The sequence below is a fragment of the Frigoribacterium sp. VKM Ac-1396 genome (genome assembly GCF_015350895.1).
Lineage (GTDB): Bacteria > Actinomycetota > Actinomycetes > Actinomycetales > Microbacteriaceae > Frigoribacterium.
Genome location: NZ_JADKSD010000001.1, coordinates 742348 through 800018, shown reverse-complemented (window position 1 = coordinate 800018; position 57671 = coordinate 742348). Strand labels below are relative to the sequence as shown.

The following is a 57671-nucleotide window of genomic DNA, read 5'->3' as shown; positions in this document are numbered from 1 at the left end:
TCTGCTCGGCACCACCCAGACCGGGCAGGACGTCTTCGCCCAGCTCGCCTACGCCACCCGCGGCTCGCTGTTGATCGGCCTGCTGGTCGGCGTCGTGGCGATGGCGCTCGCCATCGTCTTCGGCGTGATCGGCACCTACGTCGGCGGGTTCGTCGACGAGGCGTTCTCGCTGTTCTCGAACGTGGTGCTGGTGATCCCCGGGCTGCCGCTCGCGATCATCGTGTCGAGCTACGTGCCGCAGAAGGGCCTCGTCGTGATCGCCTTCGTGATCGTCATCACGAGCTGGGCGGCCAGCGCGCGCGTGCTGCGCGCCATCACGCTCAGCCTCCGGTCGCGGGACTACGTGGCGGCGTCGCGGGTGTCGGGCGAGAAGACCTGGCGCATCGTCGCCGTCGAGATCCTGCCGAACGTGCTGCCGGTGCTGGCGAGCCAGTTCTTGTTCGCGGTGATCTTCGCGATCCTCGCCGAGGCGGGCTTGTCGTTCTTGGGGCTCGGCGTCTCGGGGCAGTTCACCTGGGGCTCGATGCTCTACTTCGCCCAGAACGGACTCGCGCTGCGACTCGGCGCCTGGTGGTGGTTCGTGCCGCCGGGGCTGCTGATCGCCCTGCTCGGCTGCGCGCTGTCGCTGATGAACTTCGCCATCGACGAGATCATCAACCCGAAGCTGCGCGACCAGACCCGGGCCGGCGTCAGCCGGGCCGACCGCAAGCGACTGGCGCGCGCCGAGGCCGCCGCCGGCACCACCGAGGGGGCCACCGCATGAGCACCGTCCTGACCGTCGAGGACTTCAGCGTCGACTACGCCGTCGAGCACCCCGTGCACGCCGTCAAGAACGTCAGCTTCGAGCTGGCCCGAGGCGAGATCCTCGGGCTCGCGGGCGAGTCGGGCTGCGGCAAGACGACGCTCGCCTACGGCATCAACCGGCTGCTCAAGTCGCCCGCCGTCATCACCGGCGGCCGGGTGGTCTTCCACGACGCCGAGGGGGCCGACATCGTGCTGCCCGAGCTCGACGACAAGGCGCTGCGGGCGTTCCGCTGGGACAAGCTGTCGATGGTGTTCCAGGGGGCGATGAACGCCCTCAACCCGGTCACGACGATCCAGGCACAGCTCGAGGACGTCTTCAAGACGCACCGGCCGTACTGGAAGAAGGCCGACCGCGTCGAGCGGGCGGGCAAGCTGCTCGAGACCGTCGGGGTCGACCGCACTCGTCTGAAGTCGTACCCGCACGAGCTCTCGGGCGGCATGCGCCAGCGCGTGATGATCGCGATGGCGCTCGCCCTCGGCCCGCAGATGATGATCATGGACGAGCCGACGACCGCCCTCGACGTCGTGGTGCAGCGCGAGATCCTGCGCGAGATCAAGCGGCTGCGCGACGAGCTGGGCTTCGCGGTGATCTTCATCACGCACGACCTGCCGCTGCTGCTCGAGATCAGCGACCGCATCGCCGTGATGCGGGCGGGCGAGATCGTCGAGATCGGCGAGTCGACCGAGCTCTACACGAACCCGCAGCACGAGTACACGAAGAAGCTGCTCGGGTCGTTCCCGAGCCTGACGGGCGACCGCGGGGCGTTCATCCGCAGCGGGGTCGACGAGACGGCCGGGGGCGGCGCGACCCGCGCGTCCTCGGGGCACGAGCAGGCGACGTCCGTCGCCACGAGCACAGGAGGCGCGGCGTGAGCACGCTCGAGTTCCGCAACGTCGTCAAGGACTACCGGGTGCGCGGGGGACGAGGTGAGAAAGGTCGCCTCCGCGCGGTGAACGACGTCAGCTTCACGCTCGAGGCCGGCAAGACGGTCGCCCTGGTCGGGGAGAGCGGCAGCGGCAAGTCGACCATCGCGAAGATGCTGCTGCAGCTCGAACGGCCGACGAGCGGGTCGATCGTGCTCGACGGCGCTGTCGCGCCCCGGCACGGCGAGGCGCTGCGGCGCTACCGCAGCGACGTGCAGATGGTGTTCCAGGACCCCTTCGCCTCGCTCAACCCGTTCCACTCGATCGGGCACCACCTGGCACGGCCGCTGCTGCTGCACGGCAAGGCGACCCGGTCGACGGTCGACGAGAAGGTGCGCGAGCTGCTCGGGCGCGTGCAGCTCGGCCCCGCGGCCGACGTGGCCGCCCGGCGGCCGCACGAGCTGTCGGGCGGGCAGCGGCAACGGGTGGCGATCGCCCGGGCCCTGGCGCCCGAGCCGCGCATCCTGATCGCCGACGAGCCCGTGTCGATGCTCGACGTGTCGATCCGGCTCGGGGTGCTCAACCTGCTCGCCGAGCTGCAACGGCAAGAGGACCTGGGCGTGCTCTACATCACGCACGACCTGGCGACGGCCCGCCACTTCTCGGACGAGATCCTCGTGATGTACAAGGGGCAGGTGGTCGAGCGGGGCACGCCCGACGACGTCATCCTGAACCCGCAGCACCCCTACACGCAGCAGCTCGCCGAGGCCGCGCCCGACCCCGAGAAGCGCATCGCCGAACGCCGGGCCGCCCGCGCCTGACCCTCGCCCGACTCCACGCCACACACTCGATCGCTGGGAGCGACATGAGCACCACCGAGACCACCACCACGACGACGACCCGCGCGACGCAGCGCACCGTCCGCACCCTGCACGCCGGCTGGAGCCTGCGCAGCACCGCCGGCCCCGTGCCGCCCGAGATCGCGGCCGTCGACGTGCCCGCGACCGTCCCGGGCACGGTGCACACCGACCTGCTCGCGGCCGGCCTGATCGTCGACCCCTACATCGACGCGAACGAGCACCTGCTCGCGTGGATCGGGCAGGCCGACTGGTCGTACACGTCGACCTTCGACTGGGCGCCGGGCGACGACGGGGCCGGCCACGATCGGCACGACCTGGTCTTCGCCGGGCTCGACACGGTCGCCACGGTGCTGCTCAACGGTTCGGTGGTGGCCGAGACGCGCAACCAGCACCGCACCTACCGGGTCGCGGTCGACGGCCGGCTTCGCGAGGGGTCGAACGACCTCGAGGTGCGCTTCGCCTCGCCGGTGGCCCACGCCGACGCACAGAGCCTGGCGCTCGGCTACCGGCCGCACGTGAACCACCACCCCTACAACGCGATCCGCAAGATGGCGTGCAGCTTCGGGTGGGACTGGGGCCTCGACACGGCGACCTCGGGCATCTGGAAGCCCGTCACGCTCGAGTCGTGGTCGAGCGTGCGGCTGGCGGCGGTGCGACCGGTCGTGACGGTCGACGGGTCGCGGGGCGTCGTCGACGTGCACGTCGACCTCGAGCGCGCGGGCGCCTCGACCGGCGCCGCACCCGACGGGGTCACCGTCCGGGCGACCGTCGGCGACGTCACGCAGGAGGCGCGGGTCGAGCCGGGCGAGGACTCCGTCGTCCTGCAGGTGGTCGTCGACGACCCCGAGCTGTGGTGGCCGCGCGGGCACGGCGGGCAGCCGCTGTACGACGTGAGGGTCTCGGTGACCGGGGGAGCGGACGGGGACGCGAGCCGCGCCTCCTCGGGTGGTGACGGTGACGTGGTCGACGCGACCCGCGCCTCCTCGGGTGGGCGACTGCTCGACGAGTGGTCGTCGCGCATCGGGTTCCGGTCCGTCGAGGTGCGGGTCGACCCCGACGAGGTCGGGACGAGCTTCACGGTCGTCGTCAACGGCGAACCGCTGTGGATCAAGGGCGCGAACTGGATTCCCGACGACGCGTTCCCCCACCGCATCGGGCGCGACCGCTACCTCCGGCGCATCGAGCAGGCCGAGTTCGGCAACGTGAACCTGCTGCGCGTGTGGGGTGGCGGCATCTTCGAGTCGGACGACTTCTACGAGCTGTGCGACGAGCGGGGCATGCTCACCTGGCAGGACTTCCTGTTCGCGTGCGCGGCCTACGCCGAGGAGGAGCCCCTGCGCGGCGAGGTCGAGGCCGAGGTGCGAGACAACGTGACCCGGCTGATGACGCACCCGAGCCTCGTGCTCTGGACGGGCAACAACGAGAACATCTGGGGTCACGACGAGTGGGGCTGGCAGCGCCGACTCGACGGGGCGACCTGGGGGCTCGGCTACTACCTCGACCTGCTGCCGGCGCTCGTCTCCGAGCTCGACCCGGGGCGTCCGTACGCGGCGGGCAGCCCCTGGTCGGGCAGCCTCGACGTCGCGCAGAGCGACCCCGACCACGGGTCGGTGCACCTCTGGGAGCAGTGGAACCGCACCGACTACCCGACCTACCGTGACGTCGTGCCGCGGTTCGTGGCCGAGTTCGGCTGGCAGGGACCGCCGACCTGGTCGGCCATGACGCGGGCCATCCACGACGAGCCGCTCACGCCCGAGTCGCCCGGCATGCTCGTGCACCAGAAGGCGATGCAGGGCAACGACAAGCTGACCGACGGGTTGCTGGCGCACTACCGGCTGCCCGACGAGATCGAGGCGTGGCACTGGGCGATGCAGCTCAACCAGGCGAACGCGGTGCAGGTGGCGCTCGAGCACTTCCGGTCGCACGCCCCGCGTTGCATGGGGGCCGTGGTGTGGCAGCTCAACGACTGCTGGCCCGTGACGTCGTGGGCGGCGGTCGACGGCGACGGGCAGCGGAAGCCGCTGCTCTACGCGATGCGGCACGCGTTCGCCGACCTGCTCGTGACGATCCAGCCGCGCGACGGCGGTCTCGCGGCCGTGGTGGTCAACGACACCGAGGAGGCGCTGGTCGGCCCGCTCACGCTGCGGCGCGTCGCGTACGACGGTCGCGTCCTCTCGGAGTCGACCGTCGACGTGGTGGTGGCCGCCCGAGACACCGTGACCGTATCTGTGCCTGCCGACGTCGCCGCGTTCGGTTCGCCGGAGTCGGAGCTCGTCGTCGCCTCGGTGCCCGGAGTGAGGCGCGGACTGTGGTTCCCGGTCGAGCCGCGGGAGTCGGCGCTCGCCGCGGCGTCGCTGTCGACGTCGGTGACGGTGGTGCCCGTGGGGTCGGGTGCTGGCCCGGGCTACCGGGTCGAGGTGACGGCAGGTTCGCTCGTGCGTGACCTGGCGCTGCTCGTCGACAAGGTCGACCCCGCCGCGACGGTGGACGAGATGCTGGTCACGCTGCTGCCGGGCGAGACGGTCGTCTTCACCGTGGTGTCGGACGTCGCGGGGGTGGGCGACGGGCTCGTCTCGGGGCGGGTGCTGCGGACCGCGAACGAGCTGGTGGGGTGAGGCGTGGCCCCCGTTCGGGGCTGGCCCGAGAGCCGAAAAACGTGTGGCCCCTTGTTATAGTCGGGTGAGCTTCGGCCGAGATCCGTGACCGAGTGCTAGGGGAGCAGGCCGCATGAGCGACATCTTCACTCTGACCTCGGACGACGACGGGGGGCACGGCGAGCCGGCCCCGGGCACGAAGCGCAAGCGGCGCCTGTCGAAGCCGGTCGTGGCGCTCATCACGTTGGCGTCGGTGCTGGTCGGGGTCTTGGTGGTGGTCGGCGTCGTCGGGGGCGTCTACGCCGCACGGCTCGCGAGCTCGTTCGACGACAACGCGACGAAGATCGACCAGGCCTTCCCGGCGGAGTCGACGCGCCCGGCGCCGACGTCCGACGGTGCGATGAACATCTTGCTGATGGGTTCGGACTCTCGAGCCGACGCGACGACGATCGACGACGCCTCGGCGTCCGACCAGCGGACCGACTCGATGATGCTGGTGCACGTCGACGCCGACCGCGAGAACGTCTACGTGATGTCGATCATGCGCGACCTCTACGTGCCGATCCCCGACCACGGCTCGAACAAGATCAACGCGGCCTTCGCCTACGGCGGCTCGCCCCTGACCGTCCAGACCGTCGAGCAGCTGCTGGGCGTCCGCGTCGACCACGTCGCGATCATCGACTTCGAGGGTTTCAAGGGCATGACGACGGCGCTGGGCGGGGTCGACGTGACGTCGGCGCAGGCCTTCTCGGCCGGGCAGTACTCGTACACGGCGGGCGTCAACAACCTCGAGGGTGATGCCGCGTTGGCCTTCGTCCGCGAGCGGCACGCGTTCGCGGACGCCGACTTCACCCGAGTGAAGAACCAGCAGGCGTTCGTGAAGGGCCTGGCGAACACGATCCTCAGTCGTTCGACGCTGACCGACCCGGGCAAGATCTCGGCCTTCGTCACGGCCATGTCGCCCTACCTGACCGTCGACAAGCAGTTCGACGTCGGCACGATCGCCTCGCTCGGCTTCGGCCTGCGCTCGATCGACGGCTCGGCGATGCACTTCTTCACCATCCCGACCGCCGGCACCGGCTCGATCGGCGGCCAGTCGATCGTCAACGTCGACCAGCCCGGCCTTGAGTTACTGAAGTCCGCGCTGGGTACTGACACACTCCTGGAGGCTGGTTTTGGTTCATAGCGACCTGAACTCAGGCTGCGGTGGTGATGCGGGCCGCCCCTTTGTCACAGCGCACGCGGAGGGCCAGTCGTGAGCGCGCGAGACCGACCTTGGCCAGATAGCGCCGTCAAGGAGTCCGAATCCAGCCTGCAAACTCCGGCCCAGAACGTGAAGCCCCGCAGTTCGGAAGGCTTTTGGTGGGTCTCAGCGGTTCTGCTCTTGGCGGCTTTACGGGTTGCTGTTCCGGGATCGGATGAGCTGACTCTGGTGTGTCTTGCCCTGCTGGGGAGTCTCCATGCGACTCGGGCTTTTTGGCAAAGTGGCGGCGCGACCATCACCCCCACAGGCGTTTACATGATCGCCTCAACAGTCTTTGTGTATTTTCCTGCGCTCTACACAACATATGTGTATAAGCTGTACGATGTCGCTAACGGCTTTTCGGTTCTCGTCATCATTGCGCTATCGCAAATGATATTTTACAACGCGTTCTGGAAGCGTCGAAACAAGAATCAAGAGTTTGAGCGCGTGAAGCGGCTTCCCTTGCCGATTGCGACGTTCGGTTTCTTCCTGGGTCTCGGGCTTCTCATAGGAGGAGTCTCCCTCGGCCGCCTTCTCGAACTGGGGTCAACGTCCCTGGTTGGTGCGGCTGCCTTCACTGGCGTCGTGGTTTTGTCTGTCAGCATCTTCCATGCGGGAGAAAGGCCCGGGCTGCTGCGCTCGGTTGTAGTCGCTATTGCCTTCGGGTTCTACGTTCAGGGCATGTTCACTGGCGGCGGCCGTCTAGTCCTAGGTGGACTGGCGGTGGCACTAGCAGTTGTTGTGAGCCAGACTGCCAGGAGTCGATGGGTCAAGCTGGCGACTGTTCTTGGCCTGCCGCTAGGGCTTTTAGTTCTAGCACTTAATCGATCTCAACTGGTCGCGTCGACGCGGGGTGCGGACGAGACGGGCTTGGAATCCGTCGTAAGCCCCTTCGCCCGCATGGGCCAATTGCTTGCACTGGCGCACGACCATGAACTCGCGCTGTCTCTGGGCAGAACGTTCTTGGCAACGGCCGTCATATTCGTTCCGCGCTCTTTCTGGCCTGAGAAGCCCGTGGGTCTCGGGGCGGAACTTGGAGATCTCTTCAGACCAGATCTCATCGGGACGGGTTACAGCGAGGCAGCACTTTTCGCTGGTGAGTGGGTCATCAATTTCGGCCTTCTGGGCTTGTTAGTGATGATTCCCCTAACGGTTCTATTGGTCATTCGAGCTGACTCATGGCAGAACTGGTTACAGGCCCGCAATGTCTCTTCGAAAAGTTCCTTTGTTGCGGTCTGCGCATGCGTAATAATCACAGCAGGTATTCTAGATCTTTTCTGGGGCGGTACTTTCTTATTTGCTGCGCGGTCCGGTCAGAGGCTCCTGGTGTTAGCCCTGGTCTACTTCGCATTCGGCCTTTTTCTCAATCGGTCCGGTCGGCCAAAAATCGCAGGCCAATTGCGCCGTCGTTCCTCCAGATAAGGCCATCTTAAGCACTTGTCATCGGCGTTTCACAGATTTGCAACGGGTTAGGACAGTTAAGGTAAATGGCTAGTATATTAGTAACGGGTGCGGCAGGATTCATAGGTAGTTCGACGGTGCGCGCTCTTACTCAAGCCGGCCACGACGTGGTCGGCATTGACAGCTTGACCGACTACTACGACGTCAATCTTAAACGTTCGAACCTACGCTCGATTGCGGCTGACAACTTCGAGTTCCTTGAATCGGATCTCCTTGACGTCAACCTCGAAGACGTTCTTGAGAGGGTCGACCGCGTCATTCACCTAGCAGGGCAGCCTGGTGTCAGAGGGTCTTGGGGTAGTCAGTTTGACGTCTACACGCAACGAAACGTTCTCGCGACGCAGAGGCTATTGGAGGCCTCCAAAGCAGCATCGCATCTAAAGAAGTTCGTCTACGCGTCATCGTCCTCGATCTATGGCAATGCCGTGGCACACCCCACTCTGGAGTCGTCAACGCCTCAGCCAGTTAGCCCCTATGGCGTAACAAAATTAGCTGGTGAACACCTTGCCCGCCTGTACGCATGGAATCACGGCGTACCGACCATCACACTGCGCTACTTCACCGTCTACGGGCCAGGACAACGCCCGGACATGGCCTTCACGAGGTTCATCAAGGCCGCTTTGACGGGTGAAGAGATATCGGTATACGGCACGGGTGGGCAGATTCGGGACTTTACCTACGTCGACGACGTCGTGCACGCGAATATTTCAGCTGCCATCGAATTTACAGAGCCCGGCATAGTCCTCAACGTTGCGGGGGGTAGCAACGTGTCCATGAACGAGGTCTTGACGCTGGTGGGCGATCTGACGGGCGAAGCCTTGAACGTCCGTCGTTTGGGTGCTGTCGCCGGGGATGTTTTCCGAACGGGCGGATCGACGGCCGCAATCGAGGAGTATCTCGGTTGGCGTCCGCGGACGAGTCTTTCGGATGGCATCTCGAAACAGGTTGACTGGGTCCGCGCGCAACTGGGCTAAGCCGCTGGGCCCGAGAGGAGTGGCCTCCGCACCCGTAGCGCCCTCAAGTGGTCAAGTGGTGGCGCAGGAACTCAATCAGGTGTGCCTCCGACGAGGATTCCTTGATGGTCCGAGCGTTGTCCAGATTCGATCTAGACGCTTCCCCGTATGCCGCCGGACTTGCGGCCAGGTACTCGATTCTTGATGCAAGCGCATTGACATCGTCGATCTCCACGAGATGCTTCCCAGGAACGAGTTCGATCATTCCTCCTGCGTTCGTGCTCACCACTGGCAAGGCACGCGCCTGCGCCTCGATGACAGCTCTGGGCAACCCCTCGAACCGGCTCGCGGAGACGTAGATATCGGCTGAGTCCAACAATGTTCTGACAGCGGTCACCGACGAGAGCTGACCGTGGAAGCGGACCTCCTGGGGACCGAGTTGGAGATGAGCGGCCTGTCCCTGTAAGTGTTCGAGTTCACGGCCGCCTCCGATGACGTCGAGCGTGGCTCCAACCCCGCGCCGAGCGAGTTCGGCGACGACTTCGAGGAGTACGTCTACTCCCTTCGCGGGACTCTCGAGGGTTGCCACGGTCACGAGATTTATCCGTCCGGCATCCAGGCGACCGCGCCTCGCTTCTTCGACAAAGGATGAATCGTCGAGGGCGACATTGCTTCGTGCCAGGACCGGGGTTCCCGAACGGGCCGGGTAGAGCCCTTGCAACCAGGATTGGGTCACGTAGACGACCGCCGTGGACCTCGCGACACATGCCTGAGTCACGCGCGCAAGCACCTTTCCGCCTACCCGCCCGATGAGTCCAGGGGCGAGGCTCACGGCGAGCTGCCGAGGATCAGCGACTACGAGTGACACGAAGCGCCCTTTGACCGCTAGCGCCCGGAGAAAGAGCAACAAGGAAAGCGGCTCTGGCAGCCGGCCGATGAATATGTCCCCCCTGCCGCCGAGGCGAAAGACATGCAGCATGACTTGTGGCATCGCGCGAATGAGTGCTGGGAGACCGTGGTAGTAGGGGAGGCCGACGACATCTACCCCATCGCCTGATACGAGACCCGCTGTGGAGGCACCCGCTGCGGGACGCCGTCTCCCCACCACCTTCACTGAGCCCAAAGCGGCGACGTAAGGCTTCCATCTCGCGTGGACGGCAGCTGGATGTGGCGAAGATGTTGATCCATCCTCGTTCCAGTCGAGCCGGATTTCGGTTGAGATGAACACGTCGTGATTAGGCATCGCGTTTCCTTCTGGGCGAAGTGAGGAGGACGGACACTGCGAGTGAAAGGCACGAGATGCCCGCACCGAGAGCGATGGCCAGAGGTACCCCGAGGACCGTTGACGAGACGAAGAGCGCAACAGCGACGCCGACGATGATTGCGGCGGACGAGATGACCTTGCTGACGAGCAAAGAGCGGCCAGCGTTCCTCGTCTTCAAGATGAGGGAGAGTATCGCGGCGCAGACAAGGAGGACGTACTCCACCGCAGTGATATGAAAGATCGAACTCGCCGTTCGCCAGGTCTCCCCGAGCAGCCACACGCCCCACGCGTCGGGGATGTTGAGAAGCACCACCACCCAGAGGACGGTGGACGCGACTGTGGCGGCGAATGTAGCCAGAAGCAGCCGCCGCGCGCTCGCTTCCGGCCGTCGGACGAGTCGTGGCAACACGGCGAAGTCCAGAAATGTGATCAAGGTGTTGACGGGACCGAACAGCGTGCTGGCGCCTCGCAGACCCCCCACCAGTTCGAGACCGTATCTCGAGGACGCAAGGCCGTTGACGCTCAAGGAGGTGATGTTCGACAGGATGACCGTGCCCGATACGTTCGTCCGCAGTCCGCGCTCGGGGCGGAGCGCCTGGACGGCCGCCTCCCATTCGGGCTTCGGGTGGAACGACACCGTGAAGATGACGAGGCTGGCGAGGATGGCACCGATCCACCAGGAGAAGAGAGCCAGCGAGTGAAGTGGAGTGATGAACAGCCCAACGACACCCACGAACCACACCGCATCGGCCAACAACGCTGTGCCTGCCCGTCCGATGGCCAGGGCATAGTAACGAGCGACATCTTGCAAGAGCACGAGCGGCGTCGCAACAGCCACAGCAATGATGGCCGCCGATTGCGATCCGTGCCACGAGCCGGAGAGGGTCGACCCGACACCGAACACGACGAGGCTGATCGGAAGTGCCGCAGCGAGCAAGGCCGCTAGAGCTTGCTCGAAGAGCCGGCGCGACGAAGCCCCCCCGGCTCGTGCCGACAACGACAGTGGGAGCCCGAAGAACGCACGACCGACACCAAGAAAGAGTGTGAGAACGACATACGTGAGTGAGAAGCTCCCGAACGACGCGGCGTCGAGTTGGCGTGCCACGACGAGGACAGCGATGACGTTGGTCAGGCTTGAGACTGCCTGGTCCCCGATCGCCAGGCCCAGTGACCTCGTGCCTGTCAAGCGTCTCGCCAGGCTCGAGCTCACGCCCTCACGCCACTGCGGGCGTGGTGCGTGGGGGCTGTGGACACGATGACACCGACTACCCGATGAGACGTGTCGTCGATCTGGTAGTCGATCGGAACAGTGCCCGTCGAGCCGCTCGACAGCACGTACGTCACCGCGCGAAGGATCGCAGCCGGCGTTGTACCCGTCAAAACGATGCTGCCGGTGTCCTCTGCCTCGGGGCGTTCGATGGCGTCCCTCAGCGTGACGGCGGGGAATTCGAGCAGCGACGACTCTTCCGCGATGGTGCCGCTGTCGGACAGGACGAGACGTGACGACTTCTGCAGGGCCAGGTAGTCGTGGAACCCGAAGGGCTTGTGGAACCGCAGGCGATCGAACGAGCCGTCGAGGGCTTCCAGACGCTTGCGTGTCCGCGGATGCGTGGACACCAACACCGGCAGGTCGTACTGGTCGCCGAGATCGTTCAAGCCACGCAGGATCGACTCGAGACGGCCGGCATGATCGACGTTCTCTTCACGGTGCAGGCTGACCAAAAAGTAGCCGCCCGGCTCGAGCCCCTCGTCGGTGAGGACGGTGCTCGCGGCGACGCCGTCCTCGTTCTGGGCCAGCACCTCCTTCATCGGTGAACCCGTCAGGCGGATGCGTGACGGGTGCAGGCCCTCGGCGAGCAGGTTGCGGCGGGCGTGCTCGGTGTAGACGAGGTTGTAGTCGGCCACGTGGTCGACGAGTCGACGGTTCGTCTCTTCGGGCACGTTCTCGTCGAACGAGCGGTTGCCGGCCTCCATGTGGAAGACCGGGATCTTCATGCGCTTGGCGATGACCGCCGAAATGCTGCTGTTCGTGTCGCCGAGCACCAAGAAGGCATCAGGTCGCTCCTCGACGAGCACCTGCTCGATCGAGACGAGGATGCTGCCCAGCACGGCTCCGAGCGAGGACGTGTCCGCCTCGAGGAAGTGGTCGGGGCGGCGCAGCCCGAGGTCTTCGAAGAACACCTCGTTGAGCTCGTAGTCGTAGTTCTGGCCGGTGTGCACCAGCACGTGGTCGACGTGCTCGTCGAGGCGCTTGATCACGGCCGACAGGCGGATGATCTCGGGCCGCGTGCCGACGACGGTGACGACCTTGAGACGAGAGGTGGGGGTGGTCATACGGTCTCCGGGATGGTGTCGGGGGCTGCAGGGTCGAAGATCTCGTTCGACCAGAACATCGTGTAGAGCACGTCGTCGCCGGTGTTCGTGATCGAGTGCGCCCAGAAGGTCGGCATGTCGACCGAACACGGATCGTCGCCGGTCACCTCGACGGTCACGACCTCGTCCGAGAACAAGCGACGGAGGCGGATGTCCGCCGAGCCGGCGAGCACCGTGAACCGCTCCATCTTGCGTCGATGGTAGTGCTGGCCTCTCGTGACCCCCGGCGCCGTGGTCGAGAACGAGGTCTGCCCCGAGCCACCGTGCGACCGGATCACCTCGGTGAAGCTTCCCCGATCGTCGGTGTTCTGACGCAGGGCGAGCCTCGGCGAGACCTCGAAGGCGAACGAGCGATAGGTGTTGAACAGGTCTCGCTCGAAGTCGTCGAGCAGTGCCGGCACGTCGCCCCGCGCGTAGGCGCCTGCGAAGGCCGAGAGGGTCGAGAGCAGCGTCGATACGGTCGACACGGTCGTGCGGTCGTCGAGACGGTCGGCCGGCCACCCCTCCACCAGGGCCTCGGCGGCGTGCTGCGCGTGCAGCAGCTGCAACTCTTTGTCGTTGTCTACCACCGGTGTCTCGCCGCGGCTCACCAGGTGGCAGAACGTAGCCGTGACCGAGTTGTAGAACGGTCGACCGTGCTCACCGAAGAGGTTGGGCAGCCGAACGTCGACGAAGCGTGAGCCCACGGCGTCGGCGGCGGCCCGCACGACCTCCGAGGCGTCGTGCTTGGCCCGGGCGTACACCGAACCGTTGCCCACCTGGGTCGAGTTGGCGAACACCACCAGCCGGGGCGGCGCCTCGATGGCTCGGAGGGTCGCCGCCACCTGTTCGGCGAACAGGAGGTTGCCGTCCCTCACCTCGGCGTCACTGCCCCGGTTCACGCCGGCGATCAGCAGCAGCCGATCCGCCCCCGTGACCGCTGCCGTCGCGGCACCCGGATCGAAGGCCGAGCCGACGGCGAACGGGTGCACGTCCCGCTCGCCGACGGAGTGCAGGTAGGCGCGGGTGTGCCAGCCCACGAACCCGCCGGCCCCGGTCATGGCGACCTTCATGCGGACCGTCCCGCGGCGTCGATGCCGGCGAGGGCGAGTTCGGCACGCACCTCGGGCAGGGACAGCAGCATCCGCTCGACGTCCGACACGGTCATCCGGTCGACGGTGTGAGAGTCGTAATCGGCGTACTCGACCTGCTGCGGATCTCCTTCTTCGAAGAACGCGCTGTAGTTCAGGTCGCGTTTGTCCGCGGAGATGCGGAAGTAATCGCCCATGTCCTCTGCCCGCGAGAGCTCTTCGCGGTTGGCCAGCGCCTCCGACACCTTCTCGGCGTGGCGGGTGCCGATCACGGTGACCCGTCGATCGCTGCGGAAGACGTTGACGACGGCCTGCGCGAGATCTCCCATCGTGCAGGCAGCCGCCTTCCGGATGAAGAGGTCGCCTTGGCGCGCGTTCACGAACGCGTGCTCGACGAGGTCGACCGACGACGGCAGCGACATCATGAACCGCGTCATGGACGGGTCGGTCACCGTGAGGTCCTTGCCGGCCTTGAGCTGGGAGATGAACAGCGGGATCACCGATCCGCGCGAGTACATGACGTTGCCGTACCGGACGCACGACACCGTCGTGACGGCGTTCGGATTGTTGAGACCGTGCGACTGCGCGACCTTCTCCATCATGGCTTTGCTCATGCCCATGGCGTTCACGGGATAGACGGCCTTGTCGGTGCTGAGGCACACGAGCGACGACACCCCGGCTGCTTCGCTCGCCCGCACGACGTTCTCGCTGCCGAGCACGTTGGTCTTGACCGCCTCGATGGGGAAGAACTCGCACGAGGGCACCTGCTTCAGTGCGGCAGCGTGGAAGACGTAGTCGACGTCGCGGGTGGCTCGCTCGACGCTCAGGTAGTCACGGACGTCACCGACGTAGAAACGCACCCGGGCGTCGCCCAGGTCGTGACGCATCTGGTCCTGCTTGGCCTCGTCCCGGCTCAGGACGCGCACCTCACCGACCCCACGGCCCAGCAGCTTCTGCGTCACCGTCCGGCCGAACGAGCCGGTGCCGCCCGTGATGAGGATCTTCTTGCCGGCGTAGTCGGCAGTGGCATGAGAGGTCAAGATCGGTCCTTCGTGGCGTGCTGGTCGGAACTCTGGGGGAACGTCGCCGAGAGGATGGCGTCCGCCGCTCGCTCGGCGGAGAAGTGGGTCTCGTAGTGTCGGCGACCCGATCGACCTCGACCCCTGAGGTCGTCCGTCGTGAGGCGGGTCAACGAGACCAGGGCGGTCTGCAACGCGAGAGCGTCGCCGGGCGGCACGACGGTGCCGGCGCCCGACTCGGCGATCAGCCGGGCACCGTCGCCGGCGATGACCCCCAGGACGACCGCCCCGGAGGCGAGCAACGACGGGATCTTGCTCGGTGTCGTGTGTTCGAGGAACTCCGACGTGCCGAGTGACACCAGGTGTGCGTGGGCCTGCCGCATCAGCCCGGGCACTTGCTCCTTCGGCACGCGGCCGACGAACTCGATGCGCCCTGCCCCGTCGACCCGGGCGGCGAGGGCCCTGAGGCGATCGAGGGCGATGCCGTCACCGACGAGGACGAGCCGCAGGTCGACGTCCGACGACAGCGACCCCACGGCCTCGACGACGCCGTCGAGCCCCTGGACGTCACCGATCGCACCCGAGTACATCAGGACGAACGGCTCCCCGCCACGACGCTCACGCACCTCACCGAACGTGAACAGGCCTTCGTCGGTCGGGTTCGGGACGTACACGACGTCGCTGGGGCCGACGGCGGGATTACGGCTCTGGATGAGGTCTGCGACGCTCGGCGAGATCACGCCGACCCGACGCGCCAGGCGCTCGGTCAGCGACACCGCCTTCGAGACGACGGACAGCGCGATGCGGCCCAGACCGCCGTCGGGGAACATCCCGCTGTGCACGAGCGAGTCGGGCCACAGGTCCTGGACGTGCAAGAAGTACGGGAGGCGCCCCCAGCGGGTGTGGACCAGCAGCGGCAGGGCCACGGTTACGGGCGAGTTGTAGACCCAGACCATGTCGCAGCCACGGAGCGACCTCGCCCCCAGGACCGTGGCCGACACCGCGAAGCTCAGGTAGTTCAGCGCGCGCCCCACGCCGGACGAGTCGTGGCTCGCGTACAGGGGGACGCGCGTGACTGTCACACCGTCGGCCCGGCTCGTCGTGCGCCACGTCTGACGGTGACCAGGGTACACACGACCTGTCGGGTAGTTCGGGAACCCCGTGAGGACCCGGACCTCGTGACCCGCCGCCGCGAACTGCCGGGCGAGGACGCCCGGGATGGCGGCCGGGCCGGGCTCGGGGTCGTACCACTGGGTCAGGATGCCGATCTTCATGCGTCGCTCCCGCGGAGCAGGTCGGCGACGACGGGGCGCGGACGGATGCCGACGCTGTCGGCCCAACCGCTCGTCTGGCCCTGGCCGAACCACATGAGCTCGACGCGCCGGACGGGTCCTGCCAGGCGCCCACCGAGCAACCGCGACACGACGCGAGCCGAACCGACGACGAACCGGCACAACGCGCGTGGCAGGCGCCGGGGCGACCGTCGGCCGGCGGCCTCGAGTACGGAGGTGACGGTGAGCCCCTCCCAGGGCTGCAGGACGACGACGGGCACCCGCCCCTCGAAGGCGCCGACCGCCGTCACGAACTCGGCCAGGGCTGCGACGCTGGTCACCGGCGTCGGGGCGTCACCGGGGGCGGCGACCGACGCGAAGGACGACGCCGCGAGACGGCGGAGGCGAGTCGTCGTGGGACGGCCTGCGCCCTGCACCGACGTGGCGCGGACGACGACGAGCTCGGTCACGTCGTCCTGGCTGCCCGCGTCGTCCGCCTCGACGAGCAGATGCTCGCCCCAGGCCTTGCTCTGAGAGTACGGCGAGAACGGCATCGTCTCCGTCGACTCGTCGAGGACCGCCACGGGACCCTGGACGGCGGCGGAGCTCAGGTGAACGAACCGTTCGACCCCGGCGCGTCGTGCGGCGGAGAACGCGACGAGCGGCAAGGCGGAGTTGGCACCGACGAGGGAGGGCGACAGCTCGGAGTCGGGGGTGGCGAGACCTGCCGCGTTGACCACGACCCGGGCCCCGGCGAACGCGACGACGAGTTCGTCTTCGGCGACCCTCGCCCCCGCTGCGGACTCTCGAGCCGACGACGCGGTCGTGCTCGGGGCCGCGAGGCGTGGGGCGACGACGTCCAGCACATGGATGTCGTGTGCGCGCGCGTACTCGGCGATGACGCTGCCGACGAAGCCACTGGCTCCGAGCACCGCCCAGGTGGTCCGGTCGTGGGTGTCAGGCATGCTCGAGACGGGCCTTTCGCTGCTGTGCTCGGTCGGACCACCGGGGGAGGGTCAGGTAGACGCTCGTGATCAGGACGAACGAGACGATGGCTGCCGCCCCGCCGACCGGGCCGGCGAAGGCGAGCTGACCGGCGGCGGCACCGGCCACCGTCGCCAGGGTGACGACGGACGAGGCGGGCACGTGGCCGTGGCGGCGGGCCAGCTGCTGGTAGACGTGGGTGTCGTGCGCCTCGAACCAGCGCTCGCCTCTCGCGACCCGACGCAGCAGCGTGCTCGACGTGTCGGCGAGGTAGGGCACGAGAGGGCCGAGGACGGCGATCAGCGGCACGCCGACCGCGACGGCGGCCACGGCGGCGACGGCGATGGTCCCGCCCAGGAGGTAACTGCCCACGTCGCCGAGGAACATGCCTCGGCCCATCACGTTCCAGGGGACGAACGCCACGAACGCCAGGGCGATGCACGCGCCCAGCCCGACGAGCCACGGCTGATCACCCAGCACCCCGCTGACGGCCAACGAGCAGCCGACCGTGGCCCCGTGCAGGCCGGACACCGTGTTGATGCCGTCCATGAAGTTGGCGACGTTGACGTAGCCCGCGACGGCGATCGGGCCCAGGCCGTAGAGCCACCAGGGCCCGTTCGTGAGACCCACGATCGCGACACACGCCGCCGTGGAGACGACGACCTGCACGACGGCTCGGCTCAGCGAACCGAGGCTGCGCACATCGTCCACCAGACCGAGCACCGCGAAGGCCGCACTGGCGAGAGCGATCACGACCAACAGTGAGCCGGGGACACCTGGGACCGCGGCGGCCAGGACGAGTGCGCCCAGGACGATGCCGATTCCCGGTGCAATGCCACCGCCACGCAGGGTCGGCCGGACGTGGGACGACCTCCCGACGGGGATGTCCACGACGGCGAACCGGGTGAGGAGGGGGCGGAGGGCGAAGGGCAGGAGAGCCGAGAGGCTCAGGGCCACTGCGGCGGCGATCCAGGCGCCGTCGCTCACGCGGAGTCCTCGACGTGCCTGCTTGCCTGCGACGTGGCGGGCTGCATGAGCTCGGCCGTCCACGGGCCCGAACCCGCGTGGACGCCGTCGAGGTGCGACGGGTGCAGCGCCGGCACCGACGTGTGCGAGATCTTCGGGTGCACCGGGCGGTTGTCGCTCTCGCCGAGGCCCACGAGCTCTTCGTGCATCTTCTCGCCGTCGCGCAGACCCGTGTAGACGATGCCGATGTCGCGGCCCGACATGGCGATCATGCGCTCGGCGATGTCGAGGATCTTCACCGGCTCGCCCATGTCGAGGATGAGCACCTCGCTGGGGGAGCCGATGCCACCGGCCTGGACGACCAGGTGGCACGCCTCGGGGATGGTCATGAAGAAGCGGGTCACGTCGGGGTGCGTGATGGTCAACGGGCCACCGGCCTCGATCAGCGAGGTGAAGACCGGCAGCATCGAGCCGCGGCTGCCGAGCACGTTGCCGAAGCGCACCGAGAGGTAGCGGGCTCCGGTCTCGTCCGCCGTCCACGCCGTCAGCCGCTCGGCGAGGCGCTTCGAGTGGCCGAGCACGCTCGTCGGGTTGGCGGCCTTGTCGGTCGAGATGTTGACGAAGGTCGTCACCCCGACGGACTTGCTCGCGTCGAGCACGTTCTGCGTGCCCAGCACGTTCGTCTTCCACGCCTCGTCGGGGTACTGCTCGAGCATCGGCAGGTGCTTCAACGCCGCCGCATGGAAGACCACCTCGGGTCGACGGTCCGCGAAGATCGCTCGCAGCGCCTCCGGGTCCCTGATGTCGGCCAGCACGACCTCGCGCGTGTCGAGCAGGCCGTTGCCCGAGATCGACAGCTGCGACTGCTGCAGCCCCGTCTCGTCACGGTCGAGCATGATCAGCTCGGCCGGGCCGAACCGGGCGATCTGGCGACACAGCTCGCTGCCGATCGAGCCGCCGGCGCCGGTCACCAGCACGCGCTTGCCGGCCAGGTAGCCCGCGATCGACTCGACCTGGGTGTCGACCGGGTGGCGACCGATGATGTCCTCGATCGCGATGTCGCGGACGTCGCCGAGGCGGGACTTGCCCTCGAGGATCTCGTCGAGCAGGGGCAGCACCATCACGCGCAACCCGGCCTCGGCGGCCCGGTCGGTGACGTCCTGCAAGAAGGGTGCGTCGGCCTTGGCGATGCCGACGATGATCGCCTTCGCCCCGGTGCGCTCGGCCGCCGCGACCAGGTCGTGACGCGTGCCGAGCACGCGCACGCCCTCGATGCGGAGTCCGGCCCGCGTGCGGTCGTCGTCGATCAGTCCGACGGGCAGGTACGGGGACTCCGGGTCGCTCAGCATCCGACGGACGAGGTGGTTCGCGAGACGCCCGGCGCCGAAGATCAGGGTCGGCTGCGCGGTGTCGCCCGGCCGCCGTTGGGTCTCGACGTAGAGGCGCGCCACGTACCGCAGGGCGCCCATCAGGACGAACGCGACCGGCATGGCGATGAACATCGTGCTGCGCGCCAGCATGATGGCCATGCCGAAGACGAGCACCGGGACGCCCACGACGAATCCCGTCACGACGACGACCTGCATGATGGTGCGCACCTCGGCGAAGCTGCCCGGCACGAACCGTCGCCGGTACAACCCCGTCGCGAACCCCAGCGTCGCGCCCAGGACCACGGTCACCGTGCATACGACGAGGACGGCGCCCCAGGTGACGGTCTCGTAGCTGAAGTCGTACCGCAGCGACACCGCGAAGACGACCGCGACGACCCACGACACGGCGTCGAGCGCGACCTGCAGGGCGGTGCGTCGCGTCGGTGACTGCATGAAGCGGTCGATCACCAGGTCACGCCCCCGTCGGTCGAGACCAGCACGGCGTCGTCGGCCCACAGCCACAGGGCGTCCGTCCCGGCGGACAGGGCGATCGCTCCCGGCGTCTCGGAGGTGGCCGGGGCGCAACCCACCCGGGTCGCGGCCGAACCCGGCGTCGACGACGGCACCGACACGGCCGTGCCCGCGCAGTCGGCCGCGCCCACCGAGGCGACGAGGTAGGTGCCCACGTCGGCGGTCACCGAGACGGCCCCGTCGACGACCGTGCCCGCATCCCAGGTGTCGCCGCCGTCGAGGGTGCGGAAGAAGGTCCGGTCGCTGCACAGCACGCCGCCCTCGGCGTCGCTCACGACCGCGAGGTCGACGACGACCGGGCAGGGTGCGGCTCGGCCACCCGCGGGGGAGTGCACGGTGCCCCGGTCGGTCCGGGCCACGTACCACGACCCGGTCAGCCGGTCGGGGTAGTCGGCGTAGGCGGCGCCACCGCTGAACGTCTGCGAGAAGGCCGGAGCGCAGGTCGACCCGGCCGGCCCCACGACGAAGGCCGTCGTCTCGTCGGTGGCCTCGAGCCGGTCGACGCCGGACGGCGCGATCGCCGTCGAGACGGCGGAGGGTGCCCAGGTCTCACCCGCCGTCGTCGTCGACTCGAGTGAGGGTGCCGTGGCCTGCGCGCCAGGGCTGCACGTTCCGGCCTCTGCCCGCCAGGCGGTGTCGCCGTCGACGGCCGACAGCAGCCGGGTGGGAGGGACGGCCTCGGTCGCGACGGACTGCGTCGCGCTGGGCGACGCCGAGGGCTGGGCCCCGACCGCTGCGGTCGACGAGGTGGGGCCGGGCTCGGCATCGGCGGCCAGACCAGACGGTTCGCGGGTCAGCGCGAAGGCGACCAGCCCGAGGTCGACGAGCACGAAGGCCCCGATGCCCACCACGGCCAGCCGGCGCCGGGCCCGTGACCTGGAGCCTCGCTTGCGACGTGTGTCCGGCATCAGCGGTCGCCCCCGCCGAGGGCGGCGGCCCGCGTCAGCAGGTCCACGAGCACGTCCGCCGCGGGCACCAGCTGGCGCCCGGACTCGGCGAACGTCTCGTCCGACCGCCGGTACGGGTCGACGACGTCGTCGTCCGTCGGGTCGTTCGGCGCCTCGACCGAGCCCCGGCGCGAGGCCAACAGGGCGACGGCGGCCCGAAGCCGATCGGCCACCGTCGACGCGTCGGGCGGCAGGGCGTCGGCCAGCTGGTCGTCGGTCACGTCTCGAGCCAGGCGGGCGGCCTCGCGCAACGTGAAGGTATACCGGCTGGCCCGCGGGTGCATCGAGACGACGGCCCGACGGTGTTCGCGGGCGAGGGCCACGACGAGGTCGGCGTCGCGCACGTCCCGCTCGAACAGGAACCGTGCCCGATGCGCGTCGGGCTCGAGGTCGAGCGTCCGGGCGAGGGCCCTGGCCGGGTCGGGCATCACGTCGCCGTCGGCGGCCATGGTGCCCGCGCTCGACACCGTCACGTCGTCGAGCGACGAGAGGCCTCGGCGGAGGTACAGCTCGGTCAGCGGCGACCGGCAGATGTTGCCCGTGCAGACGGTCAGCAGCGAGAAGGTGGTCGACGTGGGGCGGGGCATCGTGAACGGCATCACCGCCCTACTTCCCCGAACGCGAGCTCGTCTTCGGCGCCACCGGCAGGTCGCCGACGCCCGCTTCGGGGGCGTCCTGTTCCATGCCGTAGTAGGCGCTGTAGTTGCCGTAGCCGTAGGCGTCCGGGCCCTTCGTCGGCAACATGGTCAGCACGATGCCGTGCACCTTGCTGCCGATGTGCTCGAGGTTGCGCAACGCCGACTGCAGTTCGTTGCGCGTCGTGCGACCCGCGGCCGACACGACGATCGCCCCACCGGTCACCTTGCTGAGGATGGCCGCGTCGGTCACCGGCAGCAGGGGAGGCGCGTCGATCAGCACGTAGTCGAACGACGTCGTCAACGACTCGATCAGTGCCGTCATCGCCTTCGACCCGAGCAGCTCGCTCGGGTTCGGGGGAACGCGACCGGCCGGCAGCACGTACATCGTGCCGCGGCCCCACGGCTGCAGCACGTCCTGCAGGTCGGCGCGACCGATCAGCACGTCGGTCAGGCCGACGACGCCCTCGAGGCCCAGCGTGTCGGCGAGGCGGGGCAGCCGCAGGTCGCCGTCGACGACCGCCACCGTGGCGCCGGTCTCGGCGAGGGCCACCGCGAGGTTGGCCGTCGTGGTCGTCTTGCCCTCGCCGGGCAGCGACGACGTGACGACGAAGCAACGGCTCTGCGACTCGACGTTGACGAACTGCAGGTTGGTCCGCAGGGTGCGGAACGACTCCGATCGCGGGTTGCGAGGGTCGACGTGCACGATGAGGGGGTGCTTCTTCGCCCCGGGGTCGAAGCTGATGCCACCGACGATAGGGGCGTCGGTCACCATCTCGACGTCGTGCGACCCGTGGATGCGCGTGTCGAGGGTGCTCCGCAGCACGGCGGCTCCGACGCCGAGGGCCAGGCCGATCAGCAGGCCGACGCCGAGGTTCAGCGCGGTGCGGGGCGTGGCGGGGGCCGAGGCGACCGACCCGGGGACGATCGTGGCGATCTTGACCAGGCTCGCGCCTCCGTCGGCGGGGGTCTCGAGCTCGTTCACGACCACGTCGGTCAAGGAGGCGCCCACCGCGTTGGCGACGTCGGCCGCCCGCTGGGCGTCGGTGTCGGTCACGGTGATGTTGATCAGCACGGTGTTGAGCGGAGATTCGGCCGTGATCCCGGTCGCGAGCTGGGCCGCGGTCGTGTCGAGGCCGAGCTGGTCGATCACCGGGTCGAGCACGGCGTCGCTCGTCACGACGTCGACGTACGACCGCACCTTCTGCTGCGCCGCGCTGCTGCCCTGCACCGCGTCGCCCGTGGTGGACGAGTCCTGCGCCTGCACCGAGACGAACAGTCGGGTCGACGACACGTAGGTCGGCGTGGCGAGGATCGAGGCGAGGGCCCCGGCGGCGATGCCGGCGAGCGTGAGGGCGGCGATGAAGATCCAGCCCTTGCGGAGAATGCGGATGTAGTCACGGAGTTCCACGTGGCTGGGTCCTGTCCTGATCGGCGCGAGCACCGTGGCAGGTGCTCGGGCGTTCGCCGCGGAAGCCGTGCCTCTCGGCACCCTGACGGCTCGTCGCGGCTTTGCGCCGGGACCAATACTCACACACGGGACGCCCAGACGGGGTACAGATGTCACCCCACCCGGCGAAGTGACCCCCGAAGGGGGGCGGCGCAGGTCCGTACCGCGACAGCTGTCGCGTGAACCGCACCTGAGCGCTGCCTGGGATTCGATGCGTCGACATCGAGGCGCGCACTAGCCTGCGGACGACGGGCACGCCCCCGTGCTCGCACGTGATCAAGGAGGATCACCATGGCAACGAATCACGCGGTCGCCTACAAAGGGCCCGGGCAGGTCGAGGTCATCGACGTCGACTACCCCACCTTCGAGTTGAAGGACGGACCGGGCGTCAACCCCGCCAACGTCGGGCGCAAGGTCAACCACGGCGCCATCCTGCGCACGGTCGCCACGAACATCTGCGGCTCGGACCAGCACATGGTCCGTGGCCGCACCACCGCCCCGACGAACCTCGTGCTCGGCCACGAGATCACCGGCGAGGTCGTCGAGGTCGGCCCCGACGTCGAGTTCATCAAGGTCGGCGACATCGTCTCGGTGCCGTTCAACATCGCCTGCGGTCGCTGCCGCAACTGCAAGGAGCGCAAGACCGGCATCTGCCTCAACGTCAACCCCGACCGACCCGGCAGCGCCTACGGCTACGTCGACATGGGCGGCTGGGTCGGCGGCCAGGCCGAGTACGTGCTCGTGCCCTACGCCGACTGGAACCTGCTGAAGTTCCCCGACGCCGACCAGGCCATGGAGAAGATCCTCGACCTGGCGATGCTCTCCGACATCTTCCCGACCGGATTCCACGGCGCCGTCACCGCGGGCGTCGAGGTCGGCTCCACCGTCTACGTCGCCGGAGCCGGTCCCGTCGGCCTCGCCGCCGCCACCGGAGCCCTGCTGCTCGGTGCCAGCGTCGTCATCGTCGGCGACATGAACGCCGACCGCCTCGCGCAGGCCCGCAGCTTCGGCTGCGAGACCGTCGACCTGACCAAGGGCGACCCGGCCGACCAGATCGACCAGATCCTGGGGGAGCCCCTCGTCGACTGCGGCATCGACGCGGTCGGCTTCGAAGCCAAGGGGCACGGCGGCGGATCGAGTGACGAGGCGCCCGCCACCGTGCTCAACTCGCTGATGGACATCACCGCGGCGGGCGGCGCCCTCGGCATCCCGGGGCTCTACGTGACCGGCGACCCGGGCGGAGTCGACGAGGCCGCCCAGAAGGGCTCGCTGTCGCTCAGCCTCGGCACCGGCTGGGCCAAGTCGTTGTCGTTCACCACGGGTCAGTGCCCGGTGATGAAGTACAACCGGCAGCTGATGATGGCGATCCTGCACGACCGGACGAGCATCGCCAAGAACGTCCACGCCCAGGCGATCAGCCTCGCGGACGCCCCGCGCGGCTACGCCGAGTTCGACAAGGGAGCGGCCACGAAGTACGTCCTCAACCCGAACGACCTGATCAAGGCGGCCTAGCGGTCGTCGCCACCCGCGCCTCCTCGGCTCTCGGTCCTGTCGACCGGTGGCGCCCGGGAGGCGCGGGTCGGCCCACCCGGGCCGCCCTCGCCCCACGGCCCCTCGCGTCGGTGCGTGCCGTGCAAGGTGTATGACGGAACGATCCCATGACGAAGACATCCGACACCCCTGCCCCGGGAGGCGCCGACGCCTCGCGCCCCACCTCCGCCGCCCGCTCGGAGGAGGACCGCCAGAAGTGGCGCGCCTTCGCCGTATGCGTCGGCGTCGCCGCCCTGACGATCCTCGACCTGTCGAAGGTCAACGTCGGGTTGCCCAGCATCGAGGCCTCGCTCGGCGCCGGGCCCACGGCCCTGCAGCTGATCGTCGCGGGCTACGCCCTCGCCTTCGGCCTGTCGCTCGTGCCCTCCGGCCGGCTCGGCGACCTCAAGTCGCGCCGCATGATGTTCGTCATCGGCCTGACCTCGTTCACCGTCGCCAGCCTGCTCTGCGCCCTCGCCCCGACCATCGAGCTGCTCGTCGCGGCGCGCATCCTGCAGGGTGTCGCCGCCGGCATCCAGATGCCGCAGGTGCTCGGGCTGATCCAGCAACTCTTCCAGGGCAAGGAGCGCGGCCGGGCCTTCGGCTTCTTCGGCGCCATCATCGGCGTCAGCACCGCGTTCGGCCCGACCCTCGGCGGTCTGCTGATCGCGATCGGCGGCCCCGAGGACGGGTGGCGGCTGTTGTTCTGGATGAACATCCCGCTCGGCCTGATCGCCATCTTCTTCGCACTGAAGCTGCTGCCCAAGACCCGGACGGCCTCGAACGGCCACAACGAGCTCGACCTGTTCGGCATCGTGCTGCTCGGGCTGACGATCTTCACCCTCATGCTGCCGTTCGTGCTCACCACGGGCCAGGGCGACGACCCGCTGCGATGGCTGTTCTTGATCGGCTTCGTCGGGTTCGGCGCCGCCTTCGTCTGGTGGGAGCAGCGCTACAAGGCGAAGGGCAAGTCGCCGGTCGTGCACTTCAGCCTGTTCTCGCTGGCGTCGTACCGCAACGGCACCCTGATCGCCACGGTGTACTTCTGCGCCCTGCCCGCGACGTTCTTGCTGACGACGCTCTACCTGCAGCAAGGGCTCGGCCTCGAACCGGTGTACGCCGGCATGGTGACCATCCCGTTCGCCCTGACCAGCGCCGTCGCCGCCTTCTACGGCGGACGCCTCGTCGACCGCTTCGGCCGCAGCCTCGTCGTGCTCGGCCTGGTCTTGGTGGCGGTGGGCTTCGTCGCCCTGCTGCTCGCCGCCGTGCTCACGCCCCGCGAGATCACGCCCTACGCGATGGGCGTCGGAATGCTGATCGCCGGCACCGGTGGTGGCTTCGTCATCTCGCCGAACCAGACGCTGACCCTGGCCGAGGTGCCCGTCGAGATGGGCGGCGTCGCCGGCTCGATGGGGCAGGTCGGGCAACGTGCCGGCACGGCCATCGGCACGGCGGCCGCGGTCTCGACGTTCTACTCGGTCATCGCCGGGGCCGGGGGAGCCGCCGGCTCGGACCTCGACGTCTACCACGAGGCCTACCGCAACGGCTTCTTCGTCACGATCGCCCTCGTGGCCGTGGCGCTCGTGCTCGGGTTGATGGACCTGCGCGCCCGCAAGAAGGGGCAGGTGGGCCAGGCGGCCGAGGCGTCGTAGGCATCGAGGTGTCGGAGGCATCGAGGTGTCAGAGGCGCCCGGGCTGCTGAGGTGACCGGCGCACCCTCGTGCGCCGCGCCTCCTCGGGAGGTGGCCCGGTCGGTCAGAGGCGGGCGAAGGCCTCGACGACGTAGCTCGTGACGTCGACCTGGCGGGTGCCGAGCAGCGAGATCGACGCGGGGTCGACCGACCCGGCGGCGGTGCTGGTCGAGGCGGAGACGGTGGCGGCGGGCGTGACGAACATGGGTGGCCTCTCGGTCGGCTGGTGACGTGGTCGGTGGAGCTGTGGACGAGGCTCGGCCGCCCGTGACAGGGACACGGGCGGCGGAGCCCCTGACGCCCCTGCCCGAGATGATCGGTGCCCCTGGCGAGGCCGGCGACGTCGTGCGACCAGTCAAGCGGCCCGGACGTTGCGTGAACATAAGCGCAGGGCTGAGTCGCCCTCCGTCGCAGGGATGAACCTCGGCCCGAAGGGCGGTGCCTCCCCGGGCGCGACGGCGCGATCAGGCGGGAGGCGCGGCCACGATCCCGAGGACGGTCTCGTGCAGCAGACCGTTCGTCGCCATCGCCGTGCCGTGCCAGGGCCCCGGCTGCCCGTCTGCGCTCGTGAAGCGCCCGCCGGCCTCCTCGACGACGACCGCCACGGCCGCCATGTCGTACGGCTGCAGGTCGAACTCGCCCGCGACGTCGACGGCGCCCTCGGCGACGAGCATGTACGACCAGAAGTCGCCGTAGGCGCGCGTCCGCCACACCTTGCTCGTCAGGTCGAGCAGCTGCGGCAGGCGACCGGCGTCGATCCAGTAGTCGAGCCCGTTGAAGCTCAGCGAGGCGTCGGCGAGGTCGCGCACGCCCGAGACGCGCAGCGGCCCGTCGTGCTCGGTCGAGAACGCGCCGCCGCCCTGGGTCGCCCACCAGCGCCTCCCGAGCGCCGGAGCGCTCACCACGCCGACGACGGGCACCCCGTCGACGACGAGCGAGACGAGCGCCGCCCAGACGGGCACCCCGCGCAAGAAGTTCGCCGTGCCGTCGATCGGGTCGACCACCCACTGGCGGTGCGAGGGGGCGTCGTGGCCGTACTCCTCGCCGTAGAAGGTGTCGCCCGGGCGGGCCTCGGCGACCCGCTCGCGGATCGCCCGCTCGACGGCCTGGTCGGCGTCGGTCACGTGCGAGCGGTCGGGCTTCAGCGAGACGTGCAGGTCGGCCGAGCGGTACCGCTCGGTGCTGATCGTGTCGGCCAGGTCGGCCAGCTCGAGCGCGAGGGCCAGGTCGTCGGCCCAGGCCGCCGCCCCCGCGGGGTCGGCCGCCGCGGTGCGGGCGCCCGTCGTCGTCGGGTCGGATTCGGACGAGGAGGCGCGGGTCGGCTCGGCAGCATCGGTCACCCCGTCAGCGTACCCAGCCCGCCCTGCTCGTCCGCGACCCGCCCGCCGGCTCGACCCGCGCCTCCCGGGCTCGCTCCGCACCGCGTTTCGTGCACGGCACCGCGACTAGTCCGGGTGTGCTGCACGAAGCGCGGTGCGACGTGTTCGGTGACACGGAGTCGCGCACGGCACGGGACCGCATCTCCCGGCACGGGCGGGCCCCCGAACGTCATCGCACCGCGTTTCGTGCACGGCACCGCGACTAGTCCGGGCGTACTGCACGAATCGCGGTGCGGTGCGGTGCGGTGCGGCGTGTGCGCGCGGCCCCTCGACGCCGGGTCGGCTAGCCGAGCTCGTCGGAGCGCGCGTCGTCCGCGGCGGCCGCCAGGTCGCGCCCGCTCACGCCGCCCTTCGACGCGAGCAGCGACTGCAGCGACTCGAGCCGCTCGCGACCGACGTCGCCGAGCTCGCCGGCCTCGATGCGGTCGACGATCTCCCAGTCGTGGGCCTCGGCCAGCGGGATGCCGTCGACCGGCTCGCCCTCGGCGGGGATCGCGTGCGAGGCGAACGACTTGAGGATGTTCGCGGGGTCGACGTGCCCGAGGCCGAACGAGCGGACGCCCGGGGTGTCGACGATCCAGCCGCCGGTCGGCACCTTGAACGACACCGTCGACGACGAGGTGTGGCGGCCGCGCCCGGTGACGGCGTTGACCACCCCGACCTCGCGCCGCGACCCGGTCAGGGCGTTCACCAGCGTGGACTTGCCGACGCCGGAGTGGCCGACCGTGACGGTCACGTGGCCGTCGAGGACGCCCCGCAGCTCGTCGAGCGCCGGCGAGACCTGCCCGCCGGGCGCGACCTCGTCGAACGACGTCGACGTCGTCGTCACGATGCGCAGGTCGAAGCACGAGAAGTGGGCCGCGAAGGGTGCCGGGTCGGCGAGGTCGGTCTTCGTGATGCAGAGGATGGGCTCGACCCCGGCGTCGAACGCGGCCACCATGTAGCGGTCGACCAGGCGCGGGCGGGGCTCGGGGTCGGCGGCCGCTACGACGATCAGCATCTGGTCGGCGTTCGCGACGATGACCCGTTCGACCGCGTCGCTGTCGTCGGCGCTGCGCCGCAAGAGGGTCGAGCGCTCGTGCACCTTGACGATGCGCGCGAGCGAGCCCTCGGAGCCGCTCGTGTCGCCGACGACGCCCACGCGGTCGCCCGTGACGACGCTCTTCTTGCCCAGCTCGCGGGCCCGAGCCGTCGTGATCTCGCGTTCGTCGGGGGTGCCGGCGTCCATCAGCACGCCGTAGCGGCCGCGGTCGACCGTCCAGACGACGCCCTCTTCGGCGTTCGCGTAGGCGGGCCGCTGCTTCGTGCGCGGCTTGTTGCCCTTCGGGTTCGGCCGCACCCTCACCGAGCTCTCGTCGTACTGGGCGTAGTCGCCCTCGTCGTCGGCCTCGTCGCCGTCGCTCCACCAGCTCATCGTTCGCCGCACCCGCTCATCGTCGTCCGCCCGCCGCCTAGAGGAACCCGAGCAGGTCGATGTCGGCGGGGCTCTCGTGCACGGCCCGGCCGAGCATCTCGTCCCACAGCTCGACGAACTGCGGCAACGTCTTGGCGACGACGCGCACGTCGTCGAGTTCGACGCCCTCGACCGCGAGGCCGATGATCGCCGCGGCGGTCGCCATGCGGTGGTCCTCGTAGGTGCGCCACTGTCCGGCGTGCAGCGGGGACGGCTCGAGGCGCAGGCCGTCCTCGAGTTCGGTCACCGCGCCTCCCAGGGCGTTGATCTCGGCCGCGAGGGCCGCGAGACGGTCGGTCTCGTGACCGCGGAGGTGCCCGATGCCGGTGATCGTGCTCGGGCCGGACGCCAGCGCGGCCAGGGCGACGAGGGCCGGGGCGAGCTCGCCACCGCGCGACAGGTCGACGTCGACGCCCGGCAACGAGCCGCCGCCGATCAGGCCGACCCCGCCGTCGACGGTCAAGGTGTCGCCGTCGAGCGTGACGGTCGCGCCCCAGAGGGGCAGCAGGTCGACGAGGTCGGCTCCGACCTGGGTCGTCTCGGCGGGCCAGTGCGCGATCGAGACGGTGCCGCCGGCGACCAGGGCCGCCACCAAGAACGGCGCCGCGTTCGACAGGTCGGGTTCGACCACCACCTCGCGACCCGCGATCGGCGTCGGCGGCACGACCCAGACGCCGGCGGACGGCGACTCGACCTCGACCCCGCGCCGGGCGAGCGCGTCGATCGTCATCTCGATGTGGGGCAGGCTCGGCAGGCGTTCGCCGCTGTGGGTGAGGGTGAGCCCCCGCTCGAAGCGCGGGGCCGAGAGCAGCAGGCCCGACACGAACTGGCTCGAGGCCGACGCGTCGATCTCGACGTCGCCACCCTCGACCTCGCCCGTGCCGTAGAGGCTGAAGGGCAGCGAACCCCGGCCGTCGTCGTTCACCTCGACGCCCAACGCACGAAGGGCCTCGATGGTCGTGCGCATCGGACGCTTGCGGGCGCTCGCGTCGCCGTCGAACGTGACCGGGCCGAGAGCCAAGGCCGCGACCGGTGGCAGGAAGCGCATGACGGTGCCGGCGAGCCCGCAGTCGACCGTCGCGCCGCCCTGCAGCTCGCCGGGGGTAACGACGAGGTCGGGGCCGAAGGGGGAGTCGTTCGGCGTCTCGGTGACCGTCGTGCCGAGCGCCTTCAGCGCCTCGACCATCAGGGCGGTGTCGCGCGAGTGCAGCGGCAGGCGCAGCGTCGACGGCGACGAGGCCAGCGCCGAGAGCACGAGCTCGCGGTTCGTCAGCGACTTCGAGCCGGGCAACGCCGTGGAGGCGCGCAAGGGGCCGGAGGCGGTGGGCGCGACCCAGCGCCCCTCGTCGACCTCGGGAACCTTCCCGTCGCCGTAGGGAGAGAACTCGGGCCCGGAATACCTGTACACCTGCATCGGTTCACCACAGTAATGCAGCGAGAACCTGGAGGACCTGTGCCTGTCGCACTTGCACCGAGGGAAATCACCGTCGCCGAACTAGAATCGGCCCTGATGAGCACCCCCGAGGGCCACGAGCCCACACCGACCACGACCGACGTCGAACCGACCGAGGCCGACGTCGACGCAGCCCTCGAGGCCGTCGACGCCGACGCCGAGAAGCGCGCCCTGTTCGAAGACCAGGCCCTGCCGTTCATGGACCAGCTCTACGCGGCGGCCATGCGCATGACGCGCAACCCGGCCGACGCGTCCGACCTCGTCCAAGAGACCTTCGTCAAGGCGTACGCCGCCTTCGCGCAGTTCCAGCAGGGCACCAACCTGAAGGCCTGGCTCTACCGCATCCAGACCAACACGTTCATCAACACGTACCGCAAGAAGCAGCGTGACCCCTACCAGGGCACGATCGACGAGCTCGAAGACTGGCAGATGGGCGGCGCCGAGTCGGCGACCCGCGCCTCCGGCTCGACGCGCTCGGCCGAGGCCGAGGCGATCGACCACCTGCCCGACAGCGCCGTGAAGGACGCCCTGCAGAAGGTCCCCGAAGACTTCCGCATGGCCGTGTACTTCGCCGACGTCGAAGGCTTCTCGTACCAAGAGATCGCCGACATCATGAAGACCCCCGTGGGCACCGTGATGAGCCGCCTCCACCGCGGCCGTCGCCTGCTGCGTGAACTCCTCGCCGACTACGCACGCGATCGCGGCATCGCCGTGCCCGTCGGCTCGTCGAAGGGCGGAAAGAAATGACCGACTGCGGTTGCACCAAGGCCAAGGCAGAGCTCGAAGAGTACCTGCACGACGAACTGTGCCGCGAGGACGCGGCCGACATCCGCGAGCACATGGCGAACTGCGTCGACTGCGAGGGCGAGCACAAGGTCGGCGTCGTGCTGACCGAGGCAGTCCAACGCGCCTGCCGCGAGACCGCCCCCGAAGACCTGCGCGCCACCGTGCTCGCCCGGTTGCGCGAGCTGCAGTCGGCCCACCGCTGAGGCGGGCGCGGCGCCGGTGACCGGCGCCGCGCCTCCTTCGCCGCTCTGGTCGTCCGTCGGGGTCCGGCCGTGACCGGTTCGGGCACCGCGGCCGCCGTTCCGGCGGAAGGTCGAGCCGGGCCAGGGTGCGAAGGCGACCCGGGGCTGCGCTAGCGTCGTCCCATGACCGCACCGGTGCAGCCCCTCGGCATCCCGACCACCCGCGACCTGGACGACCTCGTGTCGTTGATGGGTCTGCTCGGCTACCAGCTCGACTCGGACGTCCTCTCGGCGCGACTCGACCGGCTGACGAGCGAGTCCGGCTACGAGACGTGGGTCGTGCGCGACGACGACGAACGCATCTCCGCGGTCGCCGGGGCCCACCTCCGCTGGGCGTACAACGACGACGCACCGACGGCCGAGCTGCTGCTGCTCGTGGTCTCGGACCGCGCCCGTCGCGACGGAGTCGGCTCGCACCTCCTCGGGCACGTCGAGGCCTGGGCTCGCGGCAACCGCGCGCGCGTCCTCAACGCCGTGTCGGCCGCGGCGACCGACTCGGCGAACCGCTTCTACCGCAAGCGCGGCTACCACGAGGCCGGCGTCCGTTACTCGAAGCTGATCTGACCGCCTGGTAGCGAGGCGGTTCCTGTCGCATCGTCTGCGCCCTGGTCGGTCCGTGGGTCGGTTCGTCGAGGGGTTGCTCGACCGGTGTCAGAACTGTTCGGCATCGGTGCGGCCCGCGGAGGTCAGTCGCCGCGACCCCGCGCCCCCCACCCGCCTGGTCGGCAACTCAGGAGATCGGCCCTTCGAAGGGTTCCGCTGGGCCTCGAGTCGGTCGTTTTCCTGACTTGCCGACGCCGTCTCGAGCTCTGCGCCCCCGTTGAGCGACCGACCCGGGCCGTTCGCGGAGGTGAGGCCGGGTCGCCCGACGCGGGTGGACGACGACGGCAACTCAGGAGATCGCCGCGTTCGCGGCGCGCAGGCGCCCGAGAGGCGGCGCAACTCCTGAGTTGCCGCCTGGGGCCGAGCCCGGGGTGAGGCCGGACCCGGGGTGAGGCCGAGCCCGGGGGAGGCCGAGCCCGGAGGGAGGCCGGACCCGGGGTGGGGCCGAGCGCGGAGGGAGGTCGGGCCCGGGGTGAGGGCGACACCGAGGTCAGGTCGACACCGGTTTGAGGGCGACCCCGGCCTCAGTGAGCGTGCCGCCCGGAGCGCGCGATCGAGGTCGGCAACTCAGGAGTTCGGCGCGCTCGCAGCACGGAGGCGCCCCAGGGTCTGCAGGACTCCTGAGTTGCCGACGTGGGGACGGGCCCGGCGCAACCGCGGGCCCAGCGCAACCGCGGGCCAGGCCCGACGGCGGACCCGGGGGAGTGTGGGTGCCAGCCAGCACGTCGCCAGACGTCGGCAACCCAGGAGATCGGCGCGCTCGCAGCACTGAGGCGCCCGAGAGGCGGCAGAACTCCTGAGTTGCCGACACCGGAGTCAGGCCCGGGTGGGCTCGGGCGGGAGCGCGGGCTGGGGCGCGCGGGCAGTGGGCACGGGCGTGCGGCAGGGGGGCGCGGCAGGGGCGCGGGGGCAGGGGAGCAGGGGCGCGAGGCGGGGCCGACGAGTGTGGCCGCGCCTCCTGCAGGAGGCGCGGCCACGGTCGTGCGCGGAGGCGAGCGGCTAGAAGTCGAGCGCCTCGGCGATCAGGGCCGTCTGCTGGAGCGCGCTGGCCTTGTTCGACCCGGCGGCCGGCGAGGCCGACGCCGGACGCGAGGCGACGCGGATCTGACGGTCGAGGTGCTTCTGCAACTCGAGCACCACGAACGGCCAGGCGCCCTGGTTCTCGGGCTCTTCTTGTGCCCAGACCAACTCGGCCGACGGGTAGCGGTCGAGCACCTGCCTGATGCGTTCGAGCGGCAGCGGGTAGAGCTGCTCGAAGCGGACCAGGGCGACGTCGTTCTGCACGCCTCGTTTGTCGAGCTCGGTGGCCAGGTCGTAGTGGATCTTGCCGCTGTGCAGCACGACGCGCTTCGTCGACTCGGGCTCGGTGACGCGGGTGCAGTCGAGCACGGGCTCGAAGCGACCCGAGGTGAACGCGTCGACCCCGCTGGTCGCCCCGCGCAGGCGCAGCATGGCCTTCGGGGTGAAGACCACGAGCGGACGACGCGGACGGGCGTAGGCCTGACGACGCAGCAGGTGGAAGTACGACGCCGGTGTCGACGGTCGGGCGATCGTCATGTTGTCTTCGGCGCAGAGCTGCAGGAATCGCTCCATGCGGGCCGACGAGTGGTCGGGGCCCTGACCCTCGTAGCCGTGCGGCAACAGCAGCACGACGCTCGACCGCTGGCCCCACTTCTGCTCGGCCGACGAGATGAACTCGTCGATGACCGTCTGGGCGCCGTTGCTGAAGTCGCCGAACTGGGCCTCCCACAGCACGAGTGCGTCGGCCCGCTCGACCGAGTAGCCGTACTCGAACGCCATCGCGGCGTACTCGCTGAGCAGCGAGTCGTAGATCCAGAGCTTCGCCTGGTTGTCGGCGATGTTCTGCAACGGCAGCCACTCCTGACCGTTCTCGCGGTCGTGCAGCACCGAGTGCCGCTGCACGAAGGTGCCGCGACGGCTGTCTTGCCCGGCGAGTCGGACGGGCGTGCCCTCGGTGAGCAACGAGCCGAAGGCGAGCAGCTCGGCGAAAGCCCAGTCGATGCCGCCGTTGCGGCTCATGTCGACGCGCTTCTTGAGCAGCTGCTGCAGCTTCGGGTGCACCGAGAACCCGGCCGGCGGGTTGTCGTGCGCGTCACCGATGTCGTGCACCAGCTCGGTCGAGACGGCCGTGCTCTCGGGCTCGCCCCGGGCGTCGTCCTGCTGGGCGACGGGTCGCTCGAGGTCGGCGACGTCGCCGTCGTCGCTCGTGACGACGGGGATGGACCCGGTCTGGGCCGCGTGGGTCTCGGCGAAGGCGCGCTCGAGGCGGTCCTGGAAGTCGCGGTGGGCTCCGTCGTACTCGTCTTGCGTGATGTCGCCGCGACCGACCAGGGCCTCGGTGTAGAGGGTGCGCACCGAGCGCTTCTGCTCGATGAGGTTGTACATCAGCGGCTGCGTCATCGAGGGGTCGTCGCCCTCGTTGTGACCGCGACGGCGGTAGCAGACGAGGTCGATGACGATGTCGCGCTTGAACTGCTGACGGTAGGCGAAGGCGAGCTCGGCCACGCGGGCCACGGCCTCGGGGTCGTCGCCGTTGACGTGGAAGATCGGCGCCTGGATCGTCTTGGCCACGTCGGTCGAGTAGACCGAGGTGCGCGACTCGGACGGCGGCGTCGTGAAGCCCACCTGGTTGTTGATGACGACGTGGATCGTGCCGCCGACGCGGTAGCCGCGCAGCTGCGACATCTGCAGGGTCTCGACGACGACGCCCTGGCCGGCCATGGCGGCGTCGCCGTGGATCAGGATCGGCAGCGTGCCGAAGACGCCGGCCGCACCTCGGTCTTGCTTGGCGCGCACGATGCCCTCGAGCACGCCGTCGCCGGCCTCGAGGTGCGACGGGTTCGCGGCGAGGTAGACCGGGATCGTCTCGCCCACGGCGCTCGTGAACTCGCCCTCGGTGCCGAGGTGGTACTTGACGTCGCCCGAGCCCTGCACGGTCTTCGGGTCTTGGGTGCCCTCGAACTCGCGGAAGATCTGGCCGTACGTCTTGCCGGCGATGTTCGTCAACACGTTCAGGCGGCCGCGGTGGGCCATGCCGATCGCGACCTCGTCGAGGCCCTCGCGGGCGGCGTGCTGCATGACCGTGTCGAGCAGCGAGATCGTCGACTCGCCCCCCTCGAGGCTGAAGCGCTTCTGACCGACGTACTTGGTCTGCAGGAAGGTCTCGAAGGCCTCGGCCTCGTTGAGCTTCGCGAGGATGCGCATCTGCTCGTCGTGCGACGGCTTGGTGTACGGCACCTCGAGGTGGTCTTGGATCCACGTGCGCTGCGCCGGGTCTTGGATGTGCATGTACTCGACGCCGATGGTGCGGCAGTACGAGTCGCGCAGGATGCCGAGGATGTCGCGCAGCAGGGCGTGCGTCCGGCCGCCGAGGCCGCCGGTGACGAACTCTCGGTCGAGGTCCCAGAAGGTCAGCCCGTGGCTCTCGATCGCCAGGTCGGGGTGCGTGCGCTGGCGGTACTCGAGCGGGTCGATGTCGGCCATCAGGTGGCCGCGCACGCGGTAGCTGTTGATCAGCTCTTGGACGCGGGCCGTCTTGCTGACGCGCTCGGCCAGGTTGACGTTGATGTCGGCGTTCCAGTGGATCGGCTCGTACGGGATGCGCAGCGCCGCGAAGATGTCCTCGTAGAAGCCGCGCTGCCCGATCAGCAGCTCGTGCACCTTCTTCAGGAACTCGCCCGAGCCGGCACCCTGGATGACCCGGTGGTCGTAGGTGCTGGTGAGCGTGATCGTCTTGCCGATGCCCAGCTCGACGAGCGTCTTCGACGCCGAGCCCTGGAACTCGGCCGGGTAGTCGAGCGCGCCGGCGCCGATGATGGCCCCCGCGCCCTTCATGAGCCGCGGCACGCTGTGCACGGTGCCGATGCCGCCGGGGTTCGTCAGCGAGATCGTGTTGCCCTGGAAGTCGGCCGCGGCGAGCTTGTTGTCGCGGGCCCGCTTCACGATGTCTTCGTAGGCGGTGAGGAACTCGCCGAAGTGCATCTCTTCGGCCTTCTTGATGCCGGGGACGAGCAGGGCCCGGGTGCCGTCGGGCTTCGGGATGTCGATCGCCAGGCCGAGGTTGACGTGCGCGGGGGTCACGACCGACGGCTTGCCGTCGACCTCGTCGTAGAAGACGTTCTGGCTGGGGAACTCTTTCAGGGCCTGCACGAGCGCCCAGCCGATGAGGTGGGTGAACGAGACCTTGCCGCCGCGGGCGCGCTTGAGGTGGTTGTTGATGACGATGCGGTTGTCGATCATCAGCTTCGCCGGGATCGTGCGGACGCTCGTCGCGGTGGGCACGCTCAGGCTGGCGTCCATGTTCGTCGCGAGCGACTTGGCCATGCCGCGCAGCGGGGCGACGACGGCCTCGGCCTCGGGCGTGGGCTGCTCGCCGGGCGTCGCGGGCTTGGCCTTGGCCTTGTCGGGCACCTGGGCCGGGATGGGCTTGGCCGTGGGCTCGACCGAGGTCGTGCGGGCGGCTGCCTTCTGCCCGGCCGGCGCCGCGGCACCGGCAGCCGCAGGTGCGGCGGGGGCGGCAGCGGGCGCAGGAGGCGCGGGTGCGGTCTCGACGGACGGCGCGGCCGGCGAGGTCGGTGCGGCCCCGCCCTCGGCCGGCGTGTAGGCCTCGAGGATCGGCCACCACGACTCGTCGACCGAGTTCTTGTCGACCACCCACTGCTCGTAGAGCTCGTCGACGAGCCATTCGTTGGCCCCGAACTCCGCCGCAGCGCCGTCGTCAGTTGTACCGGTCACGTGGCTTGACACAGCCGATCGCCCACTCTCCGTTGATTGTTGATCAGTGCGGGGGCAGCGACGCCCACCGCGACCAGCTTAAGCGCAAACGGTCGGACCTCGGCGGGACGACTCACAGGGATTACCGTTGACCCATGCGGTTCTACGAGACGACCCCCACGCACGATCTGACCTACTCCGACGTGTTCCTCGTCCCGAGCCGGTCGTCGATCACCAGCCGGCTCGACGTGTCCCTCGCTCCGGGCGACGGCACCGGGGCGACGATCCCGATCGTGTCGGCCAACATGAACTCGGTCACGGGCCCCCGCCTCGCGGCGACCCTGGCCCGTCGCGGCGGCCTCGGCGTGCTGCCGCAAGACATGCACCTGCAAGACCTCGACGCCGCCATCCGCTGGGTCAAGGCCCAACCCGTCGACTACGACACGCCGTACTCGCTCGACGCCGGGCAGACCGTCGAGCAGGCGCTCTCGGTCGTGCCCGCCGTCGAGGGCCACGGCATCGTGCTGCACGACGGCAGCGGCGCCTACCTCGGCTGCATCGCCACCTCGCGCCTCGCCACCGCCCCTCGGGACGCGGTGCTGGGCGACCTGCTGCACGGTGCCCTGACCTCGCTCGACGCCGACGACGTCGACAGTCCGCGCGACGCGTTCGACCGCATGGTCGCGGCCGACATCCACTTCGCGCCCGTGCTGCGCCACGGCCAGGTCGTCGGCACGGTCAGCCGCAAGAGCGCCTTGCGGTCGACCATCTACCGGCCCGCCGTCGACGGTGACGGCCGGTTGCGGGTCGCCGCGGCCGTCGGCATCAACGGCGACGTGGCAGGCAAAGCGAAGGCCCTGGCCGCGGCGGGCGTCGACGTGCTCGTGATCGACACGGCGCACGGCGACCAGGACGGCATGATCCGGGCCGTGCAGACCGTCTCGGGCCTCGACCTCGGCCTGCCGATCGTCGCCGGCAACGTCGTGACCGAAGAGGCCGTCCGGCACCTCGTCGCGGCCGGGGCCTCCATCGTCAAGGTCGGCGTCGGGCCCGGTGCCATGTGCACCACGCGCATGATGACCGCCGTGGGGCGCCCGCAGTTCTCGGCGGTGCTCGAGACGGCCGCCACGGCCCGGGCCCTCGGCGCCCACGTCTGGGCCGACGGTGGCGTCCGCTACCCCCGCGACGTGGCCCTGGCCCTCGCGGCCGGTGCCTCGTCGGTCATGATCGGCTCGTGGTTCGCCGGCACCATCGAGGCCCCGGGCGAGCTGGCGAGCGACGAGCGCGGCCTCTACAAAGAGAGCTGGGGCATGGCCTCGACCAAGGCCGTCCGGGGTCGCTTCGAGCGTCTCGACCCGTACGAGCTCGCCCGCAAGACGCTCTTCGCCGAGGGCATCTCGTCGTCGAAGATCTACCTCGACCCGCTGCGCCCGGGCGTCGAGGACCTGCTCGACATGATCACGTCGGGCGTCCGCAGCTCGTTCACCTACGCCGGGGCGAGGAGCGTCGCCGAGTTCGCCGAGCGAGCCCTCGTCGGCGTGCAGTCGGCGGCGGGCTACGAAGAGGGCAAGGCGCTGCCCGTCAGCTGGTGACGGCCGCCCGGCCCGTGGCCCCGCGGTCGACGCGGGGCCGGGCGAAGTCGCTCCACGGGAACGGTGCCGGTGCCGTAAGATCACCCGTCTATGGATGACCCTCCGTCTCAGACGACCGCACCCTCTCACCATCGCACGCCGCGCCTCCTGACCACGGGCCCCACGGCCGTCGGACGGGGTGACGGCACCCGATGAACGAATGGCTGCTGCTCGCCTTCGGCCTGCTGCTCACCGTGGGCACCGGGCTCTTCGTCGCCAGCGAGTTCTCGCTGGTCAACCTCGACCGCTCCGACCTCGAAGCACGGCAGACGCGGGGTGAGAAGGGGCTCGCGCCCACCATCGGCGCGCTCCGCATCACGTCGACGCACCTGTCGAGCGCCCAGCTCGGCATCACGCTGACCACGTTGCTGACCGGCTACACGATGGAGCCCGCGATCTCGCGGCTCATCTCGCCGCCCCTGACGGCGGTCGGGGTGCCCGAGGGCATCGTCACCGTCGGCGCACCGATCGTGTCGATCGTCGTCGCCACCCTGCTCTCGATGATCGTCGGCGAGCTCGTGCCGAAGAACTTCGCCCTCGCGCTGCCGCTCAAGACCGCCAAGCTCGTCATCCCGTTCCAGGTGCTGTTCACCACGGTGTTCAAGCCCGCCGTCGCCCTGCTCAACAACACCGCCAACGCGGTGCTGCGGGCCATGGGCATCGAGCCGAAAGAAGAGCTGTCGGGGGCCCGCACGGCCGAAGAGCTCTCGTCGCTCGTCCGCCGGTCGGCGACCGAGGGCAGCCTCGACCGCGACACGGCGACCCTGCTGGCGCGGACGCTCGTCTTCAGCGACCACACGGCGTCCGACGTCATGACGCCGAGGCCCCGTCTGTCGACGGTCTCGCGTGGCGACTCGGCCGAGACCGTCCTCGAGCTGGCCCGTCGGACCGGCTACTCGCGGTTCCCGGTGACCGACGACGGCATCGACGACGTCGTGGGCCTCGTCCACGTCAAGCAGGCCGTCTCGGTGCCGCGCGAGAAGCGGGCCGACGTCCCCGTCTCCGCCCTGCTGACCGACGCGGTCCGCGTGCCCGAGACCATGACGCTCGACAACCTGCTCGGCGAGGTGCGCGGTCGCGGCTACCAGATGGCCGTCGTCGTCGACGAGTACGGCGGCACGGCCGGCGTCGTCACCCTCGAAGACCTGATCGAAGAGCTCGTCGGCGAGGTCAGCGACGAGCACGACCGCAGTCGCGTCGACGTCGTGCGGTCGCGCAACTGGCTGACCTTCCCCGGCTTGCTGCGCCCCGACGAGCTGCTCGAGCGGGCCTCGGTCAAGGTGCCGGAGGACGGCCCCTACGAGACCGTCGGCGGCTGGCTGATGAGCGAGCTCGGGCGCCTGCCGAAGGTCGGCGACGTGGTCGAGACCGACGACGGCGGGTTCCGCGTCGAGCGCCTCGACGGGCGTCGCATCGACCGCATCCGCTTCACGCCAACACCCGACGACGTGGCCGAGGTCCCCACGGCCCTGCCGGGGCGTCGCGACGGACGCGACGAGCGCGACCGGTCCGGCCGACGCGACCCGAAGGCGCTGCCCTCGACGGTGCGCACCGGCGTCGAGGACGACCGGCGTGCCGTCCGCACGAAAGAGGTGACCCGATGAGCAGCGACTGGTGGGGCATCGTCTGGCTGGTCGTGCTGCTCGCGGGCAACGCGTTCTTCGTCGCCGCCGAGTTCGCCGTCATCTCGGCCCGCCGCTCGCAGATCGAGCCGAAGGCCGAGGCCGGCAGTCGCGCGGCCAAGACCACGCTCTGGGCCATGGAGCACGCGACGATGATGCTGGCGACGACCCAGCTCGGCATCACCATCTGTTCGCTGCTGATCCTCAACGTGTCCGAGCCGTCGATCCACCACCTGCTCGAGGGCCCGCTCGGCTGGACCGGGCTCAGCCCCGAGCTGGTCGGCGTCGTCGGCTTCGTCATCACGCTGGTGCTCGTGTCGTTCTTGCACGTCGTGTTCGGCGAGATGGTGCCGAAGAACATCTCGTTCTCGCTGCCCGACCGCGCGGCCTTGCTGCTGGCACCGCCGCTCGTCGCGATCGCCCGTGTGCTGCACGTGGTCGTGCTGGCCCTCAACCACTCGGCCAACGCCGTGCTGCGGGCCTTCAAGGTCGAGCCGAAGGACGAGGCGACGAGCGCCTACACGGTCGACGAGGTCGCGACGATCGTGGCGCAGTCGCAGCGTGAGGGCATGCTCACCGACGCCACGGGCACGGTGCGTGCGGCGTTCGAGTTCACCGAGAAGACCGTCGCGCAGACGGCCGTCCCGATGGCCGAGCTCGTCACGCTGCCCGAGGACGCCACCCCGCACGACGTCGAGCGGGCCGTCGCCCAACGCGGCTTCTCGCGGTACGTGCTGGTCGACGACGACGGCGACCCCACGGGCTACCTGCACCTGAAGGACGTCATCGACCTCGACGAGGACGAGTTCGCCGACCCGGTCCCGCCGAAGCGCATCCGCCAGCTGATCTCTATCTTCCAGGGCACCGAGCTCGAGGACGCCCTGGCCACCATGCGTCGCAGCGGCGTGCACGTGGCACGCTCGTTCGACGAGTCCGGGGCTACGCGCGGCGTGTTGTTCCTCGAAGACATCCTCGAGGAGCTCATCGGCGAGGTGCAGGACGCGACCCGGCGTCGCTGAGCGAGCCTGCACGGACGACGCGACCCGCGCCTCCCGACCCGTGGGGGCGAGGAGGCGCGGGTCGCGTCGTCGAGGGGGCGTCCGGCCGCTCAGCGCACGCGGAAGGGCGCCCGCAGGTACTGCGACGGCGTGTAGTCGAGCTCGACCCCGAGCTCGGCCGCGGCGCGCAACGGGAAGTGCGGGTCGCGGAGGAACTCCCGAGCCATAAGGACGACGTCGGCGCGGCCGCTGGCGACGACCTCGTTCGCCTGCTCGGCCCCGACGATGAGCCCGACGGCGCCGGTCTCGACACGGCCCTGGTTGCGGACGTGCTCGGCGAAGCGCACCTGGTAGCCGAGGCCCACCGGGATGCTCACGCCGGCGACGAGGCCGCCGGTCGAGATGTCGAACAGGTCGGCGCCGGCCTCGCTCGCCCAGGCGGCGACGGTGGCGGTGTCGTCCTCGTTCCAGCCGCCGTCGGCCCAGTCGGTCGCCGAGAAGCGGACGAGCAGCGGGTACTCGTCGCCGACCTCGGCCCGGACGGCCGCGACGACCTCGAGCAGGAACCGCGCACGGTTGTCGAGCGATCCGCCGTACTGGTCGTCGCGTCGGTTGCTGAGCGGCGACAGGAACTGGTGCAGCAGGTAGCCGTGGGCCGCGTGCAGCTCGATCAGTTCGAAGCCGGCGTCGATCGAGCGGCGCGCCGCGACGCGGAACGCCTCGACCAGGCCGCCGACCGCCTCGGTGGTCAGGGCCACCGGCTCGTCGTAGCCCTCGAAGGCGACGGCCGAGGGGGCGACGGTGGTCCAGCCGCCCTGGTCGGCGGGCACGGTGCCCTGCGTCTCGCTCCACGGGCGGAAGGTCGACGCCTTGCGACCGGCGTGGGCCAGCTGCACGCCGGGCACCGAGCCCTGCGAGCGGATGAAGGCGGTGATCGGGCGGAACGCCTCGACCTGCGCGTCGTTCCAGAGGCCGAGGTCTTGCGGCGAGATGCGGCCCTCGGGCGTGACCGACGTGGCCTCGGCGATGACGGCACCCGCGCCTCCTCGGGCGAGCGAGCCCAGGTGCACGAGGTGCCAGTCGGTGGGGACGCCGTCCTCGAGCTCGGCCGAGTACTGGCACATGGGCGCGACCCAGAGCCGGTTGCGGAAGCCCTGGCCGCGCAGGGTGATCGGGTCGAAGAGGCCGACGGGCGGGTCGGCGGGGGACGTGGGGGCGGGCGCCGTCTGTGCTGCGTTCGTCACGAGGGGTCATCGCCTTTCGGTGGGGAGGGCGGCGAGGCCTCCGACGAAGCGTCGGAGGGGCTCGGGCCCGGTGAACAGGTGCCCGGTGATGCCGAGCGCCTGGGCGGTCTCGACGTCGTCGGACCTGTCGTACTCGAACACCGGTCGGCCGGCGGTTGTTCCGCGGCCGGGGAGGGAGATGCTCGTCGGCCCACCGTATCGGCGGGCACGGCCGGCCCGGGGCCGACTACCGTCGGGGCGTGACCTCCGACGCGCGCTTCACCGAATGGACCCCGTCCGACGCCGCGGACGGCATCGCCGTCCCGGCCCCCGACGACGACAAGTACAGCCGGGGCGTGCTCGGCGTCGTGACCGGCTCGAGCGCGTACCCGGGTGCCGCGGTGCTCGGCGTCGAGGCGGCGCTCCACACGGGCGTCGGCATGCTGCGGTACCTCGGCCCCTCGCGGGCCTCGGACTTCGTGCTGAACCGTCGGCCCGAGGCCGTCACGAATCCCGGCCGGGTGCAGGCGTGGCTGCTCGGCTCGGGGGTCGACCCGGACCACCTCGACGACGAGACGCGGGACGGGTTCGCGACCGGCGCCTCCTCGGGGTTGCCGCTCGTGCTCGACGCGGGCGCCCTGTCGCTCCGCGAACGGGCGACCGGGCCCGTCGTCGTGACACCGCACTTCCGCGAGCTGGCCAGGGCAACGGGGTGCGAGGTCGACGACGTCGCGGCCGACCCGGCCGACGCCGCCGAACGCGCCGCGGGGGAGTGGGGCTGCACCGTGCTCGTCAAGGGGCACCGCACCCATGTTGCGTCCCCCGGTGGCACCCGCCTGGTCGCCGCCAGCGCCCCGTCGTGGCTCGCGACGGCCGGCGCCGGCGACGCACTCGGCGGGGTGCTGGGCGCCCTGGTCGCCACCCACCACGACGAGATCGCCGCGGACGAGGAGGCGCTGGCCCGCCTGGCCGCGACGGCTGCGGTCGTCCACGGCCTCGCGGCGTCACGGGCCGGCGACGGCGGACCGTTCACCGTGCTCGGCCTCGTCGACGCGCTGCCCGCGACGATCGCCGAGTTGCTGCGCCGGAGCTGACCTCGAGGGCCGGCCTTCGAGGCCCGGCCCTCGCGGCCCGGCCGTTGCGGCCCGGTGGTTGCGGCCCGGTCGGGCGCGCGCCGGCCCGTTCGTGGAGCGACGCCCGGTCGGCCGAGCGTGGACGCTCAGGAGGCGGGGGTCGCCGCCACGAGGAACTCGACCGTGCCCTGGTCTTCGACGCTGACGAAGCCGAGGTCGGGGGCCTCGACGCCGTAGTCCGAGAACGTCACGGGGATCGAGCCGCTCACCTGCACGCCGTCGCCCGAGAGGGCGGCCTGAAGGGGCACGCTCACGGTCTTGGTGACGCCGTGCATGGTCAGCTCGCCGGTCGCGTCAACGCTCGCCACCTCGCCGTCGGACGGCACGGCCGCTTCGATCGGCTCGGTGAGCGTGAAGGTGGCGGTGGGGAACCGGTTCACCTGCATGGCGGTGCCCCGGAAGTAGTCGTCGCGGTTGCCGCTGTCGGTCGCGATCGAGGCCACGTCGACGTCGATGGTCGCGGCCGTGATGCTGGTGCCGTCGACGGTGATGGTGCCCGAGACCTGGTCGGTGCTGCCGACCACCGTGACGTCGGTGCCGTTCAGCACCTCGTCGACGCGGTAGCCGGCCGTGCTGCCGTCGCCGATGCTCCAGTCGCCGGTGAGCTGGCTGGCGTCGAGTGTGCTCGACCCGGGGGTGAGGGCGGCGGTGGGGGCCGCCTCGGGCTCGCCCACGACGAGGTCGCGGTAGATGACCGGCCCGGCGAAGGCGGCGGTGACCCCCAGCACGACGACGACGGCTGCGGCGACGCCCAGCCCGATCTTGGTGTTCTTCTTCATGATGGTCGTCCTTCGGAGGGGTCGGCGTGACGCGCGGCGAGTCCACGGGGCTTTGACGATGGTGACGCGTCACCCTCGCAAAGGCCTGGGAGGCGCGGGTGAAGACGGTGGGCGCCGGTGCCTCGGCCCGTCGCCGCGTCGTCGCGCCGGTGCCTCGGCGCATCGGCGCATCGGCGCGACGGTGCGTCCGCTGGTCAGGGCGCGGTGAAGCGGGTGAGGAACTCGCGGGTGCGGGGCTCGCGCGGCGACGTGAAGAGCTGGGCGGGCGGCCCCTGCTCGGCGATCCGGCCCCGGTCGAGGAACACGACGCGGTCGGCGACGTCGCGGGCGAACGCCATCTCGTGGGTCGCCATGAGGATCGTCGTGCCCACCTCTTTCAGCGTGCGCACGAGGTCGAGCACCTCGCCGACCAGCTCGGGGTCGAGCGCGCTCGTGATCTCGTCGAGCAGCAGCACGGTCGGCCGGGGGGCGAGGGCGCGGGCGATGGCGACGCGCTGTTGCTGCCCGCCCGACAGGCGGTCGGGGTAGGCGCCGGCCTTGTCGCCGAGCCCCACCCGGGTCAGCACCTCGAGGGCACGTTCGTTCGCCGCCGCCTTCGTCTGGCGCAGCACGTGGCGGCTGGCCAGGGCGACGTTGTCGAGCACCGTCAGGTGCGGGAAGAGGTTGAAGTGCTGGAACACCACGCCGATGCGGGCCCGCACGGCGTCGACGCGCACCCGGGGGTCGCTGATGTCGTCCCCGCCGAGCACGATGCGGCCGTCGTCGATCTGCTCGAGCAGGTTCACGGTGCGCAGCAGCGTCGACTTGCCCGAGCCGCTGGCGCCGATGAGGGCGACGACCTCGTCTCGGGCGACGTCGAGGTCGATGCCGTCGAGCACGACGGCGTCGCCGAACGACTTGCGGACGCCCTCGAGGCGCAGCACCGTCTCGGGCAGGCCGGTGTCGGGAGTGACGGGCACCGCGCCTCCTCGGGTGGGGTCGGCGGTGGTCATACGACGCTGCCCGCCTGCTCACGACGACGGAGGCGCGCCGACAGCCAGTCGGTCAGCCAGATGGTCGGCAGGGCCAGCAGCACGAAGAGCAGGCCGGCGAGGACGTAGGGCGTGAAGTTCGCCGCGGTGGCGGTCTCGATCTGCGCCGCGCGCACGGCGTCGACGGCGCCGAGCACCGAGATGAGGCCCACGTCCTTCTGCATCGAGACGAAGTCGTTCATCAGGGCGGGGGTCACCTTGCGGAGGGCCTGGGGGAAGACCACGAGACGCAGGGTCTTGGCGTGGCTGAGGCCGAGCGAGCGGGCGGCGAGGCGCTGCGAGGGGTGGACGGCGTCGATGCCGGCGCGGATGACCTCTGACACGTAGGCCGAGTAGGTGAGGATCAACGCGATCGTGCCCCAGAACTCGGCGGGCAGTCGCGGGATGCCGAGGCCGAGCCCCGGCACGCCGAAACCGACCAGGTACAGCACGATGATCAGCGGCATGCCCCGGAAGAGGTCGGTGTAGCCGCGGACGAGGGCCCGCACCGGGAAGAACACGGGCCCGCGCAGGGTGCGCAACGCCGACAGCGCGGTGCTGACGACCGCCACGCCGATCGCGGCCACGACCAGCACGCGCACGTTGAGCCACAGGCCCTCGACCACCCGGGGCCACGCCGAGGCGAACGTGGCACCGTCGAAGAAGCTGAACTGCACCCGCGACCAGCCGGGTGTGCTGGTGATCGCCCACCACGCGAGCGCGGCGAAGGCGATCGTGCTGACGGCGGCGATCACGACCGACCGCGTCGACTGCCGACGACGGAAGGCCCGCCGGCCCAGTTCGAGGTCGCTGACCGCCCCGGGGGAGTCGGCGACCGTGCGAGGCGCTACGACAGCTCTTTCACGTCGTAGTCGGCCAGCCACTGCTTCTGCAGTTCGGCGAGCGTGCCGTCGGTCGTCAGGTCGTCGACGGCCGTGGTGACGTCGGCGGTCAACGAGCTGCCGAGCGGCAGGACGATGCCGAGCTGGTCGCTCGCCCCGTCGGTCGCGGGCAGCTGGCCGAGCACGACGCCGCCCTCGACGAAGTAGGTGGCGGTCGGGACGTCGAGCACGATGGCGTCGACCTGGCCGGCCTCGAGGGCGGCCTTGGCGTCGTCGTTCGAGTTGTAGGCCTGGACGCCACCGTCGGGGTCGATGGCGGTCTCGGCGGCGGTGAAGCTCGTCGTGCCGCTCTGGGCGCCGATGGCGAGACCCGTCAGGTCGGCGATCGACGTCGCGTCGGCCGCGGCCGTGCCGGGCAGGGTGACGACCGCCTGGCGCGTCTCGTAGTAGGCGGGGGAGAAGTCGACGGCCTTCTTGCGCTGATCGGTGATCGAGAACTGCTGGAGGTTCAGGTCGAACGTCTTGGGGCCGGGAGCGATGGCCTCGTCGAAGGTCGTCCGCACCCAGACGACGTCGGAGTCGTCGTAGCCGAGCTTCTCGGCGACCGCGTAGGCGACGGCGGCCTCGTAACCCTTGCCGGACGAGGGGTCGTCGTCTTCGACCCAGGGGCTGTAGGCGGGCTCGCCCGTGGCGACCGTGAGCTTGCCGTCGGTCACCGGGCCGACGGCCGCCCCGTCGGCACCCGAGCCCCCGTCGGACGAGCAGGCGGCGAGCGACCCGGCCAGCACGAGGGCGGCGGCGGTCGCGACGAGTCGGAGGGAGGCGGGTCTGCGCATGAGTGGGATCGTAGCGGCGACCGCCGACGTCGGCCGACGCATGACGCCCGGTGTCGGGACCGGCGGCTAGCCTGTGGGCATGCCGACCTCCGTGCCCCGACCGTCGGCGGACCCCGGAACACCGGTCGCACCCGACGCCCGGGCGTCGAGTCCCCGTCCGGTGGCGGACGGCCGCGCTGCGGTCGTCGACCGGGTGAGGTCGCTCGCGGCGTCACCCGTCGTGCTCGGCATCGCCTTCGTGCTCGTGCACGCGTGGCTCGTCCGGCTCGACCTCGTCGGCGGCAACCGCACCCTGGGCGACGTCGACGTCGTCTACCGCACCTGGATGCAACAGGGCGTCGGGGGTGGCGACTGGGTGGGCGTCGACCGTCCCTGGGTCTACCCACTGCTCGCCGCCGTGCCGATGCTGATCGCCCGCCTCGGCGGCGACGCGGGGTACGGGGCGGTCTGGCTCGTGCTGGTGTCGCTGCTGAACGCCGGCGCCTTCGCGGTGCTCCTGGCCCGGCGGCGGCCCGGCTCGGCGGTCGCGGCCTGGTGGTGGCTGGCGTTCCTCGTCGCCCTCGGGCCGATCGCCCTCGGCCGCATCGACGCCGTCACGGTCGCGATCGCGCTGGTGGGACTGCTGCTCGTCTCGACCCGACCCTCGCTGGCGTCCGCCCTGCTCACGATCGCGGCCTGGGTCAAGGTCTGGCCCGCCGCCCTCGTGGTGGTCGCCGTCCTGGCCGTGCGTCGACGGGTCGAGGTCGTCGTGGCCGCCGCGGTCACGAGTGCGGTCGTGGTCTCCGTCTCGCTCGTGCTCGGCAGCGGGTGGAACGTGGTCGGCTTCGTCGGTCAGCAGGCCGGTCGCGGTCTGCAGGTCGAGTCGCCGGCGGCCGTGATGTGGCTCTGGCGTGCCGCCGCGGGCGTCCCCGGCACCTTCGTCTACTACGACCGGCAGATCCTCACCTACCAGATCGCCGGCGACGGGGTCGGCTTCGCCGCGAAGGCGATGAGCGTCGTCATGGCCGCGGTCGTGCTGGGCGTCGTGCTGCTGGGCCTGCGGGCGGTGCGCCGCGGGGTGACGGCCACGCGCCTCCTCGGCCCGTTGTCGCTGGCCGTGGTGGTGGCGCTCGTCGTGACCAACAAGGTCGGGTCGCCCCAGTTCGTCGCGTGGCTCGCCGTGCCCGTCGTCGTCGGGCTCGTGCTCGCCCGCTCGGGCGGGCCGAGGTTCGTCGTGCCGGCCGTGCTCGCCGTGGTCGTCGCGGGGCTGACCCAGGTCGTCTACCCGTTCGCGTACGACGCCCTGCTCGCCGCCCGGCCCGATCTCGTGACCGTGGTCACCGTCCGGGCCGTGCTCGAGCTGGCACTGCTGGCCTGGGCCGTGGTCACCCTCTGGCGTGTCCGGCCCGACGACGCGAGGATGGACGCATGATCGTCGCGTTCTCCGTCTCGCCCAGTGGTGCCGCCCCCGACGGCGGGCCGTCCGCCGGTTCCGAGCCCGACTCGGTCCACTCGGCGGTCGCCGCCGCCGTCGCCGTCGTGCGCGCCTCGGGGTTGCCCAACCACACCTCGTCGATGTTCACCGAGATCGAGGGCGAGTGGGACGAGGTGATGGCCGTCGTCAAGGCGGCCACCGAGGCGGTCGGGGCCTACGGGTCGCGCGTGTCGCTCGTGCTCAAGGCCGACATCCGGCCGGGCCGCACCGGCGAGTTGACCGGCAAGGTCGAGCGGCTCGAGGCGGCGCTCGGCGACGCCTGAGGCTGCGACCGGTGTCCGTGGACGGCCGGAAGGTCGAGCTGCGGACCGTCGTCGCGCCCGCCCGCGGGTGACGGGGGATCCACCCGTCCGGGGGGCGTCCGCGCGGGCACGATGACTGCAGGGCGCCTCTCGATCGCGCCTCCCGGCAAAGGAGCCCCCGTGAAGCGTCCCTCTCTCACCCTGCTCGGGGTGACGGCCCTTGCCGTCCTCGCGGCGACCATCACCCCTCTCGCGTCGGCGTCGACGCCGGCGTCCGCCGCGACGGGCACGGCGGTGCTCAGCGTCTCGAGCACCAACGACCCCGGCTACCCCGCCGGCCGTCAGCACGCAGCCGTCGGACGGTCCGTGACGATCGGCGTCGCGACGCTCAGCCGCGGCATCACCGTGGTCGGCCCGGAGAGCAGGTCGGGTGCGGGTGACGGCATCCGGGTCACCGTCGAGCCGCCGCAGGGCAAGGCTCTCGCGGTGGGTCGGTACGGCGTCGACTCCCGTTCGCAGGACCCCACCCTCGCCCGTGCCGAACTGACGGTCGGCAGCGTGAGCCAGTCGTTCGTCGGGGACGTCGAGGTCCTCGACCTCGCCGCGGACGCCTCGGGCGCGCTGACGCGCTTCGACCTCGTCTTCCGCAACGGGACGGCGACCCCGTCGTACGCCTTCTTCGGTCAGCTGCGCTTCGGCCAGCCGGGCGACACGGGGGCGGTGCCCAGCGCCACGACGATCCAGTACCCGGACACCCCGATCGGCTCGGTCCCGATCACCACGACCGAGACCATCGTCAACACCGGCTCGACGCCCGTCGCCGTCGGTGCGGCGACCGTGACGTCGGGGGACTTCCCGATCACGGCCGACCGGTGCAGCCGGACGACCCTGGCCGCCGGCGCGAAGTGCACGTTCACCATCGGCTTCACGCCCACCAAGGCGGGTCCGCGCACGGGCGTGGTCTCGATCCCCGCCGGCGGGGTCACCAGGCGCATCTCGGTCGCGGGTTCGGCACCCCTCGGCACGACGGGCATCACCTACCGGGGTGACGACTACGTGTCGGGCGGAACCACCCACGCGTTCCCGGACGGTTCGTTCGCGACGGTCGTCGGCCGCAGTTCGTCCGACGGGTACGCGTTCGTCCCGACCCGTCCCTACGGGCTCGACTCGGGTGCCGACACGACCCGGGTCGAAGTGGTCCGCTACGGTGGCGGGCCTCTGCAGGTGGGCACCTTCGACACGAGCGAGGCCACCGGTCCGGCCGAGGGGTCGACCGCGAAGTACGGCCTCTCGGTCACCGGCTCGGGTCGCGGCTGCGGGTCGTATACGGGTCGTCTGACGGTGTCGTCGTTCGCGGTGGACTCCACGGGAGCCCTCACCTCGGCGCGCCTGTCGTGGTCGCTGCGCTGCACCTTCACCCCCGGCACCATGACCGGCTCGCTCACCTGGCGTGACCGGTCGGACAAGACCGCACCCGCGGCCGTCACCTCGCTCGCGGTGACCACCGCGTCGAGCACCCGCACGGCCTCGTGGCGGGTATCGACCTCGTCGGACGCCGTCGGCACCGTCGTGCGACTCGTGCCGGGTGCCGGCGTCGGCGCCCTTCCGACGAGCGGACTGCCCGTGACGTCGACCGGGGCGACGTCGGCCACCCTGCCCGCCCTCACCTCGGGTCGGCAGTACACGCTGATCGCCTGGTCGGTCGACTCGTCGGGCAACGTCGGGGCGCGGACGGCGACCTCGCTGAAGGGCTGACGAAAGGGGGAGCGCCCCGGCCCGGTCGTTGCGGGGAGGCGGATCGAATCGATACGATGTCGTGGTAGCACCCACTGTCGCGCACCTCTCAACGGCGAGTCCAGGTCGAACAGCCCCCTCGATCGACCCCAACGCAAGGCTCCCTCGTGACCCACCTCTCCCGCCGTCGTCGCACGGCCGCCCTCATCGCCCTCGCCCTGGGCGGGTTCGGCATCGGCTCGACCGAGTTCGTGGCCATGGGCCTGCTGCCGAACATGGCGGGCGACCTGCTGCCCGATCTCTACGCCCGATCGGCCGACGCGGGCATCGCGCAGGCCGGCTGGCTGATCAGCGCGTACGCCCTCGGCGTCGTCGTCGGGGCGCCCACGATCGCCGCGATGTCGTCGCACTTCCCGAAGAAGAAGCTGCTGCTGGCCCTGCTCGCTGCCTTCACGGTCGGCACGATCGCCTCGGCCCTGCTGCCCTCGTTCGGCTGGGTGCTGGCCGCGCGCTTCGCCGCGGGCCTGCCGCACGGCGCGTACTTCGGCATCGCGTCGATCGTCGCCGCGTCGATCATGGGGCCCGGCAACCGGGGCAAGGGCGTCGCGCTCGTGCTCAGCGGCCTGACGATCGCGAACGTCATCGGCGTGCCCTCGATCACCTGGCTCGGCCAGCAGTCCGGCTGGCGCGTCGCCTACCTCGCCGTCGCGCTGATCTTCGCCCTCACCTTCGCCGCCGTCGCCCTCGCCGTGCCGCACCAGGACGGTGACGCGTCCGCGTCGATGAAGCGCGAGCTGCGGGCGTTCACGCAGCCGCAGGTCTGGCTGGTCATGGGCATCGGCGCCATCGGCTTCGGCGGGTTCTTCGCGGTCTACAGCTACATCGCCAACGCGGTCACCGAGGGCGCGGGCGTCGCCCAGGGCGTCGTGCCCTGGGTGCTCGTCACGGTCGGCGTCGGCATGACCATCGGCAACCTGCTCGGCGGTTGGCTGGCCGACCGCTCGCTCAAGCTCGCCATGTACCTCGGCTTCATCGGCCTCATCGCCGCCCTGTCGGCGTACGCGCTCACCTCGAGCTCGATCGTCGGCATCTTCGTCAGCACGTTCTTCGTCGGCCTCGTCGGGTCGAGCGTCGGCCCGTCGGTGCAGTCCCGCCTGATGGAGGTCGCGGGCGAGAGCCAGGTCATCGGCGCCGCGCTCAACCACTCGGCGATGAACCTCGGCAACAGCTTCGGCGCCTACCTCGGCGGCGCGGTCATCGCGGCCGGGCTGGGCTTCTCCGCCCCGGGGTGGGTCGGCGTCGTGCTCGCCCTCGCCGGCGTCGTCCTCACCACGATCAGCTTCGCCATGCAGCGCGTCGACGACAAGCGCGGGGGCAGCCGGGCCACGGTCACCCAGCGCGAGTCGGTCTCGGCGTAGACGCCGTCGGGAGCCGCTCGCGCCTCCCGGGCAGGACTCCCTCGAGGGGCCGCGAGCCGGGGAGGCGCGGGTGGCGCGGACGACGGACGGCCCGGCTCCCGAGGGAGGCGGGCCGTCGCGCGTGGCGGCGCCGAGGGTCGGAAGCCGGCCGAGTGTCGGAAGCCGGCCGAGGGTCAGAAGCTGGTCTGGGCCGGCAGGTCGGTCTGCAACAGGATGCCGTCCTGGATGGCGCGCTTCCGGAGCGCGACCTTGGTGCCCACGTCGTAGCCGGCCACCCGGTACTTCTCGCGGATGCGCTTGAGGTAGCTCTTGGCCGTCTCTTCGCTGATGCCGAGCTGGTAGGCGACGGCCTTGACCGGCTCGCCACCGCCGTAGAGCGCCATGACGCGGCGTTCTTGAGCGCTGAGCTTGGGCACGCCGCCGATCTCGGCCGCGTTGAGGGCCAGGTCGAGCTCGGCCGAGATGTACGACTCGCCCTTGGCAGCCGAGCGGATGGCCTCGACGATCATCTCGGCGTCCTCGCTCTTGACGAGGTAGCCGAGGGCGCCGGCGGCGAGGGCCTCGCGGACGACGTTGGGCTCGGAGTAGGTGCTCATCAGGACGGTCTTGACGCCGGTCGTCTTGAGCGTGTTGATCTTGAGCGAGATCGGGATGCTGTCCTTCAGGTCGAGGTCGAGCAGGACGACGTCGACGGGGAACTCGGGGTGCGTGAGCAGCTCGGGCCAGGACGCGACGGCGGCGACCATCGAGATGTCGCTCGCGGCACCGCGGATCCACTCGCTCAGGGCTCCCAGCAGCATCTTGTGGTCGTCTACGAGGGCGAGGCGGATGCGGTCGTCGTGGTCTGACACGTCGGGACCTTCTTTCAGGACGGTGTGGTGAACATGCTACGGGCGGGGGTGGTGATCGGGGGAGACCACGCGGGGGCTGGGCGGCTCAGGTCTCGGCGGGGTTGTCGACGATGCAGGCGACCGAGATCTTGACGCTCGACTCGTGGGTCGACACGGTGTACTCGCCGGCCCGCTCGAGGGCGTTCCAGGTGGCGGGCGTGACGCGGTTGCGGCGTATGCCCGTCGTCGAGACGACGACCGGCACGCAGACGCTCCGCCCGGCGAACGACTGCGACGCGGCCGTCACGGGGCCGAGGGTCAGCTGGATGGTGGTGCCCGGGGCACGGCTCTTCGAGTCGCCGAGCAACAGCCAGACGCCCTGCAGCAGCCCGTCGCGCTGCGGCGGCGCGAGCAGGCCGGCCAGCGACGAGGGGTCGACCAACGTGACCGAGCGGCCGAGGTACTCGGACTCCGTGACGGCGTGGTGCAGCCAGGTCTCCCGTCGACCCTCGATGAGGTGCAGCCGCAGCTCGGTGGCGAGCGAGGCCGCCTGCGAGGCGACCTTCGGCGACAACGGGAGGGGGACGTCGCCGTTGGCGACCCCGTCGAGCAGCTTCTCGGCGGCGAGGTCGAGCCGGGCCAGTTCGTCGCTCGCGAGCATGCCCACGGCGAAGCGGGGCTGCGAGACGTTGCTCTGGACGAGCACCCGGTCGAGCTCGACCTGCACCATGCGTCGGAACCGGTGGACGGCGAAGGTGGCGATGGCGCTCGGCAGGACGGCCAGGGCTACGACGGCGATCTGTTGCGGCCCGGAGTCGCTCGTGACGGGCGTCGAGGCCGCGACCATCACGACGAGTGCCACGAAGAGCAGGGCCGTGGCGGTGACGACCTCGCGCACCGGCCTCAGGGTGACGATCGGCAGCAGGCCGAAGCCGACCGCGACGCTCGACGTGGCGTAGGCGCCGACGTCGTGCAGGGGCCAGATCGCGACGAAGTCGAGCGCGACGACGACGGCCAGGACCACGCCGATGACGGCGAAGACCCCGGTCGTCAGCCTCTCGCCGCGGACGGTCACGAGCACGGCTGTGCCGATGAAGGTGGCGACGTAGAGCAGCCACGAGACGAGCGCGGGCGTGACGTCCGGGTAGGCGGAGAGGTGGCTGAGGAAGAACGCCAGGCCGTAGACCGCCTGGAGGGCCGCGACGACGGCGGCGCCGAGGCCGAGGTAGCCCGTGCCGAGGGTGGCGCCGGCGGCCCGTGCCTGGCGCAGCGACCGGGCACCGGTCGAGCTGATCGGCAGTCCGCGGGCCGCGCGTCGGCCGCGGACGATGCCGAAGGTGTTCTCGTCGACGCTCATCGGGGTGCCTCCAGGACGACGGTCGTGCCCGAGCCGGGCGACGAGAAGAGTCGGGCGCTGCCGCCCACCTCGTGCAGCCGGCCGACGACGGATTCTTTGAAGCCCAGGCGTTCTTCGCTGATGCCCGCCAGGTCGAAGCCGACCCCGGCGTCGGTGACCATGGCCCGGACCATCGAGTCGTCGTGGATGATCGTGACGTGCGCCTCGGTGACCCCCGCGTGACGCCGGACGTTCTCGAGGCACTCGGCGAGGGCGAGCAGGAAGGCGTCGAGCACGTGGGTCGGCAGCAGGACCTGGCCGGTGCCGTGCCAGCTGACCTCGAGGCCCATGCGGCCGAAGCGCTGCTTGACCGACTCGAGGGTCTGCCCGAGGGGCGATTCTTCGACCGTCTCGAGGCTGTAGTCGCCCGACGCCTGCGGTTGGGGCGTGCCGCCGAGGCGCAGGTGACGCAGCAGGCGGGCGTCTTCGGCGGCCTGGTCCTGCAGGGCCTGGGGCGTCACGCCGAAGCCGGAGTGCGCGAGCAGCGTGAGGGTCGCCAGCACGGTGTCGTGCAGCAGTCGGGCGCCCTGTCGGCGCTGCGCCTCGGTCTCGCTGGCCTGACGTTCGGCCCGGTGGGCGTTGCCGATGCTGTAGATGCGACGTGCCGCGAGGGGCACCGCGCGGCCGAGCCAGAGGCCCGTCACGAAGCAGGACACCCAGCCGAGCAGCACGGCCGCCACCGGGAAGGTGAAGAGCGAACCCGTCGCGAGCGCGACGAGCGTGAGCTCGACGACGAAGGCGACGACCGCCGTCGCCAGGCGGGGACGGCTCGACGAGAGCATCAGGCTGAAGGCGGCCGTCGCACCGCCGGCCAGCGGGATGATCGCCGTGGCGAGGGGGCCGTCGTCGGGGCCGCCTGCCGGCAGCAGGGCGACCACGGTCGCGGCGATGCCCGCCGCGAGCCCGACCGGCACCCAGATGCGGGCCCGCGGGCCGGTCACGAACAGCAACGAGACGATGAGCAGGGCGGCGAGCGGGGCGATGGCCGCCAGGTGCAGGGGGTCGGTCACGCCGGGGATCGCGAGGGCCACGATCGAGACCGCCGCGCAGGCGACGCCCAGGGTACGGGTCGTGCTGCTGAGCAGACGATCGCGTTCTTGGGCGAAGATGTCCATGGTTCGTGCGTGGCTTCCGACGGGTTCGTCGCTGCTGCCGGGCGGCTGGCGACCACTCATGTTTTCACACCCAGGGCCTTCTCAGGGGGTCGTGCGGGGCCCGAATCACGGATTGGTCCGGTAACGATCCGGCACCGGTCGCGAACTGTACCCCGGGGTGTCCGCCGAAGTGGGGTCAGTCGAGCAGGCGCCGCAGGTGAGCGCCCACGGCGGCGGTCTCGATGAGGAATCCGTCGTGACCGTAGGGGCTCTCGACGACCGCCACCTCGGCGCCGTCGAGGCCGTGGGCGAGGTGCCGCGCGACGACGCGTTGGTCGGACACGGGGAACAGCCGGTCGCTGTCGACGCCGAGCACCAGCGTGCGGGCCGTGACCCGGTTCAGGGCGGCGGCGACCCCGCCCCGGTCGCGTCCGACGTCGTGCGAGTTCATCGCTCCGAGCAGGGTGGCGTAGCTGCCGGCGTCGAAGCGTCGCGTGAACTTGTTGCCGTGGAAGTCGAGGTAGCTCTCGACCTGGAACCGCCCGGGCCCGCCGAGGGGCGAGATCTCGCTCTGCCAGCTGCGTCCGAAGCGCGCGTTGAGCTCGTCGGGCGAGCGGTAGTTCAGCAGGGCCATGCGTCGGGCGAGGGCGAGACCCCGGTAGGGCCCGTCGACCGCGTCGTAGTAGTCGCCGCCGTCGTAGGCGGAGTCCATGCGGATGGCCTCGTGCTGGACGGTGTTCAGGGCGATCTGGTCGGCGCTGACGACGGGGGGTGCGGCGAGCACGGCCAGCCGCTCGACGCGCGACGGGTGCGTGACGGCCCACTCGAGGGCGTGCATGCCGCCCATCGACCCGCCGACGACCGCGGCCCAGCGGTCGATGCCGAGCCGGTCGGCGAGGGCGGCCTGGGCGGCGACCTGGTCGCGGATCGTCAGGTGCGGGAACCTCGAGCCCCACTCGACGGCGTCCGGGGCGAACGACGAGGGCCCGGTGCTGCCCTGGCAGCCGCCGAGCACGTTCGGTGCCACGACGAACCACCGGTCGGTGTCGATCGCGAGCCCCGGGCCGACGACGCCGTTCCACCAACCGGCCGTCGGGTGCCCGGGTCCGGCCTCGCCGACGACGTGGCTGTCGCCGGTGAGGGCGTGCGACACGAGGACGGCGTTGCCGCCGTCGGCGGCGAGCTCGCCCCAGGTCTCGAAGGCCAGCCGGGGTCGGGGCAGCGTGACGCCGCTCTCGAGCACCAGGTCGCCGAGCGTCTCGAACCGGCGTCCCCCCGGGTCGTCACCGTCGCGCCAGGCTCCGGTGACCGGCGGGCGACCCAGCACGGCCAAGCGCGTGCGTTCGCTGATGACGCTCGACGGGACGGTGTCCTCGGGTGTGCTCTGCCAGTCCATGTGGTGTCCATCCTGGAGGACGCGAGGAGGCGCGGTGCGTTTGTTACGCGCACCGCGCCTCCTCGGGGTGGTCGCCTCCCAGCGACGGCCTAGCTGCTGCGCAGGGCCTCGCGGGTGACCGCGCGGGCCGCGGCGAACCCTGCGTCGAGGTCGGCCTTCAGGTCGTCGACGTTCTCGAGTCCGACCGAGAGCCGCACGAGCCCCGGGGTGACCCCGGTGGTCAGCTGCTGCTCGGGGGTGAGCTGCGAGTGCGTCGTCGAGGCGGGATGGATCACGAGGCTGCGCACGTCGCCGATGTTCGCCAGGTGGCTGAACAGCCGCAGGGCGTCGACGAGGGCCCGGCCGGCGTCGACGCCGCCCTTGAGCTCGAACGACAGGACGGCTCCGACGCCGCGCGGCGCGTACTTGTTGGCCGCCGCGTACCAGGGGCTCGTCGGCAGGCCGGCGTAGTAGACCGCGGCGACGTCGTCGCGGGCGTCGAGCCACTCGGCCACCTCTTGGGCGTTCTGCACGTGCCGTTCGATGCGCAGGCTGAGCGTCTCGATGCCCTGGATCAGCGAGAACGCCGTGTCGGGGCTGTTCGAGGCGCCGAGGTCGCGCAGCAGCTGCACCCGTGCCTTGACGACGTAGGCGAGCTCGTCGCCGACCGCCTGCGTGTAGATCGCCCCGTGGTACGACGGGTCGGGCCGGGTCAACCCGGGGAAGCGGTCCGCGTTCGCCGACCACGGGAACGTGCCGCCGTCGACGATGAAGCCGCCGATGACCGTGCCGTGCCCGCCGAGGAACTTCGTCGCCGAGTGCACGACGACGTCGGCCCCGTGCTCGAGCGGCCTGATCAGGTACGGCGTCGCGATCGTGTTGTCGACGATCAGGGGCACGCCCTCGTCGTGCGCCACCCCCGACACCTTCTCGAGGTCGAGGATGTTGATCTTGGGGTTGCCGATCGTCTCGGCGAAGAACAGCTTGGTGTTCGGGCGGACGGCGCGGCGCCACTCGTCGGCGTCGTCCTGGTTCTCGACGAAGGTCGTCTCGATGCCGAGCTTCGCGAGCGTGTACTTGAAGAGGTTGTACGTGCCGCCGTAGATGGACGACGACGACACGATGTGGTCACCGGCCTCGGCGATGTTGAGCACGGCGAACGTCGACGCGGCCTGCCCCGACGACACCAACAGGGCACCCGTCCCGCCCTCGAGCGCGGCGATGCGCTTCTCCACGACGTCGTGGGTGGGGTTCATGATGCGCGAGTAGATGTTGCCGTTCTCGGCCAGGGCGAAGAGGTCCTGCGCGTGCTGGGCGTCGCGGAAGACGTACGAGGTCGTCTTGTAGATCGGCGTCGCCCGGGCGTGCGTCGTGGGGTCGGGCCGGGCCCCGGCGTGGATCTGCTGGGTCTCGAACTTCCAGGCGGGCTGGGCGTCGGTCATGGTCTGCTCCTGCGGTCGGTGTCCGGGCCGGGGTCCGGGGTCTGGTCCCGGGTCCGGGGTCT

Annotated in this window: 48 protein-coding genes (1 of these 48 running past the window's edge); 20 read left to right on the top strand and 28 right to left on the bottom strand. The window is 70.5% G+C overall.

What is annotated here, in order from left to right; genetic code table 11:
* The 7 genes from ITJ55_RS03730 to ITJ55_RS03700 form a co-directional block, all read left to right on the top strand.
* Positions 1 to 763, top strand: partial view of an ABC transporter permease gene (locus ITJ55_RS03730; protein WP_194594132.1) — the 3' portion only. It extends 233 nt beyond the left edge of the window; 763 of the gene's 996 nt are visible here — the last part of the coding sequence; the start codon falls outside the window, past its left edge; it ends in the stop codon at positions 761 to 763.
* Positions 760 to 1677 carry an ABC transporter ATP-binding protein gene (locus ITJ55_RS03725; RefSeq protein ID WP_194594131.1) on the top strand — a complete coding sequence of 306 codons (918 nt, stop codon included), beginning with the start codon at positions 760 to 762 and terminating at the stop codon, positions 1675 to 1677. Before ITJ55_RS03730 ends, ITJ55_RS03725 begins: the two co-directional genes overlap by 4 nt.
* Positions 1674 to 2489, top strand: a complete 816-nt coding sequence (locus ITJ55_RS03720) for an ATP-binding cassette domain-containing protein (protein ID WP_194594130.1) — start codon at positions 1674 to 1676, stop codon at positions 2487 to 2489. The genes ITJ55_RS03725 and ITJ55_RS03720 overlap by 4 nt, the downstream gene beginning before the upstream one ends.
* 44 nt (positions 2490 to 2533) lie before the next feature.
* Positions 2534 to 5143, top strand: coding sequence for a glycoside hydrolase family 2 protein (locus tag ITJ55_RS03715; RefSeq protein WP_194594129.1), 2610 nt, complete (start codon positions 2534 to 2536; stop codon positions 5141 to 5143).
* Positions 5144 to 5255: 112 nt separating this feature from the next.
* A complete protein-coding gene (locus tag ITJ55_RS03710; protein ID WP_194594128.1) occupies positions 5256 to 6308 on the top strand; it encodes an LCP family protein in 1053 nt (350 codons plus the stop codon).
* A gap of 69 nt (positions 6309 to 6377) precedes the next feature.
* Complete coding sequence (locus ITJ55_RS03705) at positions 6378 to 7787, top strand: hypothetical protein (protein WP_194594127.1); 1410 nt, start codon at positions 6378 to 6380, stop codon at positions 7785 to 7787.
* A 65-nt stretch (positions 7788 to 7852) separates the two neighbouring features.
* Positions 7853 to 8800 carry an NAD-dependent epimerase/dehydratase family protein gene (locus ITJ55_RS03700; RefSeq protein WP_194594126.1) on the top strand — a complete coding sequence of 316 codons (948 nt, stop codon included), beginning with the start codon at positions 7853 to 7855 and terminating at the stop codon, positions 8798 to 8800.
* Positions 8801 to 8843: 43 nt separating this feature from the next.
* Here the strand turns inward: ITJ55_RS03700 and ITJ55_RS03695 are convergent, their stop codons facing one another.
* The 12 genes from ITJ55_RS03695 to ITJ55_RS03640 are packed head-to-tail and all read right to left on the bottom strand — an operon-like array spanning position 8844 to position 22620.
* Complete coding sequence (locus tag ITJ55_RS03695; RefSeq protein ID WP_194594125.1) at positions 8844 to 10022, bottom strand: glycosyltransferase family 4 protein; 1179 nt, start codon at positions 10020 to 10022, stop codon at positions 8844 to 8846.
* The gene (locus ITJ55_RS03690) at positions 10015 to 11253 is read right to left on the bottom strand and encodes a hypothetical protein (RefSeq protein ID WP_194594124.1); all 1239 of its coding nucleotides are present in this window, start codon (positions 11251 to 11253) and stop codon (positions 10015 to 10017) included. The genes ITJ55_RS03695 and ITJ55_RS03690 overlap by 8 nt, the downstream gene beginning before the upstream one ends.
* A complete protein-coding gene (wecB, locus tag ITJ55_RS03685) occupies positions 11250 to 12377 on the bottom strand; it encodes a non-hydrolyzing UDP-N-acetylglucosamine 2-epimerase (protein ID WP_194594123.1) in 1128 nt (375 codons plus the stop codon). The genes ITJ55_RS03690 and wecB overlap by 4 nt, the downstream gene beginning before the upstream one ends.
* On the bottom strand, positions 12374 to 13468 hold the full coding sequence (locus ITJ55_RS03680) for an NAD-dependent epimerase/dehydratase family protein (RefSeq protein WP_194594122.1): 1095 nt from the start codon (positions 13466 to 13468) through the stop codon (positions 12374 to 12376). The genes wecB and ITJ55_RS03680 overlap by 4 nt, the downstream gene beginning before the upstream one ends.
* A complete protein-coding gene (locus tag ITJ55_RS03675; RefSeq protein ID WP_194594121.1) occupies positions 13465 to 14526 on the bottom strand; it encodes a polysaccharide biosynthesis protein in 1062 nt (353 codons plus the stop codon). The genes ITJ55_RS03680 and ITJ55_RS03675 overlap by 4 nt, the downstream gene beginning before the upstream one ends.
* Positions 14523 to 15779, bottom strand: a complete 1257-nt coding sequence (locus ITJ55_RS03670) for a glycosyltransferase family 4 protein (protein WP_194594120.1) — start codon at positions 15777 to 15779, stop codon at positions 14523 to 14525. The genes ITJ55_RS03675 and ITJ55_RS03670 overlap by 4 nt, the downstream gene beginning before the upstream one ends.
* Positions 15776 to 16741 (bottom strand): NAD(P)-dependent oxidoreductase, encoded by a 966-nt coding sequence (locus tag ITJ55_RS03665; protein ID WP_194594119.1) that lies wholly within the window; start codon positions 16739 to 16741, stop codon positions 15776 to 15778. The genes ITJ55_RS03670 and ITJ55_RS03665 overlap by 4 nt, the downstream gene beginning before the upstream one ends.
* Positions 16734 to 17747, bottom strand: coding sequence for a UDP-phosphate glycosyltransferase (locus ITJ55_RS03660; protein ID WP_194594118.1), 1014 nt, complete (start codon positions 17745 to 17747; stop codon positions 16734 to 16736). The genes ITJ55_RS03665 and ITJ55_RS03660 overlap by 8 nt, the downstream gene beginning before the upstream one ends.
* On the bottom strand, positions 17744 to 19549 hold the full coding sequence (locus ITJ55_RS03655) for a nucleoside-diphosphate sugar epimerase/dehydratase (RefSeq protein WP_194594117.1): 1806 nt from the start codon (positions 19547 to 19549) through the stop codon (positions 17744 to 17746). Before ITJ55_RS03655 ends, ITJ55_RS03660 begins: the two co-directional genes overlap by 4 nt.
* Positions 19550 to 19560: 11 nt before the next feature.
* On the bottom strand, positions 19561 to 20535 hold the full coding sequence (locus tag ITJ55_RS03650; protein ID WP_194594116.1) for a hypothetical protein: 975 nt from the start codon (positions 20533 to 20535) through the stop codon (positions 19561 to 19563).
* The gene (locus ITJ55_RS03645; protein ID WP_228497558.1) at positions 20535 to 21161 is read right to left on the bottom strand and encodes a low molecular weight phosphatase family protein; all 627 of its coding nucleotides are present in this window, start codon (positions 21159 to 21161) and stop codon (positions 20535 to 20537) included. Before ITJ55_RS03645 ends, ITJ55_RS03650 begins: the two co-directional genes overlap by 1 nt.
* 19 nt (positions 21162 to 21180) lie before the next feature.
* Positions 21181 to 22620 (bottom strand): polysaccharide biosynthesis tyrosine autokinase, encoded by a 1440-nt coding sequence (locus ITJ55_RS03640; RefSeq protein WP_194594114.1) that lies wholly within the window; start codon positions 22618 to 22620, stop codon positions 21181 to 21183.
* Between the two features lie 330 nt (positions 22621 to 22950).
* On the opposite strand from ITJ55_RS03640, the gene fdhA reads away from it, so the two are divergent.
* Both fdhA and ITJ55_RS03630 read left to right on the top strand, forming a co-directional pair.
* The gene (gene fdhA, locus ITJ55_RS03635) at positions 22951 to 24171 is read left to right on the top strand and encodes a formaldehyde dehydrogenase, glutathione-independent (RefSeq protein WP_056257180.1); all 1221 of its coding nucleotides are present in this window, start codon (positions 22951 to 22953) and stop codon (positions 24169 to 24171) included.
* A gap of 146 nt (positions 24172 to 24317) precedes the next feature.
* Positions 24318 to 25841, top strand: coding sequence for an MFS transporter (locus ITJ55_RS03630; protein WP_194594113.1), 1524 nt, complete (start codon positions 24318 to 24320; stop codon positions 25839 to 25841).
* Positions 25842 to 25944: 103 nt separating this feature from the next.
* Here the strand turns inward: ITJ55_RS03630 and ITJ55_RS03625 are convergent, their stop codons facing one another.
* From ITJ55_RS03625 to aroA, 4 genes are all read right to left on the bottom strand, one after another.
* Complete coding sequence (locus ITJ55_RS03625) at positions 25945 to 26085, bottom strand: hypothetical protein (RefSeq protein WP_194594112.1); 141 nt, start codon at positions 26083 to 26085, stop codon at positions 25945 to 25947.
* 259 nt (positions 26086 to 26344) lie between these two features.
* Complete coding sequence (locus ITJ55_RS03620) at positions 26345 to 27106, bottom strand: inositol monophosphatase family protein (RefSeq protein WP_228497744.1); 762 nt, start codon at positions 27104 to 27106, stop codon at positions 26345 to 26347.
* 436 nt (positions 27107 to 27542) lie between these two features.
* A complete protein-coding gene (gene rsgA, locus ITJ55_RS03615; protein WP_082486279.1) occupies positions 27543 to 28673 on the bottom strand; it encodes a ribosome small subunit-dependent GTPase A in 1131 nt (376 codons plus the stop codon).
* Between the two features lie 37 nt (positions 28674 to 28710).
* Entirely contained in the window at positions 28711 to 30126 is a 1416-nt protein-coding gene (aroA, locus tag ITJ55_RS03610; protein ID WP_194594110.1) for a 3-phosphoshikimate 1-carboxyvinyltransferase, read from the bottom strand.
* 96 nt (positions 30127 to 30222) lie between these two features.
* Between aroA and ITJ55_RS03605 the strand changes: the two genes are divergently transcribed.
* The 3 genes from ITJ55_RS03605 (at position 30223) to ITJ55_RS03595 (ending at position 31757) form a co-directional block, all read left to right on the top strand.
* A complete protein-coding gene (locus tag ITJ55_RS03605; RefSeq protein WP_194594109.1) occupies positions 30223 to 30912 on the top strand; it encodes a sigma-70 family RNA polymerase sigma factor in 690 nt (229 codons plus the stop codon).
* Positions 30909 to 31154, top strand: coding sequence for a zf-HC2 domain-containing protein (locus tag ITJ55_RS03600; protein WP_056257171.1), 246 nt, complete (start codon positions 30909 to 30911; stop codon positions 31152 to 31154). The genes ITJ55_RS03605 and ITJ55_RS03600 overlap by 4 nt, the downstream gene beginning before the upstream one ends.
* 162 nt (positions 31155 to 31316) lie before the next feature.
* Positions 31317 to 31757, top strand: coding sequence for a GNAT family N-acetyltransferase (locus ITJ55_RS03595; protein WP_194594108.1), 441 nt, complete (start codon positions 31317 to 31319; stop codon positions 31755 to 31757).
* A 1038-nt stretch (positions 31758 to 32795) separates the two neighbouring features.
* On the opposite strand, the gene ITJ55_RS03590 is transcribed toward ITJ55_RS03595, so the two are convergent.
* On the bottom strand, positions 32796 to 36563 hold the full coding sequence (locus ITJ55_RS03590) for a multifunctional oxoglutarate decarboxylase/oxoglutarate dehydrogenase thiamine pyrophosphate-binding subunit/dihydrolipoyllysine-residue succinyltransferase subunit (RefSeq protein ID WP_194594107.1): 3768 nt from the start codon (positions 36561 to 36563) through the stop codon (positions 32796 to 32798).
* A 122-nt stretch (positions 36564 to 36685) separates the two neighbouring features.
* On the opposite strand from ITJ55_RS03590, the gene ITJ55_RS03585 reads away from it, so the two are divergent.
* The 3 genes from ITJ55_RS03585 (at position 36686) to ITJ55_RS03575 (ending at position 40802) form a co-directional block, all read left to right on the top strand.
* Positions 36686 to 38122, top strand: coding sequence for a GuaB1 family IMP dehydrogenase-related protein (locus tag ITJ55_RS03585; protein WP_056257156.1), 1437 nt, complete (start codon positions 36686 to 36688; stop codon positions 38120 to 38122).
* 191 nt (positions 38123 to 38313) lie between these two features.
* Complete coding sequence (locus ITJ55_RS03580; protein ID WP_194594106.1) at positions 38314 to 39765, top strand: hemolysin family protein; 1452 nt, start codon at positions 38314 to 38316, stop codon at positions 39763 to 39765.
* Positions 39762 to 40802, top strand: a complete 1041-nt coding sequence (locus ITJ55_RS03575) for a hemolysin family protein (RefSeq protein WP_194594105.1) — start codon at positions 39762 to 39764, stop codon at positions 40800 to 40802. The genes ITJ55_RS03580 and ITJ55_RS03575 overlap by 4 nt, the downstream gene beginning before the upstream one ends.
* Before the next feature lie 89 nt (positions 40803 to 40891).
* On the opposite strand, the gene ITJ55_RS03570 is transcribed toward ITJ55_RS03575, so the two are convergent.
* Both ITJ55_RS03570 and ITJ55_RS16180 read right to left on the bottom strand, forming a co-directional pair.
* Positions 40892 to 42025, bottom strand: coding sequence for an NADH:flavin oxidoreductase/NADH oxidase (locus tag ITJ55_RS03570; RefSeq protein ID WP_194594104.1), 1134 nt, complete (start codon positions 42023 to 42025; stop codon positions 40892 to 40894).
* 6 nt (positions 42026 to 42031) lie between these two features.
* Positions 42032 to 42166, bottom strand: a complete 135-nt coding sequence (locus ITJ55_RS16180) for a hypothetical protein (protein WP_255521207.1) — start codon at positions 42164 to 42166, stop codon at positions 42032 to 42034.
* Between the two features lie 98 nt (positions 42167 to 42264).
* Here ITJ55_RS16180 and ITJ55_RS03565 point away from each other — a divergent pair, with 98 nt between their 5' ends.
* Complete coding sequence (locus ITJ55_RS03565; protein ID WP_194594103.1) at positions 42265 to 43098, top strand: ADP/ATP-dependent (S)-NAD(P)H-hydrate dehydratase; 834 nt, start codon at positions 42265 to 42267, stop codon at positions 43096 to 43098.
* A gap of 125 nt (positions 43099 to 43223) precedes the next feature.
* On the opposite strand, the gene ITJ55_RS03560 is transcribed toward ITJ55_RS03565, so the two are convergent.
* From ITJ55_RS03560 to ITJ55_RS03545, 4 genes are all read right to left on the bottom strand, one after another.
* A complete protein-coding gene (locus tag ITJ55_RS03560) occupies positions 43224 to 43916 on the bottom strand; it encodes a YceI family protein (protein WP_194594102.1) in 693 nt (230 codons plus the stop codon).
* Positions 43917 to 44110: 194 nt separating this feature from the next.
* Positions 44111 to 44908 carry an amino acid ABC transporter ATP-binding protein gene (locus tag ITJ55_RS03555; RefSeq protein ID WP_194594101.1) on the bottom strand — a complete coding sequence of 266 codons (798 nt, stop codon included), beginning with the start codon at positions 44906 to 44908 and terminating at the stop codon, positions 44111 to 44113.
* Positions 44905 to 45681 (bottom strand): amino acid ABC transporter permease, encoded by a 777-nt coding sequence (locus ITJ55_RS03550; RefSeq protein ID WP_370544000.1) that lies wholly within the window; start codon positions 45679 to 45681, stop codon positions 44905 to 44907. Before ITJ55_RS03550 ends, ITJ55_RS03555 begins: the two co-directional genes overlap by 4 nt.
* Positions 45682 to 45773: 92 nt before the next feature.
* Positions 45774 to 46604: an ABC transporter substrate-binding protein gene (locus ITJ55_RS03545; protein WP_194594099.1), complete on the bottom strand. Its 831-nt coding sequence runs from the start codon at positions 46602 to 46604 to the stop codon at positions 45774 to 45776.
* Positions 46605 to 46683: 79 nt separating this feature from the next.
* Here ITJ55_RS03545 and ITJ55_RS03540 point away from each other — a divergent pair, with 79 nt between their 5' ends.
* From ITJ55_RS03540 to ITJ55_RS03525, 4 genes are all read left to right on the top strand, one after another.
* A complete protein-coding gene (locus ITJ55_RS03540; RefSeq protein ID WP_194594098.1) occupies positions 46684 to 48015 on the top strand; it encodes a glycosyltransferase 87 family protein in 1332 nt (443 codons plus the stop codon).
* Positions 48012 to 48341 carry a thiamine-binding protein gene (locus tag ITJ55_RS03535; protein WP_194594097.1) on the top strand — a complete coding sequence of 110 codons (330 nt, stop codon included), beginning with the start codon at positions 48012 to 48014 and terminating at the stop codon, positions 48339 to 48341. The genes ITJ55_RS03540 and ITJ55_RS03535 overlap by 4 nt, the downstream gene beginning before the upstream one ends.
* 159 nt (positions 48342 to 48500) lie before the next feature.
* Positions 48501 to 50075, top strand: coding sequence for a hypothetical protein (locus ITJ55_RS03530; protein ID WP_194594096.1), 1575 nt, complete (start codon positions 48501 to 48503; stop codon positions 50073 to 50075).
* A gap of 146 nt (positions 50076 to 50221) precedes the next feature.
* Positions 50222 to 51472 carry an MFS transporter gene (locus ITJ55_RS03525; RefSeq protein ID WP_194594095.1) on the top strand — a complete coding sequence of 417 codons (1251 nt, stop codon included), beginning with the start codon at positions 50222 to 50224 and terminating at the stop codon, positions 51470 to 51472.
* Positions 51473 to 51645: 173 nt separating this feature from the next.
* Here ITJ55_RS03525 and ITJ55_RS03520 read toward each other — a convergent pair whose 3' ends face one another.
* From ITJ55_RS03520 to ITJ55_RS03500, 5 genes are all read right to left on the bottom strand, one after another.
* Positions 51646 to 52323 (bottom strand): response regulator transcription factor, encoded by a 678-nt coding sequence (locus ITJ55_RS03520; protein WP_056257130.1) that lies wholly within the window; start codon positions 52321 to 52323, stop codon positions 51646 to 51648.
* A gap of 85 nt (positions 52324 to 52408) precedes the next feature.
* On the bottom strand, positions 52409 to 53659 hold the full coding sequence (locus tag ITJ55_RS03515) for a hypothetical protein (RefSeq protein ID WP_194594094.1): 1251 nt from the start codon (positions 53657 to 53659) through the stop codon (positions 52409 to 52411).
* Positions 53656 to 54813: a sensor histidine kinase gene (locus tag ITJ55_RS03510; protein ID WP_194594093.1), complete on the bottom strand. Its 1158-nt coding sequence runs from the start codon at positions 54811 to 54813 to the stop codon at positions 53656 to 53658. The genes ITJ55_RS03515 and ITJ55_RS03510 overlap by 4 nt, the downstream gene beginning before the upstream one ends.
* A 175-nt stretch (positions 54814 to 54988) precedes the next feature.
* On the bottom strand, positions 54989 to 56188 hold the full coding sequence (locus ITJ55_RS03505; protein WP_194594092.1) for a homoserine O-acetyltransferase: 1200 nt from the start codon (positions 56186 to 56188) through the stop codon (positions 54989 to 54991).
* 89 nt (positions 56189 to 56277) lie between these two features.
* Positions 56278 to 57609 (bottom strand): bifunctional o-acetylhomoserine/o-acetylserine sulfhydrylase, encoded by a 1332-nt coding sequence (locus ITJ55_RS03500; RefSeq protein ID WP_194594091.1) that lies wholly within the window; start codon positions 57607 to 57609, stop codon positions 56278 to 56280.
* Between the last annotated feature and the right edge of the window lie 62 nt (positions 57610 to 57671).

Bases quoted from the DNA above. Each gene is read 5' to 3' on its own strand.
- ITJ55_RS03545 (WP_194594099.1), bottom strand. From the start codon at position 46,604: ATGCGCAGACCCGCCTCCCTCCGACTCGTCGCGACCGCCGCCGCCCTC.
- ITJ55_RS03580 (WP_194594106.1), top strand. From the start codon at position 38,314: ATGAACGAATGGCTGCTGCTCGCCTTCGGCCTGCTGCTCACCGTGGGC.
- ITJ55_RS03500 (WP_194594091.1), bottom strand. From the start codon at position 57,609: ATGACCGACGCCCAGCCCGCCTGGAAGTTCGAGACCCAGCAGATCCAC.
- ITJ55_RS03560 (WP_194594102.1), bottom strand. From the start codon at position 43,916: ATGAAGAAGAACACCAAGATCGGGCTGGGCGTCGCCGCAGCCGTCGTC.
- ITJ55_RS03510 (WP_194594093.1), bottom strand. From the start codon at position 54,813: ATGGACATCTTCGCCCAAGAACGCGATCGTCTGCTCAGCAGCACGACC.
- ITJ55_RS03575 (WP_194594105.1), top strand. From the start codon at position 39,762: ATGAGCAGCGACTGGTGGGGCATCGTCTGGCTGGTCGTGCTGCTCGCG.
- ITJ55_RS03605 (WP_194594109.1), top strand. From the start codon at position 30,223: ATGAGCACCCCCGAGGGCCACGAGCCCACACCGACCACGACCGACGTC.
- ITJ55_RS03655 (WP_194594117.1), bottom strand. From the start codon at position 19,549: ATGCAGTCACCGACGCGACGCACCGCCCTGCAGGTCGCGCTCGACGCC.
- ITJ55_RS03680 (WP_194594122.1), bottom strand. From the start codon at position 13,468: ATGAAGGTCGCCATGACCGGGGCCGGCGGGTTCGTGGGCTGGCACACC.
- ITJ55_RS03505 (WP_194594092.1), bottom strand. From the start codon at position 56,188: ATGGACTGGCAGAGCACACCCGAGGACACCGTCCCGTCGAGCGTCATC.
- ITJ55_RS03715 (WP_194594129.1), top strand. From the start codon at position 2,534: ATGAGCACCACCGAGACCACCACCACGACGACGACCCGCGCGACGCAG.
- aroA (WP_194594110.1), bottom strand. From the start codon at position 30,126: ATGCAGGTGTACAGGTATTCCGGGCCCGAGTTCTCTCCCTACGGCGAC.
- ITJ55_RS03585 (WP_056257156.1), top strand. From the start codon at position 36,686: ATGCGGTTCTACGAGACGACCCCCACGCACGATCTGACCTACTCCGAC.
- ITJ55_RS03665 (WP_194594119.1), bottom strand. From the start codon at position 16,741: ATGCCTGACACCCACGACCGGACCACCTGGGCGGTGCTCGGAGCCAGT.
- ITJ55_RS03540 (WP_194594098.1), top strand. From the start codon at position 46,684: ATGCCGACCTCCGTGCCCCGACCGTCGGCGGACCCCGGAACACCGGTC.
- ITJ55_RS03695 (WP_194594125.1), bottom strand. From the start codon at position 10,022: ATGCCTAATCACGACGTGTTCATCTCAACCGAAATCCGGCTCGACTGG.
- ITJ55_RS03555 (WP_194594101.1), bottom strand. From the start codon at position 44,908: ATGACCACCGCCGACCCCACCCGAGGAGGCGCGGTGCCCGTCACTCCC.
- wecB (WP_194594123.1), bottom strand. From the start codon at position 12,377: ATGACCACCCCCACCTCTCGTCTCAAGGTCGTCACCGTCGTCGGCACG.
- ITJ55_RS03630 (WP_194594113.1), top strand. From the start codon at position 24,318: ATGACGAAGACATCCGACACCCCTGCCCCGGGAGGCGCCGACGCCTCG.
- ITJ55_RS03600 (WP_056257171.1), top strand. From the start codon at position 30,909: ATGACCGACTGCGGTTGCACCAAGGCCAAGGCAGAGCTCGAAGAGTAC.
- ITJ55_RS03710 (WP_194594128.1), top strand. From the start codon at position 5,256: ATGAGCGACATCTTCACTCTGACCTCGGACGACGACGGGGGGCACGGC.
- fdhA (WP_056257180.1), top strand. From the start codon at position 22,951: ATGGCAACGAATCACGCGGTCGCCTACAAAGGGCCCGGGCAGGTCGAG.
- ITJ55_RS03650 (WP_194594116.1), bottom strand. From the start codon at position 20,535: ATGCCGGACACACGTCGCAAGCGAGGCTCCAGGTCACGGGCCCGGCGC.
- ITJ55_RS03670 (WP_194594120.1), bottom strand. From the start codon at position 15,779: ATGAAGATCGGCATCCTGACCCAGTGGTACGACCCCGAGCCCGGCCCG.
- ITJ55_RS03645 (WP_228497558.1), bottom strand. From the start codon at position 21,161: ATGCCCCGCCCCACGTCGACCACCTTCTCGCTGCTGACCGTCTGCACG.
- ITJ55_RS03535 (WP_194594097.1), top strand. From the start codon at position 48,012: ATGATCGTCGCGTTCTCCGTCTCGCCCAGTGGTGCCGCCCCCGACGGC.
- rsgA (WP_082486279.1), bottom strand. From the start codon at position 28,673: ATGAGCTGGTGGAGCGACGGCGACGAGGCCGACGACGAGGGCGACTAC.
- ITJ55_RS03700 (WP_194594126.1), top strand. From the start codon at position 7,853: ATGGCTAGTATATTAGTAACGGGTGCGGCAGGATTCATAGGTAGTTCG.
- ITJ55_RS03725 (WP_194594131.1), top strand. From the start codon at position 760: ATGAGCACCGTCCTGACCGTCGAGGACTTCAGCGTCGACTACGCCGTC.
- ITJ55_RS03515 (WP_194594094.1), bottom strand. From the start codon at position 53,659: ATGAGCGTCGACGAGAACACCTTCGGCATCGTCCGCGGCCGACGCGCG.
- ITJ55_RS03625 (WP_194594112.1), bottom strand. From the start codon at position 26,085: ATGTTCGTCACGCCCGCCGCCACCGTCTCCGCCTCGACCAGCACCGCC.
- ITJ55_RS03595 (WP_194594108.1), top strand. From the start codon at position 31,317: ATGACCGCACCGGTGCAGCCCCTCGGCATCCCGACCACCCGCGACCTG.